54 protein-coding genes and 1 riboswitch (1 of these 55 running past the window's edge) are annotated in these 57671 nt (G+C 40.4%); of the genes, 26 read left to right on the forward strand and 28 right to left on the reverse strand.

Annotated features, from left to right (window positions below):
• Positions 1-170 precede the first annotated feature (170 nt).
• The 5 genes from P5G49_RS08795 (at position 171) to P5G49_RS08815 (ending at position 4894) form a co-directional block, all read left to right on the forward strand.
• Positions 171-596 (forward strand): acyl-CoA thioesterase, encoded by a 426-nt coding sequence (locus tag P5G49_RS08795; protein ID WP_301243142.1) that lies wholly within the window; start codon positions 171-173, stop codon positions 594-596.
• A complete protein-coding gene (locus P5G49_RS08800; protein WP_301243144.1) occupies positions 596-913 on the forward strand; it encodes a hypothetical protein in 318 nt (105 codons plus the stop codon). Before P5G49_RS08795 ends, P5G49_RS08800 begins: the two co-directional genes overlap by 1 nt.
• 94 nt (positions 914-1007) lie before the next feature.
• Complete coding sequence (locus tag P5G49_RS08805) at positions 1008-2198, forward strand: ATP-grasp domain-containing protein (RefSeq protein WP_301243146.1); 1191 nt, start codon at positions 1008-1010, stop codon at positions 2196-2198.
• A gap of 5 nt (positions 2199-2203) precedes the next feature.
• Positions 2204-2644: a CotY/CotZ family spore coat protein gene (locus tag P5G49_RS08810; RefSeq protein WP_301243523.1), complete on the forward strand. Its 441-nt coding sequence runs from the start codon at positions 2204-2206 to the stop codon at positions 2642-2644.
• A gap of 84 nt (positions 2645-2728) precedes the next feature.
• Entirely contained in the window at positions 2729-4894 is a 2166-nt protein-coding gene (locus tag P5G49_RS08815; protein WP_301243147.1) for a YheC/YheD family protein, read from the forward strand.
• A 36-nt stretch (positions 4895-4930) separates the two neighbouring features.
• Here P5G49_RS08815 and P5G49_RS08820 read toward each other — a convergent pair whose 3' ends face one another.
• Positions 4931-6151, reverse strand: coding sequence for an ATP-grasp domain-containing protein (locus P5G49_RS08820; RefSeq protein WP_301243148.1), 1221 nt, complete (start codon positions 6149-6151; stop codon positions 4931-4933).
• A gap of 175 nt (positions 6152-6326) precedes the next feature.
• Between P5G49_RS08820 and P5G49_RS08825 the strand changes: the two genes are divergently transcribed.
• The 4 genes from P5G49_RS08825 to P5G49_RS08840 all read left to right on the forward strand — a co-directional run bounded on the left by P5G49_RS08825 (position 6327) and on the right by P5G49_RS08840 (position 11021).
• A complete protein-coding gene (locus P5G49_RS08825; RefSeq protein WP_301243150.1) occupies positions 6327-7709 on the forward strand; it encodes a UDP-N-acetylmuramoyl-tripeptide--D-alanyl-D-alanine ligase in 1383 nt (460 codons plus the stop codon).
• A 105-nt stretch (positions 7710-7814) separates the two neighbouring features.
• Positions 7815-8252: a hypothetical protein gene (locus P5G49_RS08830; RefSeq protein ID WP_301243152.1), complete on the forward strand. Its 438-nt coding sequence runs from the start codon at positions 7815-7817 to the stop codon at positions 8250-8252.
• Between the two features lie 49 nt (positions 8253-8301).
• Entirely contained in the window at positions 8302-9624 is a 1323-nt protein-coding gene (locus P5G49_RS08835) for a YheC/YheD family protein (protein ID WP_301243153.1), read from the forward strand.
• Between the two features lie 14 nt (positions 9625-9638).
• Positions 9639-11021, forward strand: a complete 1383-nt coding sequence (locus P5G49_RS08840; protein ID WP_301243154.1) for a UDP-N-acetylmuramoyl-tripeptide--D-alanyl-D-alanine ligase — start codon at positions 9639-9641, stop codon at positions 11019-11021.
• 49 nt (positions 11022-11070) lie between these two features.
• Here P5G49_RS08840 and P5G49_RS08845 read toward each other — a convergent pair whose 3' ends face one another.
• The 3 genes from P5G49_RS08845 to plsY form a co-directional block, all read right to left on the reverse strand.
• Positions 11071-12504, reverse strand: coding sequence for a C40 family peptidase (locus P5G49_RS08845; protein WP_301243155.1), 1434 nt, complete (start codon positions 12502-12504; stop codon positions 11071-11073).
• A gap of 207 nt (positions 12505-12711) precedes the next feature.
• Positions 12712-13005, reverse strand: coding sequence for a HesB/YadR/YfhF family protein (locus tag P5G49_RS08850; protein WP_301243157.1), 294 nt, complete (start codon positions 13003-13005; stop codon positions 12712-12714).
• A 36-nt stretch (positions 13006-13041) separates the two neighbouring features.
• Positions 13042-13644, reverse strand: a complete 603-nt coding sequence (gene plsY / locus P5G49_RS08855) for a glycerol-3-phosphate 1-O-acyltransferase PlsY (protein ID WP_301243159.1) — start codon at positions 13642-13644, stop codon at positions 13042-13044.
• Positions 13645-13913: 269 nt separating this feature from the next.
• On the opposite strand from plsY, the gene parE reads away from it, so the two are divergent.
• The 3 genes from parE to P5G49_RS08870 all read left to right on the forward strand — a co-directional run bounded on the left by parE (position 13914) and on the right by P5G49_RS08870 (position 19670).
• Entirely contained in the window at positions 13914-15884 is a 1971-nt protein-coding gene (parE, locus tag P5G49_RS08860) for a DNA topoisomerase IV subunit B (RefSeq protein ID WP_301243161.1), read from the forward strand.
• Entirely contained in the window at positions 15881-18313 is a 2433-nt protein-coding gene (gene parC, locus P5G49_RS08865; RefSeq protein ID WP_301243163.1) for a DNA topoisomerase IV subunit A, read from the forward strand. Before parE ends, parC begins: the two co-directional genes overlap by 4 nt.
• Before the next feature lie 130 nt (positions 18314-18443).
• The gene (locus P5G49_RS08870) at positions 18444-19670 is read left to right on the forward strand and encodes an MFS transporter (RefSeq protein ID WP_301243524.1); all 1227 of its coding nucleotides are present in this window, start codon (positions 18444-18446) and stop codon (positions 19668-19670) included.
• 138 nt (positions 19671-19808) lie between these two features.
• Here the strand turns inward: P5G49_RS08870 and P5G49_RS08875 are convergent, their stop codons facing one another.
• Both P5G49_RS08875 and P5G49_RS08880 read right to left on the reverse strand, forming a co-directional pair.
• Positions 19809-20186: an rRNA methyltransferase gene (locus tag P5G49_RS08875; protein ID WP_301243165.1), complete on the reverse strand. Its 378-nt coding sequence runs from the start codon at positions 20184-20186 to the stop codon at positions 19809-19811.
• Positions 20187-20340: 154 nt separating this feature from the next.
• Positions 20341-20778, reverse strand: coding sequence for an LAGLIDADG family homing endonuclease (locus P5G49_RS08880; RefSeq protein ID WP_301243167.1), 438 nt, complete (start codon positions 20776-20778; stop codon positions 20341-20343).
• A 196-nt stretch (positions 20779-20974) separates the two neighbouring features.
• Positions 20975-21122: riboswitch (FMN riboswitch) on the forward strand.
• Positions 21123-21183: 61 nt separating this feature from the next.
• On the opposite strand from P5G49_RS08880, the gene ribD reads away from it, so the two are divergent.
• From ribD to ribH, 4 genes are read left to right on the forward strand one after another with little or no spacing between them, the layout of a single operon-like run.
• The gene (gene ribD, locus P5G49_RS08885) at positions 21184-22272 is read left to right on the forward strand and encodes a bifunctional diaminohydroxyphosphoribosylaminopyrimidine deaminase/5-amino-6-(5-phosphoribosylamino)uracil reductase RibD (RefSeq protein WP_301243169.1); all 1089 of its coding nucleotides are present in this window, start codon (positions 21184-21186) and stop codon (positions 22270-22272) included.
• The gene (gene ribE / locus P5G49_RS08890; protein WP_301243171.1) at positions 22273-22923 is read left to right on the forward strand and encodes a riboflavin synthase; all 651 of its coding nucleotides are present in this window, start codon (positions 22273-22275) and stop codon (positions 22921-22923) included.
• Positions 22924-22934: 11 nt separating this feature from the next.
• Positions 22935-24137: a bifunctional 3,4-dihydroxy-2-butanone-4-phosphate synthase/GTP cyclohydrolase II gene (locus P5G49_RS08895; RefSeq protein WP_301243173.1), complete on the forward strand. Its 1203-nt coding sequence runs from the start codon at positions 22935-22937 to the stop codon at positions 24135-24137.
• Between the two features lie 13 nt (positions 24138-24150).
• The gene (gene ribH / locus P5G49_RS08900; RefSeq protein WP_301243174.1) at positions 24151-24615 is read left to right on the forward strand and encodes a 6,7-dimethyl-8-ribityllumazine synthase; all 465 of its coding nucleotides are present in this window, start codon (positions 24151-24153) and stop codon (positions 24613-24615) included.
• Positions 24616-24658: 43 nt separating this feature from the next.
• Here the strand turns inward: ribH and fni are convergent, their stop codons facing one another.
• The 6 genes from fni to P5G49_RS08930 form a co-directional block, all read right to left on the reverse strand.
• Positions 24659-25693, reverse strand: a complete 1035-nt coding sequence (gene fni, locus P5G49_RS08905) for a type 2 isopentenyl-diphosphate Delta-isomerase (RefSeq protein ID WP_301243175.1) — start codon at positions 25691-25693, stop codon at positions 24659-24661.
• Between the two features lie 15 nt (positions 25694-25708).
• The gene (locus P5G49_RS08910) at positions 25709-26833 is read right to left on the reverse strand and encodes a phosphomevalonate kinase (protein WP_301243176.1); all 1125 of its coding nucleotides are present in this window, start codon (positions 26831-26833) and stop codon (positions 25709-25711) included.
• Complete coding sequence (gene mvaD / locus P5G49_RS08915) at positions 26823-27803, reverse strand: diphosphomevalonate decarboxylase (RefSeq protein WP_301243177.1); 981 nt, start codon at positions 27801-27803, stop codon at positions 26823-26825. Before mvaD ends, P5G49_RS08910 begins: the two co-directional genes overlap by 11 nt.
• 21 nt (positions 27804-27824) lie before the next feature.
• Positions 27825-28778 (reverse strand): mevalonate kinase, encoded by a 954-nt coding sequence (mvk, locus tag P5G49_RS08920; protein WP_301243178.1) that lies wholly within the window; start codon positions 28776-28778, stop codon positions 27825-27827.
• 205 nt (positions 28779-28983) lie between these two features.
• Positions 28984-29160, reverse strand: coding sequence for a hypothetical protein (locus P5G49_RS08925; RefSeq protein WP_301243180.1), 177 nt, complete (start codon positions 29158-29160; stop codon positions 28984-28986).
• Positions 29161-29236: 76 nt separating this feature from the next.
• Entirely contained in the window at positions 29237-29944 is a 708-nt protein-coding gene (locus P5G49_RS08930; RefSeq protein WP_301243182.1) for a YwaF family protein, read from the reverse strand.
• 132 nt (positions 29945-30076) lie between these two features.
• Here P5G49_RS08930 and P5G49_RS08935 point away from each other — a divergent pair, with 132 nt between their 5' ends.
• Complete coding sequence (locus tag P5G49_RS08935; RefSeq protein ID WP_301243184.1) at positions 30077-30397, forward strand: hypothetical protein; 321 nt, start codon at positions 30077-30079, stop codon at positions 30395-30397.
• A 39-nt stretch (positions 30398-30436) separates the two neighbouring features.
• On the opposite strand, the gene P5G49_RS08940 is transcribed toward P5G49_RS08935, so the two are convergent.
• The 3 genes from P5G49_RS08940 to P5G49_RS08950 are packed head-to-tail and all read right to left on the reverse strand — an operon-like array spanning position 30437 to position 34112.
• Positions 30437-30946 carry a (2Fe-2S)-binding protein gene (locus P5G49_RS08940; protein WP_301243186.1) on the reverse strand — a complete coding sequence of 170 codons (510 nt, stop codon included), beginning with the start codon at positions 30944-30946 and terminating at the stop codon, positions 30437-30439.
• Positions 30943-31773, reverse strand: coding sequence for an FAD binding domain-containing protein (locus P5G49_RS08945; RefSeq protein WP_301243188.1), 831 nt, complete (start codon positions 31771-31773; stop codon positions 30943-30945). Before P5G49_RS08945 ends, P5G49_RS08940 begins: the two co-directional genes overlap by 4 nt.
• Positions 31770-34112, reverse strand: a complete 2343-nt coding sequence (locus tag P5G49_RS08950; RefSeq protein ID WP_301243190.1) for a xanthine dehydrogenase family protein molybdopterin-binding subunit — start codon at positions 34110-34112, stop codon at positions 31770-31772. The genes P5G49_RS08945 and P5G49_RS08950 overlap by 4 nt, the downstream gene beginning before the upstream one ends.
• Before the next feature lie 155 nt (positions 34113-34267).
• Here P5G49_RS08950 and P5G49_RS08955 point away from each other — a divergent pair, with 155 nt between their 5' ends.
• Together P5G49_RS08955 and P5G49_RS08960 are read left to right on the forward strand one after the other, a co-directional pair.
• Complete coding sequence (locus P5G49_RS08955; RefSeq protein WP_301243192.1) at positions 34268-35278, forward strand: XdhC family protein; 1011 nt, start codon at positions 34268-34270, stop codon at positions 35276-35278.
• The gene (locus P5G49_RS08960) at positions 35254-35862 is read left to right on the forward strand and encodes a nucleotidyltransferase family protein (protein WP_301243194.1); all 609 of its coding nucleotides are present in this window, start codon (positions 35254-35256) and stop codon (positions 35860-35862) included. The genes P5G49_RS08955 and P5G49_RS08960 overlap by 25 nt, the downstream gene beginning before the upstream one ends.
• A gap of 104 nt (positions 35863-35966) precedes the next feature.
• Here P5G49_RS08960 and P5G49_RS08965 read toward each other — a convergent pair whose 3' ends face one another.
• On the reverse strand, positions 35967-37118 hold the full coding sequence (locus tag P5G49_RS08965; protein WP_301243525.1) for an AI-2E family transporter: 1152 nt from the start codon (positions 37116-37118) through the stop codon (positions 35967-35969).
• Between the two features lie 76 nt (positions 37119-37194).
• Positions 37195-38154 carry an LCP family protein gene (locus P5G49_RS08970; protein ID WP_301243196.1) on the reverse strand — a complete coding sequence of 320 codons (960 nt, stop codon included), beginning with the start codon at positions 38152-38154 and terminating at the stop codon, positions 37195-37197.
• A gap of 163 nt (positions 38155-38317) precedes the next feature.
• On the opposite strand from P5G49_RS08970, the gene P5G49_RS08975 reads away from it, so the two are divergent.
• The 4 genes from P5G49_RS08975 (at position 38318) to P5G49_RS08990 (ending at position 41779) form a co-directional block, all read left to right on the forward strand.
• Entirely contained in the window at positions 38318-38416 is a 99-nt protein-coding gene (locus P5G49_RS08975) for a YjcZ family sporulation protein (RefSeq protein ID WP_301243198.1), read from the forward strand.
• A gap of 153 nt (positions 38417-38569) precedes the next feature.
• Positions 38570-39100, forward strand: a complete 531-nt coding sequence (gene msrA / locus P5G49_RS08980) for a peptide-methionine (S)-S-oxide reductase MsrA (protein ID WP_301243200.1) — start codon at positions 38570-38572, stop codon at positions 39098-39100.
• A gap of 162 nt (positions 39101-39262) precedes the next feature.
• The gene (locus P5G49_RS08985; RefSeq protein ID WP_301243201.1) at positions 39263-40870 is read left to right on the forward strand and encodes an ABC-F family ATP-binding cassette domain-containing protein; all 1608 of its coding nucleotides are present in this window, start codon (positions 39263-39265) and stop codon (positions 40868-40870) included.
• Positions 40871-41098: 228 nt separating this feature from the next.
• Entirely contained in the window at positions 41099-41779 is a 681-nt protein-coding gene (locus P5G49_RS08990) for a hypothetical protein (RefSeq protein ID WP_301243202.1), read from the forward strand.
• 40 nt (positions 41780-41819) lie between these two features.
• Here the strand turns inward: P5G49_RS08990 and P5G49_RS08995 are convergent, their stop codons facing one another.
• Both P5G49_RS08995 and P5G49_RS09000 read right to left on the reverse strand, forming a co-directional pair.
• Entirely contained in the window at positions 41820-42020 is a 201-nt protein-coding gene (locus tag P5G49_RS08995; protein WP_060210432.1) for a cold-shock protein, read from the reverse strand.
• A 172-nt stretch (positions 42021-42192) separates the two neighbouring features.
• Positions 42193-42513 carry a DUF1033 family protein gene (locus P5G49_RS09000; RefSeq protein ID WP_301243205.1) on the reverse strand — a complete coding sequence of 107 codons (321 nt, stop codon included), beginning with the start codon at positions 42511-42513 and terminating at the stop codon, positions 42193-42195.
• A 201-nt stretch (positions 42514-42714) separates the two neighbouring features.
• Here P5G49_RS09000 and P5G49_RS09005 point away from each other — a divergent pair, with 201 nt between their 5' ends.
• Both P5G49_RS09005 and P5G49_RS09010 read left to right on the forward strand, forming a co-directional pair.
• Positions 42715-43377, forward strand: a complete 663-nt coding sequence (locus tag P5G49_RS09005; protein WP_301243206.1) for a 5-bromo-4-chloroindolyl phosphate hydrolysis family protein — start codon at positions 42715-42717, stop codon at positions 43375-43377.
• Positions 43364-44566, forward strand: coding sequence for a toxic anion resistance protein (locus P5G49_RS09010; RefSeq protein ID WP_301243208.1), 1203 nt, complete (start codon positions 43364-43366; stop codon positions 44564-44566). The genes P5G49_RS09005 and P5G49_RS09010 overlap by 14 nt, the downstream gene beginning before the upstream one ends.
• 65 nt (positions 44567-44631) lie before the next feature.
• Here the strand turns inward: P5G49_RS09010 and P5G49_RS09015 are convergent, their stop codons facing one another.
• From P5G49_RS09015 to P5G49_RS09040, 6 genes are all read right to left on the reverse strand, one after another.
• A complete protein-coding gene (locus P5G49_RS09015) occupies positions 44632-46524 on the reverse strand; it encodes a vWA domain-containing protein (protein ID WP_301243210.1) in 1893 nt (630 codons plus the stop codon).
• A 10-nt stretch (positions 46525-46534) separates the two neighbouring features.
• Positions 46535-47398: an AAA family ATPase gene (locus tag P5G49_RS09020; protein WP_301243212.1), complete on the reverse strand. Its 864-nt coding sequence runs from the start codon at positions 47396-47398 to the stop codon at positions 46535-46537.
• 57 nt (positions 47399-47455) lie between these two features.
• Positions 47456-47653, reverse strand: a complete 198-nt coding sequence (locus tag P5G49_RS09025) for a DUF6501 family protein (protein WP_301243214.1) — start codon at positions 47651-47653, stop codon at positions 47456-47458.
• Between the two features lie 74 nt (positions 47654-47727).
• Complete coding sequence (gene odhB, locus P5G49_RS09030) at positions 47728-48960, reverse strand: 2-oxoglutarate dehydrogenase complex dihydrolipoyllysine-residue succinyltransferase (protein WP_301243216.1); 1233 nt, start codon at positions 48958-48960, stop codon at positions 47728-47730.
• Between the two features lie 71 nt (positions 48961-49031).
• Positions 49032-51842, reverse strand: a complete 2811-nt coding sequence (locus P5G49_RS09035; protein ID WP_301243218.1) for a 2-oxoglutarate dehydrogenase E1 component — start codon at positions 51840-51842, stop codon at positions 49032-49034.
• A 196-nt stretch (positions 51843-52038) separates the two neighbouring features.
• Complete coding sequence (locus P5G49_RS09040; RefSeq protein WP_301243220.1) at positions 52039-53115, reverse strand: undecaprenyldiphospho-muramoylpentapeptide beta-N-acetylglucosaminyltransferase; 1077 nt, start codon at positions 53113-53115, stop codon at positions 52039-52041.
• 174 nt (positions 53116-53289) lie between these two features.
• Here P5G49_RS09040 and P5G49_RS09045 point away from each other — a divergent pair, with 174 nt between their 5' ends.
• Positions 53290-54657 carry an MATE family efflux transporter gene (locus P5G49_RS09045; RefSeq protein ID WP_301243221.1) on the forward strand — a complete coding sequence of 456 codons (1368 nt, stop codon included), beginning with the start codon at positions 53290-53292 and terminating at the stop codon, positions 54655-54657.
• 16 nt (positions 54658-54673) lie between these two features.
• Here the strand turns inward: P5G49_RS09045 and P5G49_RS09050 are convergent, their stop codons facing one another.
• The 3 genes in view from P5G49_RS09050 to P5G49_RS09060 are tightly spaced (each overlapping or abutting the next) and all read right to left on the reverse strand, a layout consistent with a single transcriptional unit that may run on beyond the window.
• Positions 54674-55747 carry a Ger(x)C family spore germination protein gene (locus P5G49_RS09050; RefSeq protein ID WP_301243223.1) on the reverse strand — a complete coding sequence of 358 codons (1074 nt, stop codon included), beginning with the start codon at positions 55745-55747 and terminating at the stop codon, positions 54674-54676.
• The gene (locus P5G49_RS09055) at positions 55744-56763 is read right to left on the reverse strand and encodes a GerAB/ArcD/ProY family transporter (RefSeq protein ID WP_301243225.1); all 1020 of its coding nucleotides are present in this window, start codon (positions 56761-56763) and stop codon (positions 55744-55746) included. The genes P5G49_RS09050 and P5G49_RS09055 overlap by 4 nt, the downstream gene beginning before the upstream one ends.
• Positions 56760-57671, reverse strand: the 3' portion of a protein-coding gene (locus P5G49_RS09060) for a spore germination protein (RefSeq protein WP_301243227.1). It continues 519 nt past the right edge of the window; the window shows 912 of its 1431 coding nt (coding positions 520-1431); the start codon falls outside the window, past its right edge — the gene reads right to left on this strand; it ends in the stop codon at positions 56760-56762. The genes P5G49_RS09055 and P5G49_RS09060 overlap by 4 nt, the downstream gene beginning before the upstream one ends.

Below are 57671 nucleotides of genomic sequence, written 5' to 3' on the forward strand. Positions count from 1 at the left end.
AATGTCCATTAATTTTGTTTTATATTGAAAGATAATTTAGGTAAACACTTGACTACAGGTAAGAAAGCGTCCGCCTGGAGCGGAAATCAACATTGCACATCAATCCAGACAAGTTGCTCAAACAGCAATCTTCACCTCTCTTTTGTATAATGGACAAGAGAGGTGAAGACATGTTTATCAGTGAAAAAGAAATAGAAATCCGGTATGCGGAGACGGACCAGATGGGGGTCGTATATCACGCAAATTATTTAATCTGGATGGAAATCGGGCGGACAAGCCTGATACAGGATTTAGGCTTTACATATGCGGGTCTTGAAGCGGAAGGCTATCTTTCCCCTGTTATTGATTTATCAATCCAATATAAGGCTGCAATGCGATATGGGCAGACGGCAAAGGTACGTACATGGGTCGAGTCGCATGGAAAACTCCGCACGGTATACGGCTACGAAATTCTTCATGAAGACGGAACGGTTGCTGCAACTGCCACTTCTGAACATATTTTAGTGAAACGGGATAGTTTTCGACCAATAGCTCTCAAGAAAGTCGATTCAGAATGGGATGCAAAATATACGGAAATCCGCAGGGTGGCAGACTGATGGCTTTTGGCATTACTCGGGCGGAATTGAAAGCTTGGAAGAAAAAAGTCCAAGCAGGTGAGATTGCGTTTCTCACTCATTATTGGCTCGATGATCGATTTCCGGGCTGTAAAACAGTTACAAAAGCGGGTTGCACAGATCTTGCCAAATTGATTGAATGGGGAAAAACGTATGGGTTAAAGCCTGAATGGATTGACCACCGTGAAGATTATCCCCATTATGATTTGTTCGGCAAAATTGAACTGAAAGCATTATTGGATGCCGGGTTATTGGAACAAGTAAATCGATTTAACTTGATGGATAAGCATGAAGGATAGCCCTTCATGCTTATTTATTTTGCCTAAAGAGCAATCATGTAAATGCATATTACTAATAGAAGGGGAATGTCTTAAATAAAAGGGTGATGTATAAATGGAAACAATTCTGTTTATCGGGTCTTCGACTTCCGGATCGAGCATGGACGCAATGGAAGCCGCCGATCGATTGGGTTATCGAACTATATTAATGACAAATCGCAAGACATTTATCCGCAACCATTTTCTTTTCGTCCACCAGGTAATATACATGGATACAATAGACGAGGAAAATCTACAAAAACAAATTAACAAGTTACTAAATACAGAAAACAAACTTCAAGCAATCATCAGTTTTGTCGATCCATTTGGCTCGTTAGCTGCAAGACTATCCAATGAATTTTGCAGCTCCTCCATCTCATCAGACGCATTACGAATAATTGAAGATAAATCCGCTACACGCAAAATTCTAAGACATCATTCTGCATCTTGTGAATTTGAAATAATAAATGGAAATCAGTTAAATCAATTATCAAGGAAGTATCCGTTGGTGTTGAAAAACCCGGTTTCCAATGGCTCTAAGGATGTTTATTTTGTAGAAAGTGAAGAGGTATTTAATATAACGCTTAAAAAGCTGACTACGCAAAACTCCGTAATCATAGAAGAATTCATAGATGGAGACCAATATGTCATTGAAGTTATTGTCTATAACGGTATACCAACTCTCGTCGCGGTAATAAAGCAGGAAATCGCATTGGAATACACATTCATCGTGACAGGCTATGAAGTAGTGATTCAAATGGATGAAACCATCTACCGTGATTTACGGATATCAATCATTTCCATACTTGAGGAAATAGGGCTCCAATATGGAGCATGTCATCTCGAAATGCGTCATTCCTCAAGGGGATGGAAGTTGATAGAGATCAATCCAAGAATCTCAGGTGGCGCTATGAACCGGATGATCAATGAGGCATTTGGCATCAATCTTGTTCAAGAAACGATCAAACTTTATCTCGGTGAGGAACCTGATCTTGTAAGGAAAAATTGCCAGCCTGTCTATACGTCATTTATAACGATTAATAGCTATGGGGTTTTATTGGAGATTGAAGGAGTAGAAAAAGCTGCTTCATCTTCCGGTGTTGTCGCTATCCATGTGAAACCTGAAATCGGGACAATAGTGATGCCTCCCATTTCGATGGCGCAGAGGTATGGATATGCGATGGCTGTAGGAGAAACATCGGTTGAAGCAAAGGAAAGGGCCGAGTATGCAGTCAGGTCTATAAAATTCTATATTGAGCTGATATAAAGATGATGAAAACACAAAAGGAGGGAAAAACGATGAAGAAATGCTGTATTTGTGATGAAATGAAGGCCTTATGCAATGAGCAGAAAATACTTTCGAAAATCGTAAATGGCTTTCAGTTTGTCCAAATGACTAAATGTTATGACACAATTCCATTCATGTTGCAGTCGTCAAATGAACACGATTATTTTACTGCTTTGATAGATGATGGAACGACTCCTTATTTCAGATTGGAAAAAATCGATGAAGCGAATTGCTGTGCTCAATTGTCGCTGCTGAAGCCGGTCGATTTGAAAGGTCGTCTTGCACGGACTGAAAAAGACCTTTACGCATTGAAAAAAACATCCCACTGCATCCACATTAATGCTTGCTGTTTTTGTGCAATCACTCCACTTCCGATAAACCTACTTGATCGCCCTCTACCCATTATCGAATGTAAATCAACATAATCATAAAGTGGGTAAACTCTTGTCCTTATCATTCCTCAGTCTAGTGAATGTATTAGATAGAGCCACTAAAAAAGGAGATAGACCATGATAACAATAGGTATGTTACATCATCGGAAAGACCCGGAAACTGTCATGAAAGCATATGCATTCGCTGCCGTGGCTGAAGCCGAGGGTGCGAATTTTTTCTACTTTTCTCCTGGAGAAGTGAACTTATTAAATCGCACGATCAGAGGACAAGTGTATGTAAACGGTAAGTGGCAAACGAGATACATGCCATTTCCGGATGTTATTTATAACGCGGGAAGCCCCGAAAAGCTTTCGAAAGCGAAAGAAGTCATCGACGAACTAAAAAAAGAAATCCCATTTACGACCCATTCAATCGGCAATAAGTGGAGCGTCAATCGTCGGTTAAAAGAGGCTAAAGACTTTGCCAGTTATCTAATCCCGACAGAAGCCGTAAAAAACACTGAGCATTTCATAACGTACATTGCTGCTTTCAAGAAAGTGGTCTTCAAACCAATTGATGGGCGTAAAGGAAAGGGCATTTATTTTATCGTCCAAGAAGGTGACCGGTTTTCGCTGAAAGGTGAGGGAACGAACAAGAAGTATACTGTTTCACAATTAAATGCATTCATCAAACAGAAGTTATCGCAAGGCACATACATCATCCAGCCCTACATTCAATCCGTGACTAAATCTGGGCAAGTGTTTGACTTCAGATTGCATGTGCAAAAGAATGGGAAAGGCGAATGGGTGATTACGACCATTTATCCGCGTGTTGCACCGAAAGGCTCAATCATTGCAAATATCAATAGTGGCGGCTATACGAATTATTTGGAGCCTTTCCTCGAACAGGAATTTAAGGAAGATGCAATTAATATAAAGAGGAAATTGGAGTATTTCTCGTTGGCACTTGCAAAACATCTCGATGATCTGCAAATGGAGAAATATGGCGAGGTGATTGACGAGATTGGAATTGATATCGGAATGGACCAGGACCTGAAGCTATGGATCTATGAAGTGAACTGGCGTCCTGGGTGTCCTCCGGCGTTCTATCTGGAATTGGATGTTGTGAAAAATACGGTACATTATGCGATGTATATTGCGAAAAACCAACGATCGATCCAAGAAAAAATTCGAGAAGCGAAGCGTAAAGCGGCAAAGAAGGAGCAAGGGACTCCGATTATCGCCATAACTGGAAGTGCGGGTAAAACAACGACAAAAGCATTTTTATCTTCCATACTCTCAAAAAAATGGAATATTTTTGAGTCGAAGGATTACTGGAATACGACAGAACATACGAAAAAGCATGCTGCGGAGATCAATTCTTCTCATCAGGCGGTTGTACTTGAATATGGAATGGCTTATCCTGGCGTCATTACAGAACATTGCCAAATCATCCAGCCGAATATGTCCATCGTAACAAACGTCGGACTTGCGCACGTCGGTAACTTTAATGGAGACCCACGTGGCGTTGCAAAAGCAAAATCCGAATTGATACACGGGATGGATCAATCCGGAGTGCTCTGCTTAAACAAGGATAATGACAATTCGAGATATCTGGAGACACAAAATTTCAATGGAACAACGATTACGGTTGGCATAAAGAAACCTGCTGATTATCAGGCATACGATGTGCAATACACTGACCAAGGTATGAGCTTTAAAATAAAACTGCAAAATGAGGAAATTGAATTGTTCATCCCAATATTTGGGGAGCATCATGTCTATAACGCCCTCTCCGCAATTGCGATTGCAGACCATTTAGGCTTTTCGCCGATGGAGATCAAAACCGGTCTACTCTTCAAAAAACCACCAAGAAGGCTGACAATCTATAATTGCAAGAATAATATTACGATGATTGACGATACCGTCCATTCACACCCGGAAGGCGTCCGAGCAGCTCTCGACGTATTGACGAATCTCGCAAGGCATCGGAAAATCGCCATTATCGGACAAATGAGAGAGTTAGGGGATATACGAGAGAGGGAATACCGGAAATTAGGTGACTTTATCCAACAGCAAAAGATTGATATATTGATCACTTATGGATTTAGAACTGAGGAGATTGGCGATCAAGCGAAAAGGCAAGGTATGCAAGCAAATAACGTCTATCATTTTACGGACCGGGAGAAATTGCATGATTTATTGTCTACATTGATACAAAAAGATGACACAATCCTCATTAAAGGGGCAAGCAAGACCAATATGTTCGAAACAGTCAAATTCATCGATAAGAAATATAGTTAATTACAAAGAGGACTCCTTCAATGGAAGTCCCCTTTGTTATTGTTCCTTTAGATGAAATTGTATTTTTTCAGCAGCCTTTTTCGCTAAATATTTCGCCACTTCCAATGTCCTTCCTTGTGCTATTGTATAGGCGTATCTGTGTCCCATCGATAGTGGCGGCATGAGCACAGTACCTTTTCTGGGCTTTACGTACACTTCAACTATACCAGGCATTTTCCTTGCTCTACTTTTCCCTGTGACTTTTTCTAAAATCCCTTTCTTATCTACAATAACATATTGTGTAAAGACAAAATGCCGTTGTTTTAATTCGAGATTAGGTTTTTCCCCTAAGTATAATTTAAGCGTTTCTGCCGTTAAATCATAACCGAAAGCCGCTTTCAGCATATTATTCATCGCGCCTCCGGAAATTCGCGGATTGATCTCGATTAAGCGCCATCCATTTGTTGTCAGTCGCATCTCTACGTGGAGAGCGCCGTTTTGGATTCTTAACTTGTCGATAATTGAATTCAAAACTTCCATAATGCTGTCGTTTAACTGTTTTTGAACGTATGCAAGAACTCCATAGCCAGTGATAATGAATCGCTGCCCGACCGTTATTTCCTGTTTAACAACCCCCGCAATGTGAATTTCTTTGTTGTGGACAATCGCCTCCACCAAATATTGCTCACCTTCGATGAACTCTTCAATAATTACAGGGTCTTTCGGATTCCTCTCTTGGAACTTCTCGACATGGCGTTTTAGTTGTTTTAACTCAGTTGCACGTACAACATCCTTCGAGCCAGTAGAGGAGGCCGTCTTTACAATAAGCGGGAAGTCGAAAACCCCTTCAATTTCCCTTGTATCAAGCTTACTATTAGGTTTAATCGTCAAGTATTTCGGGGAGTAGGGAAGCCCCTCTAAAACAGCCCTTGTCCCTGCCTTATTTTCCATAATAAGCGCAGCATTTGAAGAAGTGCCATTTGGGCAAAATTCTTCACATAATTTCAAAGCCCTCGCAACATTAGAGTCAACGAAACTTGCAATCGTCATAATTTCATTTCCTTTGAATTTCAATGCAAGGATCTCTTTCCTCATCTCCACTAAATTAGTAATATCAACGAGTACCATTTCATGTACGTCTGTATACTCTTTACGTTGTTGGATCTGCTTCTCGTTACTCGTAAACAGTACAGTAAAGTACCCAAGCCGTTCAGCTGCTCTAATTGCTTCCCTACTCGAACCAGACTTATTTGTTCCGATAAAAATGATTGTTTTCAAAAAGTCCAACTCCTTCATATTTAAGGCAACTCTTTATAAGTTATGAAGGAACCTGAGCGATACATGGTTATACATCATATGGGTAACGGTAAAAAATTCTCGGATACTCATGTTTTTCGTACAAGACGCATGATGATTGTCGCATAAAATGGTAGAGGGGAAGGGAGTGAAACTATTGAAACCATTAACGATCGGTTACATTAGGCAAGTTATGAACGGAGAAATCCTGCAAGGATCTGATGATTTACGAATTCAGTATGGTGCCTATCGCCTTAAGCAAGTACGCCATTCACATACAATCCTTTTTCTAAAAGGAAAAATCATTAAATGGGATCGGTTAAAGCCATTTTTTCCGATTGCGATTGTGGCTGAAGAATTCATGCAAACGTCTGAATATGAACAGAGCATAACAATTATTAAAGTCGAAAACTTAGAGAAAGCATATTGGGAATTCATCAATGACTACCGGGATAGCATTGATATTCCAATCATTGCAGTAACAGGTACTTCCGGCAAGACATCAACGAAAGAGATGATCAAGCATCTTTTGATGGTCAACAGAAAAATCACCTTTACAAATAGCACGAATAATTCCCGTACAGTCCATTTAGCGAATCTGCTTAGTATCGATGAAACGACTGAGGCGGCAGTATTCGAAGCAGCCGTCGGAGCCCCTAACGACATACTAAAAGCAGCTGCTTATCTAAAGCCGACAATCGGAATTATCACGAACATAGGAGAACATCATCTTAACCATTGCAAGACATTGGAAGCCTATATCGCAGCAAAAGGAGAAATGATTTCATCCCTTCAACTGAATGGAATTCTCATTTTAAATGAAGACGATGAAAAAACAAAGAAACTTGATAGGGAACAGTTTGCAGGAAAAATACTTACATTTGGCATTCAAAATACATGTGACTACCGGGCAAGCAATCTTGAATATTCAACTAACGGAATGAATTTCACACTTGAACATGATGAACAAAAATACCAAATGTACGTACCTGGGCTTGGTGAACATCAAGTATACAATGCGCTTGCGGCAATTGTAGCGGTTCGCCAGATTGGTATGGACTTCACTGCCATTAAGGACCGTTTGGTGTCATTCGAAACATTCAACAGACAAATGCAGGTTTCTAACGGGCCTAATGGATCAACAATCATCGATGATTCCTGGAGTATTACAACTACTTCCCTAAAAGCTGCATTGAAAGTTTTGGAATCCGTAGGAAAAAACAAAAAGAAAATAGCGGTTGTCGGAACAATAACCGATTTAGGTTCTTGGGGATATGTAATACATGAACTTGCAGGTGAGATAATTGCCTCAAGTGATGTAGACGTTCTTATAACGATTGGAATGCATGCAAAGATCATTGGAATAACAGCAAAAAAAATAAATCAAACAATGGAGGTATATTCATATAAAAATCACATCTGTGTGTATCCCTTCCTTAAAAATATAGTAGACCCAACAACAGTTGTACTTATCAAAGGGGATATGTATAGCGAACCCATTAATAAATTATCAATGCTTTTACGAAAAAAATATAATTAATATCGATGAATCTCTTTAATTTCTGGAAAATGGGACAAACACCAAGCTCCATCCATTCGCTAAGTAATATAGTAATATAGATTAATTTGAAAGGAGGTGAGAATAATGGGATTAATTTGTAATTGTGGTGTAATCGTCAACGCCGTGTCCGAAGATAATAATGTCAGATTTGCTGGGGTGCAGGGCACAGTTAATGGCGATTTACGGTACATGGCCGATGTTTGTGATAATAATTTGCCGGCATCCTTTTTGACTTTAAACTTTACTGATGAGTCAGGAGGCATGGTGAATAGAAGCTTCAATTTTGTTGCTGATACCATCACTTCAGTAGTATGTAGAAGGGAAGGCATGAATTGCGTTGTCACGGTAACTGGAACTGGTACAGTGGGAGGAAACACATTTCCATTTGAAGCCGTATTCCGGGATCAGGTTGATACAGCAAACTTCGATAATGTCCAAAGTTTCGTAATAACTGGTTTCTTTAACCAAGCTGGAGCTGCTCCTGTTCCACAAGGATCTATCGTAGCAGTTGGCTGCGAATAACAAATAAGCATAGCATCAGTTTTTAACGAGTATTGAAGGAGAGGAGTCTATGAAGGGAATTCGGGGCCGGTATGGTCAAATGAAGGTTTTGGAGACGGAACTAGATTCAACTGTTAAACTGTTAGATACTACCATTTTCAACAAGGACAACTTTTACAATGCATTAGGGCGGCAACAAGATTTCATAATAAGGCCGTTACTCGGACCACAAAAAATCAGGGTGAACCCTGTCAATAATTCTCTATATATTATTGAGTCAACTAACAACAAACAACATTTTACAAATAGTGAAGATGTTTATGAACACTTGCTTAAACATGAATTCACAAAAAAAAATTATGTTATACAAACTGTTCCGGCAAATAATCAATCCGTACTTCATTATCACCGATTTACCCTTCATAGAATATCCTCATCGTCTAATTGGAAGGTCGTCCATCATTCAATAACAGGTGGCAATGAACTCGGGAAAATTAGGCATGCATTACCTTTTTTGAAATTTAATAAAGTAGTGAGAAATGCAGCTAACTTACTTGGAAACTACTACCTTGCTTGCAATACTATTGTAATAGAGATCTTGCAGAACAAAATGGGGGAAACTTGGATTACAGATACGATTTTACACGAACGAAATAGTAAATGGAGTCAATTCCATTCTTTATATAGCTGCAAGGCATTGCGCAGTTACATTCCTCATACAGAACTATGTACTAAGGAGTCACTGGGGAAATTTCTGCAATCCCTTCGACAAGTTGTATTGAAACCTTGTGTTGGGCAACAAGGCAAAGGAATTGTAAAAGTAACAAAATTAGATGATAACACCTTTGAAATACATGAAAACAAGCAGATTATTAATATAAATGATTTTGCCAAACTGTATGATTATATTCATAATCATTATTTAAGTAAAAACGATTATATTGTTCAACAATTTATTGTTATAGGAAAAATTGACGATCGACTATTTGATGTGCGAGTTATGTCGCAGTTGGATGAAACTGAATGGATCATCACAGGCGTTTTAGTAAAAGTAGCCACAAAAGGCTTTTTCATCTCTAATCGGGCAAGTCAATTACTCACATTGGAGGAAGCCCTCATCTGGTCAAATAGTAAAATATCTTTTGATAAATGTGTATCTTTGATAAATGAAATTTGTGGGAAAGCATCTGTGGTACTTGAAAAAAATTGCAAAGGGATAACAATTATCGGATTCGATATTGCAATAGATAGTAACGGGGCATTATGGATCATCGAAGGAAACTATGCCCCTTCCACTGCTATGTTTTATAAGTTTAAGTACAATGAAATGTATGAAACAATTTATAAATATATTAATAAAAACAAAAAAAGGTTCTCACCGCACTCCGATTGAGAGGAGGAAAAAACTTGAGACCATTGGTTGTTAGTGTTATTCGCAAAGTGATGGAAGGCAGAATTATTACTGGTTCAGATGACTGGGAAGTGAAAGACGTCATCTATTACAATCGTCATGAGCATGCCAATCGAAACACTTTACTCTTCGTAAGCCGGGCAGATGAAATTAATTGGGATTCGATAAGTAAATTGGGACCTTCTCTAATTATTACTGATAAGGACGTTAATGAGGTAAATAGCGTTTTTCCGAATATAACCGTCATTCATGTTAGAAGTTTAGTGCAATCGTATTGGAAATTCATAAACTACTATCGAAATCTTTTTGAAATTCCAGTTGTGACAATAACAGGGACATGCGGGAAAACAACTGTTAAAGACATGATAAGACATATACTTCAACCTACATGGAATGTACATTCGTCTATCAGCAGTCAAAATGAACCAAGACGTTCGCTACCTTATTTGATGGGTATAGATGATTACACAGAGGCGGCTGTTTTTGAACATGGACTTGGTAACACGGGCAATATCAAACATCAATGCATGATTTACCAGCCCACAATCGGTATAGTAACGACGATAGGGGTTCACCATTTGGACGGGTGTGGTAACTTGGAGGGGTATATTCGGGCGAAAGAGGAAATAGTCGGCGGCATTAGAGATGGTGGAACTTTGATATTGAATGCCGATGATGAAAACACAAAAAAATTACGGACCCAAAATTTCAAAGGGAAAATCATTTATTTTGGGACTGCTGAAAAAGCCCATTTTAAGGCTTCACATATTAAGTTTGCTGATGGAGGAATGGATTTTATCCTACATACAGCCAATCGAACATATAAGGCATACATTCCTGGATACGGCGAGCATCAAGTTAGTAATGCACTCGCAGCCATAACGGCAGCCCACGAAATAGGGATGGATGTAGATGCAGCAATTTCGCGGTTAATGACTTTCAGGAACATGGATCGGCATTTGGAGTTTTCCAAAGGCATCAATGGTAGCACAATCATTGATGATACATGGACAAATAATCCAACTTCAGTTGAAGCTGCCTTGAAGGTGCTTGATTCGATAGGGAAAGATAAAAACGTTATATTGATATTAGGAGATATTAATCGACTGGGAAACTATGAAAAACACTATCATAGGGAAATCGGCAGTATGATCGCAAAAAGAAATATAGGTACATTAATTACAATAGGAAAAAAAGCTAAAGAAATTGCTACCCAGGCAAAGATGGATGGTAGTACCGCCACCATTTTGAGTTTTGAAAAGGTGAATGAGATTGGTGATAAACTATATCATCTTTTTGACGAAAAATCTCTCGTACTTATTAAAGGGCCGATGTCGAGTCGCGGTATGATTGATTTTGCTGAAAAACTGAAGTTGTAATGCTCAAAAAAAGAAGCATCAATCGCAAATGCGATGATGCTTCTTTTTCTCAGTTAGTAAGGACGCGTTGTGCTTGTACATAATTCTTTGTTGCCCATGAAGAGGACAGACTTTGCTTTTCAACTTTACCGGAAGTGGAGAGAGTGATAAATTCATTCCCGCCAATATAAATACCGGTTTGTGTTATCCTTGTTCCTTTATTATCAGTGGAGAAGAAAAGGAGATCCCCTTTTTGAAGATTTGTTTTCATCACCGGTGTACCAATTAGTGCCTGTCGGCTTGCAATTTTGCTCTTCAAATCGACACCTTGTTGTTTATATACATAATAAGTGAATCCCGCGGGAGTGAAAATCAATGATCTTTCATCATAAACATATCCAAATTTCGCTTTACCTATCAGACCTTCCGCGAACTCAACAAGTTTATCTGCTGAGGATACACTTGGTGTTGAAGGGGTTGAAGGTTCTGGTTGTGTAGAAGGTTCTGGTTGTGTAGAAGGTTCTGATGGTGTTGGAGATACTGATGGTGTAGAAGGTGCAGTTGAAACAGATTCTGTAAACACCCTTTTTGCAGTGATATAATGTTCATTATAATAATCCGCCAAAAGAACCCTTGTGATAACTCCTCCGGAAGTTGGTATAACAACACGATGTTCACCAGCATAAATTCCAACCAAGTTCGCAGTTGTTGAACCAGTAACACTGTTGAAGAAAACAAGATCCCCTTTCTTTAAATTGGAGCGGGAAACAGTCGTCCCCTTACTCTGTAAATCTCTTATGCTTGTAGCATTTAACGTTGTTCCGTTTTGTTTGTAGATATAATTGACGAATCCTGTACTTGTAAATTTCTTTGTAGATTCATTGTTTACTGAACCGATTATCGCTTGGTCTTTCAATTCATATGCAAGTTCCGTGATTTTATCTCCAGTTGTTGGAGGATTAGACGAGAGAAGGCTTGGAATGACACGAGTCGCTCCGAAATAATTTTCTGTATAATACGGTTTGCTGTTAAGATCGGCAATTATTATATTCTGCTGTGGGTCTGCCATATGGATTACTTTGTTGTCACCAATGTACATGGCGACGTGATCAGGATCAGTTCCTGTTGTTTTGCTCTTAAAGAATAGCAAATCCCCTTTTTTCCATTGACCCTTAGCTACAGGAGTACCCTGTTGAATCATATAGTTTTCGTTGTATGTTGCTAAATCCACGCCGCTTTTCTCGAAAATGTACATAATAAATGTCGCACAAGAGAATTTATAGGGGTATGTCGGTTTGTACTCAGCAGTGCTATATGTTGACTTACCAATCAAGCTTTTTGCTAATTGGATCAATTGATCGGCTTTCGCATCCACAACTTGCTGTGATGGTGTCGCAGTAACCGTGGCGGCTGAGACCTTAAGGTTATGATCAAATGTTGGCATTGTTAAAGAAGTTGCAGTGACGCATGTAATTAATGCAGCGGATAACAGTTTACGTTTCATTGCGAATCCTCCCAAAAAAAGATTTTCTTATGTCTTGCACTGATCGTAGCATAGAAAATGTGGGGGATTTCGAGGGAATATTCACCAATAGAAAACCAAGGCTCCGCTATTCCCGTCAATTCTGGACTCCACACTGTTCTTTACAAATAGATTACAGAGGAAAATTGGGGAAACAAGGAAATTAAAAAAGCGTGTGGCTTGTTGCCATCACGCTTTTTTATAGGAGTAAACCAATTCATTAATTTTAGAATCAACGTTCACATGCAAATCGTGTTCGTCGAAAAACCAGTAATCCCTTCGTTCGATGTAAAAGTGAATGCCTTCAATTATTGTCTCAACTACTGACTCGTCGGGATGTTCTTTTGTAACCCCAAGGGAAAAGCCGTCATGTAATGGGCTTGAACCACCGTATCTTGCGAAGAACTTAATGTATTCACCTGATTTCGCTTCCATCTCATTCCGAAACCAGTTTATTGCATCATCTGATATTGCGATTTTCAATAATCATCCCGCCTTTCGGTAGATGCTTCTATTGTATTACAACCACTTTACTTTAGGCTCAGTTCCTGCTTTGATTCTTGTAATATTGGCACGGTGCCTGTAGAAAATGAAGATGGCCATAAGACCGACGATGATCATCAATGAGAAATCGCCAGACCAAACATAATAAGCAATACAATATATAAATGCAACGACTGCCACAATCATGGAAGACAATGAAACCATCTTAGTGATTTTTAAAGCCAGGAGGAAAGTAAGTAAAACGACAATAAAGATAGGCCAGTTATAGCCAAGCAAAACTCCCCCCGAAGTGGCAACGGCCTTTCCGCCTTTAAATCCTGCGAAAATCGGAAAAATATGGCCGATGACAGCGCAAAATCCAAGAATGAGTGGGTGGATTTCGGATGCCGCGAAAACAGGTAATAGCGGTAGGAGAACTGCAGCTGTCCCTTTCAGGATATCAAGGATGGTAACGACAAGTCCTGCAGCTTTACCAAGAACGCGAAATGTATTTGTAGCACCAAGATTTCCACTCCCATGTTCTCGTACATCGGTTTTGTAAAAAAGCTTGCCAACCCATAATGCGGAAGGGATGGAGCCAAGTAAATAAGCGCATAGAATTAGAATGATAATTTCCATAGTCTTTCCCCTTTTTTTGGTTCTTTGGTTCAAGTCTAACAGAACACGATAGCTCCTACAATGGAAGGATTCAATGTTCAACCGAAATATTAAGCTTTTACTTATACCCCTCTTCAACTAACTTTTTCCTTATCTAATTGCATTCAACAGCTTTCTTCTATACAATTAATTGAGCGAGCTTCCTGAAACGTTGATTTGACAAGCTTTACAGGAAGCGATACGATAGTATATAAACAAAAAGAGAACATTCGTTTGATGGGGGTTGCGATTTGACGAAAGAGCAAGAAGTATACGCATATGATGATGATTCAATCCAAGTTCTCGAGGGCCTTGATGCAGTCCGGAAGAGACCTGGTATGTATATTGGTTCGACCGACTCGCGAGGACTTCATCATCTCGTTTATGAAATAGTAGATAACGCGGTAGATGAAGCGCTTGCTGGATTTGGTTCTGAAATAGATGTAACAATCCATGCTGATGGCAGTATAGGCGTTCGGGATTATGGACGTGGAATGCCAACAGGGATGCACAAGACTGGAAAACCGACAACGGAAGTTATTCTGACAGTCCTTCATGCAGGTGGAAAGTTTGGTCAAGGCGGTTATAAGACGAGCGGCGGATTGCATGGGGTTGGCGCATCTGTCGTTAATGCGCTGTCAGAATGGCTGGAAGTGACGATATTCCGTGATGGCAAGAAATTCCGCCAACGCTTTGAACATGGCGGGAAGCCGGTCACTACTCTTGAAGAGATAGGGACAACCCGTGAAAAAGGTACATTGATCCACTTCAAGCCGGATCCGATTATTTTTTCCACGATAAAGTATCAATATGAAATCTTATCTGAGCGTTTACGTGAATCTGCATTCCTTTTAAAAGGTTTAAAAATCGTTCTAAAAGAAGAAGGCACAGAAAAGCAAGACATCTTCCATTATGAATCTGGTATTAAAGCTTTCATTGAATATTTGAATGAAGAAAAGGATGTACTTCATGATGTTGCGTACCTTGAAGGGCAATCCGAAGAGATTGAAGTGGAATTCGCATTTCAGTTTACGGATGGCTACTCAGAAACGATCCTTTCCTTCGTTAACAATGTAAGGACAAAAGACGGAGGAACGCACGAAACCGGTGCAAAGACCGCTATGACCCGCGTATTCAATGAGTATGCAAGAAAAACAGGGTTAGTGAAAGAGAAAGATAAAAACCTTGATGGCTCTGATATTCGGGAAGGCGTATCAGCAATTATTTCTGTACGGATTCCAGAAGAAATCCTTCAGTTTGAAGGTCAGACAAAAGGGAAGTTAGGGACAAGCGAAGCAAGAACAGCTACGGATGCCATCATTTCACAGCATCTTCTTTATTTCCTTGAAGAGAATGCTGAGTTAAGTGCTAATTTGATCCGAAAAGCTGTGCGAGCGCAACAGGCAAGGGAAGCGGCACGAAAAGCAAGGGAAGATGCTCGTTCTGGAAAGAAACGTCGACGATCCGATACATTGTTAACAGGAAAACTGACTCCTGCCCAATCACGGAATGCAGCTAAAAATGAACTGTACCTTGTCGAGGGTGATTCTGCTGGTGGCTCTGCAAAACAAGGAAGAGATCGAACATTCCAAGCGATTTTGCCACTTCGAGGTAAGGTGATTAACACAGAAAAGGCGAAGTTGGAAGATATCATGAAAAATGAGGAAATCAACACAATCATCCATGCAATCGGCGGAGGAGTCGGCGCTGATTTCCAAGTTGACGATATCGCTTATGATAAAGTGATCATCATGACGGATGCGGATACCGACGGGGCACATATCCAAGTGCTTCTTCTAACATTCTTCTATCGCTATATGAAACCTTTGATCGAGGCTGGTAAAGTATATATCGCATTACCCCCACTTTATAAAGTTTCCAGAGGAGCCGGAAAAAAAGAAGTGGTCGAATACGCATGGACTGAAGCGGATCTTGACGCAGCCATCAAAAAAGTCGGCCGTGGGTATATGCTGCAACGCTATAAAGGGCTCGGGGAAATGAATGCCGATCAACTGTGGGATACGACGATGAATCCGGAAACCAGAACGCTTATTCGCGTCACGATAGAGGATGGAGCACAATCTGAAAGGCGTGTCACTACATTGATGGGCGATAAGGTTGAGCCAAGACGGAGATGGATTGAAAATAACGTGGATTTCGGCACAGAGGACCATAATATTTTGGAAAATGAATTTTTACATGTTGAGGGGGACTTTGAATGACTTCAACTGAACGATACCAAGATCTGCCCTTGGAAGAAGTAATAGGAGACCGTTTCGGTCGTTATAGTAAATATATCATTCAAGATCGCGCCCTACCTGATGCCCGGGATGGACTGAAACCAGTACAAAGACGTATTTTATACGCCATGTTCCATGAAGGGAATACGCATGATAAGGCTTTCCGGAAGTCTGCTAAAACTGTCGGTAATGTTATCGGTAACTATCATCCTCATGGAGACTCATCTGTCTATGACGCGATGGTCAGGATGAGCCAGGAATGGAAGCTACGACATCTTATGGTCGAAATGCATGGTAATAACGGTTCGGTCGACGGCGATCCAGCGGCCGCAATGCGTTATACCGAGGCAAGGCTCTCAGCTATCGCCTCAGAAATGTTGCGTGACATCGGAAGGGACACTGTGGAATTTGTTCCAAACTTCGATGATACAGAGCCAGAGCCGACCGTTTTACCTGCTCGTTTTCCAAATTTGCTTGTAAACGGTTCAACAGGGATTTCAGCTGGGTATGCTACAGATATTCCACCACATGCACTTCATGAAGTGATTGATGCAGTGCTTATGAGGATGGATAAACCAAACGCTACAGTGGATGAATTGATGACTGTCATGAAGGGTCCGGATTTTCCAACAGGGGCAATTATCCAAGGTACGGGTGGTATTAAAACGGCTTATGAAACAGGCAGAGGCCGTTTTATCATTCGTGCAAAATCAGAAATCGAACCGTTAAAAGCAGGTAAATCTCAAATCGTCATCACCGAAATTCCTTATGATGTAAATAAAGCGAATTTGGTAAAGAAGATTGATGAACTGCGTTTGGATCGGAAAATGGATGGTATTGCGGATGTAAGAGATGAATCCGACCGAACAGGCCTCCGTATAGTTATCGAATTGAAAAAAGATATGGATGGCAATGCCATATTGCATTATCTTTTGAAAAATACAGACCTTCAAGTGACTTATAATTTCAATATGGTTGCTATTTCAAACCGAAGACCGACATTAATGTCACTACCGATGCTGTTGGATGCATATATTGATCACCAAAAAGAAGTAGTTACAAGACGGTCTAAATATGATATTCAAAAGGCGAAGGATCGTTTGCATATTGTTGAGGGGCTTATGAAGGCTTTATCCATTTTGGATGAAGTGATTAAGACAATCCGGGCATCAAAGGACAAGCGTGATGCCAAGAACAATATCATTTCCAAATTCGGTTTTACCGAAGTGCAGGCTGAAGCAATCGTATCACTCCAGTTATATAGACTTACGAATACTGACATAACTGAACTGAGAAAAGAAGATGCGGAGCTTAGGAAACTGATTGAACATCTTGACGCTATCTTGAAAAGTGATAAAAAACTTTCCGCGGTCATCAAAAAAGAATTAATGGATGTTCGTAAACAGTTTTCTGAACAGAGAAGATCAGTTATTGAAGAGATGATTGAAACGATCAAAGTTGATCTTGATATTCTTGTTCCAAGTGAAGAAGTTGTCGTATCAGTTACGAAAGATGGCTATGTAAAGAGGACGAGCATTCGTTCGTATAGCGCGACAAACGGCACTGGTATGGATATAAAGGAATCCGATTATGTTCTATTTGAATCCGTCATGAATACTCAGCATCATATTCTTCTATTCACCTCATTTGGTAACTACATCTATCAACCTGTTCACGAATTACCAGATATAAGATGGCGTGATTTAGGGCAGCATATCTCAAGCATTATTTCACTTGAACCGAATGAAGAGATCATTGCAGCGATTGGCGTAGATAATTTTGAAGAAGAAAAATCGATTTTAACAGTATCAGACAATGGAAATATTAAGCTATCAAAGTTAGTGGACTTCCAAGTTCAACGTTATTCACGGACATTTAAGGCAATGAATATTAAAAAGGGGAATTACATGGTTGATGCGCAGCTTGTTACAGGTGAAGAAGAGGTTATTTTATTCACAGAACAGGCCTACGCACTCAGGTTTTCTTTAACAGAATTGACGGTTACAGGTATTCGAACAGCGGGAGTTCGCGGTATTAATTTGAAAGCGGAAGATAAGCTTGTTTCAATGCTCGTCATTCAGGATGAATCGGATTCCGTATTTATTGCTACACAACGTGGTTCTGTCAAACGGATAGGGCTAAAAGAATTCGAGACTGCTGTGAGGGCACAGCGTGGTGTAGTGGTGCTGAAGGAATTGAAAACAAATCCACATCGGATTGTAGGAACCAAACCTGTCAAACCAAGTGAAAACGTCATCATAGCGACAGACAAGGACCAAAAAGTAACTGTTGAAGCAGGGGGCTTAAGGCTTGTCGAACGCTTATCGAACGGAAGTTCCGTATTGGATGAAAGTAAAGATGGAAAGGTAGTTTCCGTTTATAAAGAGTTAAAAGCAGAAATGAAATCTTGACCAAAGTGTCTGCCAACGAATATACCGTCGGCAGACACTTTTTTTATGTCGAAATATTGATAGTGACAACTTTCATTATTTACCGTATAATAGTTCGGAAGTCGAAATAACAGAGAGAACGGTGACGAAGATGTGGAGAAATCGGAACGTTTGGATTATCCTGAGTGGGGAAATGATAGCGGGTCTCGGGCTATGGACAGGGATAATTGGAAATTTGGAGTTTTTACAGGAAAAGGTCCCTTCCGATTTTGTAAAAGCATTGATCCTTTCAATCGGTTTACTTGCAGGCATTATTGCAGGCCCACTTGCGGGAAGAATCATAGACCAGTCAAAGAAAAAAACGATATTAATTGTGGCTGGCTTTGGTAGGTTAGTCAGTGTCATTTTTATGTTGTTAGCCATTTCAACCGGATCTGTCTGGTGGATGGTGGCCTTTATCATTACTATACAACTTGCAGCAACTTTCTATTTTCCGGCATTACAATCCACAATTCCTCTAATAGTCAAAGACGAAGATCTTTTAACGATGAACGGGATGCATATGAACGTCGCAACAATTGCACGTGTAGCTGGAACAGCCCTTGCTGGTGTCATGCTTGTCTATTGGTCATTGGCTTCTTTGTATTGGGTTTCAATGGTAGCGTATGCCTTGTTGTTAGGATTTACAATGTTATTAAGGATTGATGAAGAAAAGGGAAGACGAGTAGATGAAGGGGGTAAGGGGAGTAAAGGCAGTTTTATAGAAGTATTTCCCGTCTTAAAGGCATTTCCAGCAGTCGGAATGACACTTATCATGACCATGATACCTTTATTATTTATTGGCTCTTTCAACCTGATAGTCATTAATATAAGTGAAATCCAAGATTCTTCAACAATTAAGGGTTGGATTTATACATTTGAAGGCATAGCTTTCATGATTGGTTCTTTTGCAGTTAAGTTAATAACAAGAAAATGGAAAACAACAGTCATTTTATTCTTCTTTGCATCCATGGTGGCCGTAGCGGAATTCATGCTTTATTTTGCTCATAATATTGTATTGACATTAGGAGCATTTGCCGTATTAGGTTTTGCGTTAGGCTGTTTCTTTCCTACAGCAATGGTTATTTTTCAAAAACAAATGCCGAAAGCATATCACGGACGTTTTTTCTCATTCCGAAATATGCTGGAAAGAGTTATGTTCCAAATTGTCTTATTAAGTGCGGGTGCATTTTTGGACATTTTAGGATTGCAGACGATGGTGATCATTTTTGGCATGATCAGTTTAAGTTTGACGTTGTTATTTTTCATTCAAATGAAACGAAGGAATATTATTTTGGAACATCAAGCAAAAACCGAACCTGCAGCGGAAATCATCTAATGATCCGCAGCAGGTTTTTAATTTGATGAAAATCGGTTTCATCTCAATGTTTCAAGTATACTTTTGAATGAAATTCAACTCTCACTAATATATATTATGACCGGGACCCTAAAAGTGGGGTTGTTGTTAAAAGTGTTATCATACCTCTATTCTGTATCGATAGTTACTATTTTTACTGCTTTCAACGTCGATGAATTTTGTACTGTACTCGATAACGTCATTTATATATAAGTCATTCTCTTTTGCAACATCTTTAATTGCTTCGAGCAATTCTTTATCATAAGTTGTTTTATAATGTGCTCGATCCTTTGGCCGCTGATCCTTAGTATAGGATATTTCCTCACCGTTATCTAAAAAATTTACAAAACCGCTTTCTATTAGATAATTAACGTGTGTATTATTGTTTTTCGCTAAAATCGACAATTCATTAATCAATGCTTTGCTAATCGTTGTTTTAAATTTAACCCTACTCGTATCTGTAGTTTGCTGTAATTTGCCATTAACAAGTTTCCACATATATATCACTCCAGTTTTAGAATTAGTTGCCCCATGGTAGCGTGTTGAGACATTCTATCTTTTTTGTGTTTAATAAACAGACCTTCTGAATCAGCGTAAATGATAGACGCAAGTTTTGGAAGCTCGTGTTTTCCCTTTACCCAAACCCTATATACTAATTTGGTTTAATGCCAATTTGTTCTAAGTCCTCTTTAATGGTATTTGAATTGATGATTAACATTGGTGTGGTCCTGGTACCTGTTGGCGCTGTTATTCTTGGTTCAGCACCCATGAGTATAGCAACTTTACGCAGTATAGTCTCATCTTTTTGCGCTAAGTAAACACTATGCACTTTTTTATTAATAGTACCATCCGTAATGATCAAGCCTAATACCCAGGCCATCTCATGACTCCAAACTTTAAAATAATCTTCATTCACTTTATGAATGCGTGGACGCCCTGTAGTATGATCTAACTCAATACCATTCTTTTTTAGTACATACTTAATTCCACTAACGGATAAACCGATAATAGAAATTAGCTGTGCATAAGGCAACCCACTTTTATATAACTCAATGATTTTTTCGTCTGTCATACCTAAGTTTCTTGCCAATTAACATCCCTCCCCTACCCCCATTATACAAACTCATGTTCTCTATTACAATTAAATGAACAAATCGGAAAATAGCAAGCTATTCTATCATTTTACTTTTCAAATTCTACTAATCAAAATAACATCCTACCAATCTAACAACAAAAACTTGGCAATTAACTCCCATGTATGTTAAATTTGATTCGGTCAATTCAAAACGACACTTCGGGGCAAGGTGAAATTCCTTACCGGCGGTGATCAAGCGCAATGCTTGTCAGTCCGTGACCCGTTCTTCCCCGCGGAAGACGGTGGAGCTGGTGAAACTCCGGCACCGACAGTTAAAGTCTGGATGGGAGAAGTTGTTAGATTTTGATGGCCATGCCCAACTCTATATCCGCCCTTTCAAATGCTGAAAGGGGGAATTCGATGGACCACGCCGATTATATGAAGTTAGCTTTAGATCTTGCAAAGCTTGCAGAGGGTCAAACATCACCGAATCCTATTGTCGGTGCTGTTTGTGTTAAAAACGGCCAGATAGTAGGGACAGGTGTTCATATGAAAGCTAAAACACCTCATGCTGAAGTGCACGCCCTCTCAATGGCCGGATCACATGCAGTCGATGCAGATCTCTATGTCACTTTGGAACCGTGCGCGCATATTGGAAAAACGCCTGCGTGCACAGAGGCCATCATTGCAAGCGGCATCCGCCGTGTTTTCATCGCATCCAAAGATCCGAATCCTTCCGTCAACGGTAAAGGGATTAGGCTTCTTAGGGATGCCGGAATTGAAGTGATCACTGATTTATGTAAAGAAGAGGCGGATTTTAGCAATCGGGCATTTTTTCATTTTATACAACACCAACAACCTTATGTTACATTGAAGGCTGCCACGACTCTCGATGGCCGTCTTGCAACGCAAAATGGGAACAGCAAATGGATAACGTCTGAAAGTTCTAGACACGAAGTCCATACCCTCCGCCATACCCATGATGCAATTTTAGTTGGTGTAAACACTATTCTTCAAGATAACCCTTTCCTCACCACCCGTTTGCCCCATGGTGGAAAGAACCCAATACGAATCATTTTAGACAGGCATCTACGGACGCCAAAAACTGCAAATGTTTTACAGGACCAAGCTGCTGAAACAATCATCTTCGCACTTGAATCCGATCAGCCGCCTCATAGCTTTTCTGATTTACCTAACGTTCATGTGGAAACGATACCGGAGCATATCCCCTTTTTGGATGAAGTCCTATCGCGACTTGCCAAAAGAGGTATCATGACTCTGTTAGTCGAAGGCGGAAGCAAGGTCCATTCAAGTTTCATTCAGGCTCGCCTTGCGAATGAGCTGTATCTGTATATGGCACCTAAATTGATTGGGAACGGCCCTTCCCTATTCATGAATGAGAACCGATCAACCATTTCGGAATCGGAGACGCTCCGGATTATCGATGTAAAGCAAATTGGAGAAGACATACGGCTTCATGCACTTTTCTCCACTGGAGGTGTAAGCTGATTGTTCACTGGTATTGTTGAAGAAATCGGGACCGTTCAAGCAGTAAAGAAAGGTCCTACTTCGATGCAATTAACTGTTGCATGTAGTCGTGTGCTGACAGACGTAAAAAAGGGAGATAGTATTTCCGTCAATGGAGTATGTCTTACTGTAACGGACTTTTCAAAAGGTGATTTCATAGCTGATGTAATGCCAGAGACGTTCAAAGCGACTACTTTATTTACATTGCAAGCTGGAAACCGCGTAAATTTAGAGCGTGCGATGGCAGCGAACGGCCGTTTTGGCGGCCATTTTGTTACCGGTCATGTCGATTGCATCGGTGAAATTATTGCTGTCCGACCAGTAGCTAACGCAATCTATTTTGATATTCGGATGGATTCCACTTTTCAAACACAACTTGTCCCAAAAGGTTCAATAACGGTCGATGGTACTTCGTTAACTGTTTTCGCCATCTCGAAACAAGGATTCACAGTGTCGTTAATCCCTGTTACTCAAACTGATTCCATCCTTGGAAATAAGCGTGTGGGCGATTATGTCAATATAGAATGCGATATCCTTGCGAAATATATGGAGCGGATTGTCTCAATGAAAGAAACTGAACCGTCCGGCGGGCTTACAATGGCTACGCTTGCCAAAAACGGATTTTTGGATTAGAGGTGCTTATGATGTTTGGTACGGTAGAACAAGCAATTGAGGAATTACAACAAGGCAAAGCGATCATCGTCGTAGATGATGAAAGCCGTGAAAACGAAGGAGATTTTGTCGTACTTGCTGATTTCGCTACACCACAGATGATCAATTTCATGGCTACAAAAGGACGGGGCTTGATATGTGTTCCGATTGAACAGCAGCTTGCTGACCAACTTGGGTTGACTCCTATGACAACGACGAACACAGACACTCATGAGACTGCTTTCACAGTTAGCATTGACCATTCGTCTTGCCACACGGGGATTTCAGCATTTGAACGTTCGGAAACGATATTGAAAATGCTTCATCCCGACTCGTCACCTGCTGATTTCAGAAGACCAGGCCATATCTTCCCCTTAGTCGCTAAAGCAAACGGCGTTTTGGAACGCCAAGGACATACGGAAGCGGCAGTTGACCTCGCCCGCCTTGCCGGTGCCACTCCAGCGGGAGTCATTTGCGAAATCATGAATGATGATGGAACGATGGCACGCGGAGACGAACTTAGAGAAATTGCAAAGCAGCATGAACTCATTATCTTGACGATTGAGCAGTTGATTGCATACCGGAAGCGGAATGAAAAACTCGTTGAAAGAGTTGTGGATATTCACTTGCCTACGAGGTATGGAGATTTTACTGCGGTCACCTATATAGAAAAAGTGAGCGGTCGAGAACATATAGCTTTTGTAAAAGGTCATAACGATGAATCTGCAGTTACGGGAGCCCCTCTCGTCAGAATTCATTCAGAATGCTTGACGGGAGACGTATTTGGTTCTTGCCGCTGTGATTGCGGACCACAGTTAGACGCGGCACTTTCCCGAATCGAAAATGCTGAAAATGGAATTCTTCTCTATATGCGCCAAGAGGGACGTGGAATCGGACTCGTCAATAAAATGAAAGCATATAAACTGCAGGAACAAGGCTATGACACAGTCGAGGCGAATGCCCTCTTAGGTTTCAAAGACGACTTACGGGAATATTACATTAGCGCCCAAATCCTTAATGATCTCGGTTACCGTCGGATTCAATTGTTGACGAATAATCCACGAAAAATCGAAGGACTCTCAGAACATGGGATAATCATAGAAAATCGGATCCCGATCGAATTGCCTGTCGAGGATGACAATCGTTTCTATATGGAAACGAAAAAAATGAAATTAGGACATCTATTGCATAACTGAGGAGGAAAACTAAATGAGTTTGACATATGAAGGACATTTAATCGGTACAGGACTTAAAATCGGAATTGTTGTATCCCGATTCAATGAATTTATTTCCGGAAAGCTTCTTGGAGGCGCAGAAGACGCATTACGCCGCCATGGAGTTGAAGCAGATGACATTGAAATCGCTTGGGTGCCTGGGGCGTTCGAAATTCCGCTCATAGCAAAACGGATGGCGGCTTCAAAGAAATATGATGCTATCATTACACTTGGCACCGTTATTAGAGGCGCAACCCCCCACTTTGACGTTGTATGCAATGAAGTTGCGAAAGGTGTTGCCTCTCTTAACATGACAGAAGGTGTTCCAGTTATCTTTGGCGTGTTGACGACTGATTCTATTGAGCAGGCTATTGAACGTGCTGGTACGAAGGCTGGTAATAAAGGATGGGATGCTGGAGTATCCGCGATCGAGATGGCCAATCTTATGAAACAGATGTAAACAAAATAGAGGAGCTGTTCATCTGAACAGCTCCTAAATAATGTCATATTCTCTTAAATATAACCCTGTCGCTTTTATGCAGTTCAGGAATTGTGGCGGCTCCAATACCGAACATTGCCATTCGCAGCTCAAGTTCCTTCGTTTCCATGACTTGCATAACGTCTTCTACAGATTGAGTTGCTTCTTTCAAGATCGATCTTCCGAAACCAACAATATCCGCACCTAATGCAATCGATTTCGCGGCATCCAGGCCTGTATACATGCCGCCACTTGCTACGATCGATTGTTCTTCAATTTCCTCACGGACCGAAACAATGCAATCCACCGTTGAATTGCCCCAAACGCTGAAAGTTTCTGCAGCCGCACGTTTTACCGGGTCATTGGAGCGGTATTTTTCAACTTGGCTCCATGACGTTCCACCAGCACCCGCCACATCAATAAATGAAATGCCAACATCACATAGTTTCTTGGCTGTCCGTCCATCAATGCCCCAACCAACTTCTTTTACGCCTACAGGAATTCCTAAGGTTTTCGTAAGCTCTTCGATTTTCACCAAAAGATCCTTAAAATTCAAATCTCCATTTGGTTGAATGACTTCCTGAATGCTATTCAAATGTAACACTAAAGCATTAGCATCCGACATTTCGATAATCCGACGGCATTGATCAACGTCAAATCCATAATTTAATTGGACAGCACCTAAATTCGCGATAATCGGGACTGAAGGTGCATATTCCCTCACTTGAAACGAAGCGCGATGTTCTTCACTCTCAATAAGTGCTCGCATTGATCCAAGAGCGAAGATCCAGCCTTTCTCTTCCGCTGCAATCGCCAAATTACGGTTTATAGTCTCTGCAAACGCAGCTCCGCCAGTCATCGAACTGATCATGAAAGGTGTCGGACGATTTTGCTCCAAAAACTTGCTCTCGATTGAGATTTCAGAGAAATTGATTTCAGGAAGTGCGTTATGTATGAAATGAACTCTCTCTAATCCGGTAGTTATTTCATTACCAGTCACTTTTTCGTTAAGCGTAATTTGTATATGCTCCGCTTTTCGTTTATTTATTGAATCCGGCATTCAATTCTCCTCCTTTCATGTAACCATCGCACCTTCTAACGACACTTTTAAATCCAATGGTTCGATAAATACCTTTTTCCAATCATTTTTCAAGGACTCAGCATCTTGCCCTTTTTGTATAAATGCAATTCCGCAATCACCGCCACCAGCACCAGATGTCTTTCCAGCACCATATTTGTCAGCAATCTCGATTAACTGTTTCAACTTAGGTGTTTCGATATTAGCATCCGATTGATCACTTAACTGCAACAATGCCTCTCGGTTCATCGAAAGGCTTTGCAAAGCTAGGTTGGTATTTCCTTCGGTAAAACTTTTTACCAACGAGGAAACAGCAGCCCTACTTGAATCTATGAAATCTTTATAGCCAACGGGATTCTTATCTTTAAAATCCTGAACCCTTTGAATCATGCCGGCAGTTCTCATCTCACTGCCGGTCCAGCCAATATACAACCGAATATCCTTGGGTGGAACAATCGAAGATATGATAAGACCAGGCCAAGGCTCATGGACAAGTGCATAAGCGTTCACATTAGCTTGTACACGTTCGTTCAACCAGCCTCCATAGAAAGGGCTATAAAGCAGCCAACCTCCATATGTTGAAGCTGCAATATCGGCACATGATCCATTTCCTTGGGTTTTAAAATGTGCAATTGCGGCCAATTTGAAGATTAGTTCTTTGGTTGGTTGAATTCCAACTTCCTTATGGCTATTCAATATTGCAGTAACCACGGCAACAACGACAGCTGCACTTGATCCAAGACCATATTTTTTACCGGATGGATCATCCAATTCACTTGTAATGGATAAATTGAATGGCACTGGGGTAACCCCTAATTCACTTATATATTGGTGACAAACTTCCACTGTGTTTTGAATAAAGGACAGCTTAGGACCCGTCACATTAAAGAATAATTTACTTTCTTCAGCCGTCCAAGTTATATCGGAATACCCCAATTGCGGAAGATCAATTCGATTTTCCTCACTTCTTCTTACTTCCGCAAATACATACCTGTCGACTGCAACAACGATGCATTGTCCGTCGGGTTCAAGGACCGCATATTCACCTGCGATAAACAATTTTCCAGGTACACGGATTTTTTTATACGTTGTGTCCATCTGAACACGCCTTTCATTCGCCAATATAACTTACTCCTGGTCCAGGATGACAAACAAACACCTCACGAACGGTTTGAATTTGCTGCATCCTTTCTTTTACGGCCATTTCATCTTTAGGTTGGCAAATCACTTTGACATTCGGACCTGCGTCAATTGTGAAGTAAGCTTGTATACCGGAATCCCTAAGTTCTTGCACCGTATGCATTACGTCTAATGTGGCCCCTGTCCAATAGAAGAATGGTGGATTCGCACCTAACATTGTTGCATGCATTTTAAGCGCATTTCTTTCAAGGACAGTTCCTAATTTCTCGAAATCCCGCCCGTGGATTGCTTCTCTTGCAAGATTTAAATCAGCATCGATTGTCTCCAACCAACCCGAATAAAAGTCTGATGTCTTTACTGTGTGTGTCATGCCTTCCCTACTCAACACTTTTTTCTGTCTCGCTTCAACCATAACGGAAAGAATGCTTAAATCCCATTTAGATTCCTCAAGAATCTGCATTGCATACGAGTCTGTACCGTCAACACGCACTCCTTTGTTCCACTCCACATATCCTCCATAGATTGACCTGCAGGCGGAGCCGGAGCCGAAACGTGCTATTCTTGAAAGGTCGGAGCCACTATAGTCTAATCCAATAGCCTTAGTAGAAGCTGCCGCCAATGCGGCAAAGCCAGATGCTGATGATGCAAAACCTGCAGCGGTCGGTACATTATTAACTGAATCGATAATTGCATATTCATTTCGACCCGCAGTTTGTCTTATCAAATCAAGAAATCTTGATATTTTATCAACTTCGTGGCCCCCCATTTCGATTCCATTTAAGATAAATGAATCAGCCTTTAAATCATCACGGAAAGCAACAGAAGTTGTTGTATAAAACTGATCCAAAGTAATTGAAATGCTATTATTCATCGGCAGGAACAGTTGTTCGTCACGTTTACCCCAATATTTTATTAAGGCGATATTTGTATGTGCACGTGCTGTTATCTTCACTTAACAAACCTCCTTCTTTCTTTACTCATTAGGTTGAGGGTAACTAACATAACTCGTCCAAGTTTGTAATGCACCAGCTTGCGTCAAAGCTTTCGAAAGATCGGCTGCATGATGCTTATCTTTAGCTAATGCTAAAATACAGCCGCCACGTCCTCCACCTGTTAACTTTGCGCCCAATGCACCTTGGTTTTTTGCGGTTTCAATTAGACGGTCAAGTGCTTCATCACTGACACTTAACCGTCCAAGCTCTACTTGCGCAAGATCGAGATACTTTCCAACCTTAGCCAAATCTCCTTGCGATAAATAGCGTTCACACTCATATGTATAATCCCCAAGTAGGTCAATGGATTTGCGAGCTTTTGAAGGATTTTGCAGATAAAGGTTTCGTATACCACAAACAGCACTTTTCGTATCGCCGAATTTGCCAGAGTCAGCAACGACCAAATACAATGGCTCTACGATTTCAAGTTTTTTTACCGTTCTACCTTTTTGAAACCAGATTGGCGAATCACTTGAAGTCGCCGCCATATCAATACCGCTTGGATTTCCATGGGCATGTGTTTCAGCGATTTGGACAAGATGCATTTGTACATCATGTCTAAGAGGCGTATCGTAGTAGTGAAAAATCCCTTTTACGATTGAGTGCGCTACAGCAGCACTGGACCCAAGGCCTCGACCTGAAGGAATGGTCGACTCAATCGAGATTTTTATTGTTGGTGGTTTAACATTCAACAGATGTAACGTTTCTTCTACACATGCTTTTATGCCCTTAAGTGTTTCGGGCGTATTTGATAGTGGTCCGTTGAAATATCTACTATTGACTACTATTCCTTCCCCCTTCCCCCGACTTTCAATGGTCGCTTTAACGCCTATATCGCAAAATGGGAGTGCGATTGCCGGTTTGTCGTAGACAACGGAATGCTCGCCTATCAAAATCAATTTGCCATGTGCCTTACCTTCAGCTTTTCTGAACATGGATGTTCCTCGCTTCTTGTCTTCGATGTTTGTATGTAGATCTTATCTTTACTTTATTCATTATAGAATACAGACCTCTGTTTTTCAGCTTTTTACGCTTATTTCTTAGCGATTACTATATTACATAGCTGATGATAAAAATGCAAAAAAGCAAGCCTTGTCATAAAGGCTTGCTAATGCGTTCTATTATCGTATCCTTAAACAATCAGACACCCATTTTCCTTCTGTTCTGGCTAACTTTTTTCGCTTGCTGGCTTTTCATCTTTGGTGTTTGCTGAATGGAAGATCCAGCAGTCTTTGATTGGGAGTTATTATTTTTCTTCGCCTCAAGTTGTTGTTTCACGGCATCTTTCAAACTGATTTTTTTCTTTTCTGTCGTCATAGGTATCCTCCTACACTCAATTTGGTTACTAAATTATACCACTGAGTTTAAATTACTGTCTATGCAAAAAAATGGACTATATCCCGTTATTCTTACGTTCTCTTAATAACAACCAAATTAAGATAAACGAAGTAAATGCTACAGCCTCCAGGGACAGAATATACCAAGGATAAGGTCCAAGGAAGTCAAGCAGACTACCATTTTGCGGCTTCATACGTAAGAACATATAATTACCACTCAATAGCCAATTCATTATAAAAATCACTGGTAAAATTGCATTGAGGTAAATCATCGTCTTTAGTACGCCTTTAAATGTAGGCTTATAACCTTTAACCCAAACAAAATAGAGACCGGTCAAAATGATGCCGGCATGCGTATAGAAAAAGTGGAAAAATCGGAAGTGAGGAAAATTCATATCCAAAACTGGAGTCGCAACCGCCTGAATGGCGCCCCCAATCCCGGCAAAAACAACAAAATCCACTAAATACCGATTTCTCGACCAAAGCAATACAATGGTGACAAACAGCGATAGACTACATAACTCAAGCGGAAGAGAATCATCTACTGCCCATCTGCCACTTGCCACTAACCAAATATGATAGGTAATTTCCATGGCAAACAGTGATACCGCGGCAAACCTCTCCCAGAATTCCAATTGAGCAGGATTCCTACTTCTAATATTCCTTCGTTGCCAAAATAAAATTAGAGATAAGCAGACCAATAGAAAGAGCGTTGAAAAATGAATAATTGAAAACAGTTCAAAAGAGTCGGATGTATCCCCCAATATACTTCTCCTTCCAATTCATGTTACACAATTATATCACAAGTAAAAACGATATTAATCAATCTTCAGACTAATGCATGTATAATCTACACATACTATAAAAGAAGCGGTCAATGAAAGGAGTTTTTGAAATTGGTACAACAAACAACACAACAGACGATTGAACAACAGTTCCAGCAGGAGAAGAAACAAATTCTCCAAAAGCTTCAAAGCGCTACACAAACGATTCAACAAATGAGTACAATGTTTGATGTCCAATCTGTAAAACAAGCACAGCAACAACTACAGCAAGCCGCCTCTCTGCTGAACCAGACCCAGTCCCAAGCCGCCACTCAGGCACCAACAACCGTTCAACAACAATTAGAACAGGTGCGTAAACAAATTGATCAAGCCGCGCAAACCCTTCAACTGATTGAAACATTAAACGTCAGCAACCAAAGCTTTAAGAAATAAAAAGCGAACCCTTGGTTTTGCTCCCAAGGGCTCGCTTTATTATTGCGCAAGGTTACTATTTTCTTTGGCCTTCAATTTATTAGCCTCTAAAACCGACTTTACAGCATCCTTTATTTCCTGATACCCGGTGCATCTGCAAAGGTTTGATTTTAACCATTCTTCAATTATCTCGTCATCTGCATCTGGATGTTCATTCACAAGTGCATGGCAATTCAAGATAAAGCCAGGTGTGCAGTATCCGCATTGGATAGCCCAATTTGCTACAAATGCACTTCTAATGTCAGAGTGTTTCATGCTTTCAATTGTTGTGATTTCGTCGTTAATTGACTCGATTGCTAATGTTAGGCAAGAATGCATTGGTTTTCCATTTACCAATACTGTACATGCACCACAGTCACCATTACCGCATGCATATTTGGCGCCTGTCAGCCCTAATTGTTCTCGTAAGGTGTAAAGCAGTGTATCAGCTGAACGAATCATTACATCATGGGAGACTCCATTTACTAATAACGAAACGACAGTATATTTTCTTGTATTTGAACTAATCATAGCTTTTCCTCCAAAACCGAGTTCAACTCTATCAACATTTTTCCAAAAGTGTATTGCCTAAAGCCCTTTGAAGCTAAAAGATCATCTGTGATAGTTGAAGGCAGTTTGGTAATTGCTTTGTCAATCCTTTGCTGGTCACTCATTTTTTTATCATTCAAAATAGATTCAATTACCGTAGAACGAAACGGCAAGCTGTTAATGCCGCTAAATGCAACGCGAATTTTCCCTTCATGTACCAGTGCGGCTAAGCTTACGATTGGGTAACCGACTTTTGAGGTGCGAGTTCGCTTTATGCTCTTTGAAGGCAACTTCAGATTTGAAACAGGGACTTTAATTTGCGTTAAAAATGCCCCTTCTTTCAACTCACTACCTGAAAACTTCTCAATTGGAATTTCTTCAATCTTTGTTTGATTGGCAACGGTTACGACCGCATCTGCCACTAAAAGCGGCAATAATCCTTCCCTGTAACCAAGTTGACTCATAAGATTGCCGCCAATCGTAATTTTATTTCTTGAAGTATGGTCTGCGATACGCCGGGTTGTTTCACTTAATAATGGAAAAAGGTTTGATTCAATTAGTTGGTTCAACGTTACCGCTGCACCAATGATAAGACGATCTCCTTGAATCTCCAATACTTTACATTCTGGAATTCCCTTTAAGTCAATAACCGTGTCGACTGTCAGTTTACCACCTCTTGAAAATGTAATTATTTCAGTGCCGCCGGAGAAATAGACAACTTTCTTACCCAACTTCCATTCGCTTGAAAAAGTTTTAATTGCTTCATCAATCGATTCAGGCTTAAAATACTCAAAATCGAACGAGATCATTGACCTACCTCCCTTGTCTGCCATATCAGCTCTGGAGTTAACGGAAGCTTATTCAGTTCCGTTTTGGTTGCCGATGAAAGACTATTAGCCAAAGCCGAAGCAGCACCGATCACCCCGTATTCCCCGATTCCTCTTGCACCGAAAGGTCCATCCTCATTGGGTGTCTCAACGAACTCAACAATATATTCTTTTGGCTGTTCGCCGAACCGCATCAGTTGGTATGTCCTGAAATCTGGATTTTGGATGACTCCCTTATCATTGAATTCAAATGATTCTCCACTTGCTATACTTAGACCAAGGAATATCCCTCCGCGCATTTGTTGAGTGGCAGTCATTGGATTAATAATTGTGCCTCCATCCATTACAGTTATCGCTTTCAAGATTTCATAAGTGTAATTCTGTTCATCCCACTCGATTTCCACTGCTTGTGCACCTACAGACCACCAGGGACCCGGATCACCAAACCCCGTATCCTTATCCATCTCCGTCAATTGCCTTTGAACATGGACTCCAGTTCCTATGATTTGTCCACCGACCGTATGTCCATTCGGGTATTTATATCCTAAGCAAATCGTTTTTATATCAATACCGTAGGTCGGCTTCGACCTTAGATAAACTCTACTATTCCCTACTTCCAAATCATTTTCAGAACATTGTAGAGCAACTGCCCCTATCTTTTTCAACTGTCTAATAGCATCATCCGCTGCTGCCAAAACCGCATTCCCTGCAAGGAAAGTTGTACTGCTTGCGACTGTACGCCATTGATGCGGATTATATTGCGTATTCACTTCCATCGTCACATGTATATCCTTCATGTTCATCTTTAAGCGTTCGGCGGCAATCTGAGCCAATATCGTCTTTGTCCCTTGACCAATCTCTACAGCAGCACAACTTAACTTGACTGTACCGTCTGGCTCAAAAAGCAATACAGCCCCTGCTTGAGCGTTTGTAGATGTAGTGGAAGTTTTCCAGAATAACGAAACACCTTTCGCACGGATTTTACCATTTTCAGTTACAGTAGTTTGATTGCCGTTCCACTCTATCAATTCTTTTGCTCTTATCATACATTTTGCCGTATCCCCGATATTGTTTTCTGTCAATACAGATTGTGTTGGCGTAGAATGGCCAGGCTTAATAGCATTCAACAATCGGAATTCAATCGGATCCACATTCAATTGTTTTGCGAGTTGATCCATCGTGCGTTCAATAGCAAATGTGAGTTCCGGATGACCGTATCCTCTAAAGGAAGTTGCGTAAGGGTGATTCGTATACATGCAATAGGAATCGCACCACACGTTGGGAATATGATAAGGGCCTGTACAATCAAGCGCGGCGGCACGAGTGATACCTGCAGCCTGGTCGGAATATGCCCCTGCCTCTATCAAAAATGTATACTGGCCAGCTAATAACTTTCCTTCTTCATTGACTCCCAATTTTACTGTTGCGTTAAATCCGATATGGCAGGGCGCAGTCATCATGTCCTCTTCACGTTCATATTGCAGTTTAACCAGTTTTCCTCCAACCGCACTTGAAGCCAAATAGGCAAGCGGTTCCAATTGTACTGCACCTTTTCCACCAAACGCACCACCCAACATCGGTATATGGACGATCACTTTCCCAACTTCTATATTGAAAAATTGATTTAAAATCTTTTTGATTGTAAACGGAGACTGGCTTGTAGAATGGACGATGACCCGTCCATCCGGGTTGATCTCTACAGTTGCCGAGCGTGTCTCCATTGCTGCGTGATCCGACAGATTAAAGGAATATGTAGCTGTAATCGTATCTTTACAAGTTGCCCATGCTTGGCCAAATTGGCCTTTTCTGATTTTAATATGACTTGCAATATTAGTACCGGGAACCGGATAGACATTGTCAATGATTTTAGTATACTGCCCCAATTGTTCATGAATGATTGGCGCGTCTTCCTGAAACGCTTGCTCAACCGAATTGACAACTGGAAGTTTTTCATATTTAACGACGATCTTACTTGCGGCCTGTTTTGCTTGATAAGGATAATCGGCAACTATGATTGCAACGGGTTCTCCATAATAACGCACTTTATCAAAAGCGATAGGTGGACGATCCGCAAGTATCGGCCCAATCGGAAAAGGAAATGTGTCCCCAGTTACAATCGCGCGAACGCCTGGTACTTTCCAGGCCTCATTTGTATCAATGGATTTTATACGAGCATGGGCCTCTGTACTCGTAGCGACCTTTGCATGTAACATTCCCGTTATTAATTTATCTCCGAGGTACTTAACATTACCTGTCGATTTTTCTACAGCGTCAATCCGCTGTTCAGCAGTTCCAACAGTTTTTCGAAATTCTTTCTGCAAAACTTTTTTCCTCCCTTGCAAAATAGAGCAAGCCAATTTCGACTACTAGTCATGATTGCCAAGATTACCCTAATTTATAATCCGGGTTTCGAATAAATCGAATGCTATTGGATGAAACTGTTCGTAGAAAATGAACTTAGTTGAGGTGAAGAGGAATGGGATTTATTCCGCAAATGATCGAAACAATCAACAAAACCGATCAGGCTGTTGTACTCGCTCAGATTGTTCATGTAGATGGGTCGGCGTACCGTAAGGAGGGAGCCTGGATGTTCTTTACGGAGAGCGGGTCAAAGATTGGTATACTTAGTGGGGGTTGCCTTGAAAGTGACCTTCACAATAGGGCAAGTGACCTTTTTCATACTAAGAAAGTGGAAGTTTGCGAATTTGACTTAAGTTCCGAAGATGATTTGGGATGGGGGCGTGGCGCCGGATGCAATGGGGTTGTAACAGTTTTGTTAAGGGATGTAGATCATAAATTCAAAAACTGTCTTCTTTTTCTTCATGAACAGTTACAACAAAAGCGGTGTGTAACCTTTTTGCAAGAATTGGAGGGCGATTACAACTACCTTTTTAGTAGTGAAACCAACACAATCGGAACCTTGCCCACTCATAAGGTTTGTGAAGATTTACATGCCTTCCAGCAAGTGGCGGGCCGGAGATGGATTGAAGACGTAGCTTGTTATTATCAAGTAATTTGGCCCAAACCCTCACTCTACTTATTCGGTGCCGGGGCTGATGCAAGGCCGTTTGCAGCTCTGGCTGCGACGGTCGGTTATAGCGTTCATGTTTGCGACTGGAGACAGTCCCTATGTTCAGATAGCCACTTCCCAGCAGCCGCCTCTTTACGAACAGGAAAAATTGAGGAGTTAGTTAAGAATATCACCTTTCATCCACTTGATTCAGTGGTGATCATGACTCATGATTTCCAAGTCGATAAGCATATCTTGCAAAGACTTCAAGACGAGCAACTATTATATATAGGATTATTGGGTTCAAGAAAAAGGACGACACGATTAGTCGGTGGTGAAATTCCCGGTTGGCTGAATTCCCCAATCGGACTCTCAATTGGAGCTGAAGGGCCGCAGGAAATCGCGGTCAGCATCATCGCGCAAATGATTTCCGTCAGAAGGAGAGCCGCCATATGGCCATCATTGGCATCTATTTAGCTGCAGGTTTAAGCCGCCGTATGGGGCAGAACAAATTGGCCCTTCAAGTCGGGAAGATGACACTTGGAAGTTTGGCGCTTGATACGGCGATCGACTCCTCACTCGATCGTATCTGCATCGTGACAAACGCTGATGATGATCTTTCGTGGATGCCAAGCCGAATGAGATTTCATGAAAAATGTACAATACTTCCTTGTCCGGACTCAATTGTTGGACAATCTTTATCTTTACAATGCGGGATTCGTCATGCGATCGCAATCGGAGCGAAAGCCGCAGTTGTCTTATTGGCAGATCAACCGTTTATTACAAAAATGATGATTGATGAAATGATTTCCTGTTATAATACGAATCCGGAAAGCAAGTATGTAGCCACAACACAAGATGGGATGATAAAACCACCCGTCCTCTTCTCGTCTTCCCTCTTCCCCACCTTACTAAATTTACGCGGAGACAAAGGGGCAAGAGAAGTTTTACGTGGTTCATTAATTGATCATGGAAAACGGGTGCCATGTGAGGATCACAGACTTTTATTCGACGTTGATACGCCCGATGACTATAAATCATTACTTTCACATTTCTTTTAGCCAAAAAAACCGACTGCCGTGTGACGGATTCATCTGTCAACGGCAGTCGGTTTTATGATTTTCACGATAAACAACTTTACATAATAAAGTTATACGAAACCTAATTATTTTTCTTCAGAGTACACATAGTGCATTGTCGGATCCGGCTCATGCTTGTCGTATCTCAGTTTCAACAAATCAAACATATGTGTAAATACCACTTTTAATAAGGCGTATCCCGGTATCCCAAGTACTACTCCGGCTACTCCAAATAGTGATCCCGCAGTCAATAATACAAAAATAATCGTAATGGGATGGACATGCAATGATTTCCCCATGATTTGCGGTGATATGAATTTCCCTTCCACGAATTGAACGATTGTCCAAACGGCAGCCAATTTCACTAACATTAATGGCGATGCGACAATCGCTATGATAACCGCAGGAGTAATTGCGATTATAGGTCCCAAATATGGTACAACGCTCGTAAACATTGCAAGTGCACCTAATAATAATGCATATTTCATGCCAATGATGAGAAACCCGATCGAAACCATGATCCCGATACAGATGGCAACGAGTATTTGCCCTTGAATATATGCACTTATCTGATGGTCTGCATCCCTCATAATATCTTCAGCGTCATCCCGAAGACGCGGAGGCAGCATCTTCTTAATCATGATAGGCAATTTTTCACCATCTTTTAATAAGTAAAAGAGAATGAACGGTACTGTAATAATTGCCAAAACAAAACCTGTCAACGCTGAAATGAATGAAGTAACGCCGGATGCAATACCACCAACTGTATCAGCAAAAAATTGACCGATAGTCCCTAATCCATTATCCAATAACTTATTAATATTTATATCCATTTCATTATAAAAGGATGAAAAAATTGACGCCCGTAGAAAGGAGTCGATGTTAATAAGCATTTGTTTAAAATATGTAGGAAACTCTTCGATCAAGTTGGTAAACTGCATTCTAAGGAAAGGAAAAACAAGAAAGACTAATAATGTTAGTAAACCGATCAGGCCAATAAAAATTATGAAAATCCCCCATACTCTTGGTATTTTCAATCGCTCTAAAAAGCGCAAGATTGGTCTTAACAAATAGTATGCGATTGTCGCAAGAATGATCGGCAACACGACAGTGGAAAAAAACACTTTTATTGGATAAAAAATAAAAGCAACTTTACTGAACACTAATATGATAAGCCCGATTAAAAGAAGTGAAAGGAGTATGAACATTGTCGCCTCCCCACCTAAGAACCGAATTATCCATGGCGTACTTGTAGTTTCATTTAACGTTTGTCCCGCTGTTTTTGGCTTATTATTCACAGACTCCCCTCTTCCCTTAATCAATTTTCATATTCAAAAATGCTGATAGTGCCTCTTTATTCTTTTCTACATCAACCTCAATGACAGACCCGGCATGTGAATAGGATGTAAAACGATACGTACCTTCCACAGGTATTGTCATTGTTTTTAAGTCAACTTTTCCTTTCATAAGAAGACTGAGTGCTTTTGAAATCTCATCTTTTGCAGTCAAATCGGTTTGGATAAATCCGGATATCGCACCGGATAATTTAGGGACATGGCGAATCATTCCCGGACGGAGCGCCTCTTCTTTTACAGCTGAAATAACTTCCTGTTGTCTAGCAACCCTTCCAAAATCCCCTTCCGCATCTGCACGAAACCTTGCGTAACCAAGTAGCTCTTTGCCATTCAACTTCTGCTTACCAGGCATTAATGTTACACCGATTTTTTCATGCATTTCTTTTTGCACATCAATCTCAATGCCATTTGGAAAAGCGATATCGACAATGGATTCAAAATTGTCGAAGTCTACGATTGCATAATGATGGATAGGAATTCCGAACATTCCTGTTATCGTATCCTTTGTGGATTGAACTCCATTTAAATAATATGCTGTATTAAGCTTGTATGACCTGTAACCCGGTATATCTGCATAGATATCGCGCATGAATGAAACGAGTCGGATGGATCCTGTCTGTTTATCCCAAGACAATACCATCATCGTGTCTGTTCTTGATTTGCCACTTCCATCATTATCAATTCCTAATAATAGATAATTTTCAACGGATGGTTTTTTCGGATCAACAACATCTCCAGTAAAAGGACCCGGATCGATTTCATTGCCTTTTGCCAATTTCTTTCCCTCTTTATATTGAAAGTATGAAAAAAGGCCGACAACAATGAACGCAATGAACAAAAATGTCATGAATAATCTGCCGATCCTCAATTTCCTTCTTCTACGTCTAGGAACTGGCCCCTCGTATTGGTCTTCTTTCAAATCCGATTCCTCCAAATAATAAAGTCACTTATAGGGACGACTTGTCTCTAACACGGGTTCCGCTTTACTGATAAGTATAACATGTTAATTTCAGTTTATAGCGGCAGATTCCCCAATCGTCAGTCAATGATTTGCATAAGCTGTGTTGAAGGTGGTGGTATAAATGGGTCGTGAATTCGGGAGAGGACATAATTCCTCCTTTGCTTTAATTGTAGTGCTTTTCATCCTGTTAATCATTATTGGTGCTAGCTTTATATGCTAATGAATTCCTAAAACACACAACCACTCATTGGCACCTTGCGGAAAGATTGTGCTTCTGTTTGCTTGCAAACAGAAGCACAATCTTTCTTTTGTTTTATATAAACAAAACCATAAGAGACTATGATACAATTTTCCTCGAAAGGGGTTGTGCATGATGACAGAGAAAAAATTAGAGAAGGCCACTTTTGCTGGAGGTTGTTTCTGGTGCATGGTGAAGCCGTTTAAGGATTGGGAAGGCATCCATGATGTTGTATCAGGATATATGGGCGGCCATGTAGGGAATCCTACATACGAAGATGTTAAGCGTGGAGATTCAGGACATTTGGAAGTTGTGGAAATTACATACGACCCTTCCCTTTTCACGTATAACGAATTGCTGGACTTATATTGGCCGCAAATTGATCCGACTGATGCAGATGGTCAATTCCAAGACCGTGGACATTCGTATTCCACTGCTATTTTCTACTATACCGAAGAACAAAAAGAGGCTGCAGAACTTTCGAAAGTCAAACTTGAACAAAGTGGAAGATTCTCAAAACCAATTGTAACAGTTATCCGGCCTGCGGAAACGTTCTACCGTGCGGAGGAATACCATCAGGATTATTATTTAAAAGAAAAGACTCATTATGAAGAAGACCGTGCAAAATCCGGACGAGATGAATTCATAACTGAAAACTGGAAATGAACCAATTCAAAACCGGATCACATTGGAGTCCGGTTTTATATATCAGACAACTTTACAATCAAAATTCATTGATAAAAAAGTGCGGATAACGGATTGAACACAATACCATTAATGTGTGGATTCATGTTATAATAGGAGCATTGTGAATTTAGGAGGATTTTTATGATAGCAGTCAGTAATGTAAGTCTTCAATTCGGTGACCGTAAACTGTTTGAAGATGTAAATATACAGTTTAACCCCGGTCATTGCTATGGTTTAATCGGTGCAAACGGTGCTGGGAAATCGACTTTCCTTAAAATTTTGTCTGGTGAACTTGAACCGCAGACAGGTAATGTCATCATGAACAAGGATGAGCGTCTGGCCGTCCTAAAACAGAACCATTTCGAGTATGAAGAAAATGAAGTGCTCGATACGGTTATCATGGGACACAAACGTCTATATGATATCATGACCGAAAAAAATGCAATCTACATGAAAGAGGATTTCTCCGATGAAGATGGCATGCGCGCAGCTGAACTTGAAGGTGAATTCGGCGAGTTGAATGGATGGGAAGCTGAGTCAGAAGCGGCTATTTTGCTACAAGGGCTTGGTATACCTGAATCCCTTCACCATGTGAAAATGGCTGAGCTGACAGGTTCAGATAAAGTAAAGGTACTGCTTGCGCAAGCGCTATTCGGAAAACCTGACGTCTTACTACTTGATGAGCCTACGAACCACTTGGACTTAAAAGCGATCCAATGGCTTGAAGAGTTTCTTATCAACTTCGATAATACTGTTATCGTAGTTTCCCATGACCGTCACTTCTTGAATAAAGTATGTACACAAATTGCAGATCTTGACTTCTCGAAAATTCAACTTTACCCAGGAAACTATGATTTCTGGTATGAATCCAGCCAACTGGCTTTAAGAATGGCACAGGATCAAAACAAGAAAAAAGAAGAGAAAATCAAAGAACTTCAAGCGTTCGTTGCGCGTTTCAGTGCAAATGCCTCAAAATCCAAACAAGCGACTTCAAGGAAAAAAGCCCTTGAGAAAATCGAATTAGATGATATTCGTCCATCTTCCCGTCGATACCCATTTGTCAACTTCCAAATCGGACGTGAAATCGGGAATGATGTATTATCTGTCCAAGGACTTTCAAAATCACAGGAAGGCAAAGTGTTGTTCAAAGATGCTACATTTACGATGAATAAAGAAGATAAAATAATTCTTCTTGGAAATCCTTTAGCAAAAACAGCTCTCCTTGAAATCCTTGCTGGAGAATCTGAACCCGATGAGGGGTCATTCAAATGGGGTATTACAACATCCCGTGCGTACTTCCCTCTTGATAACAGTGAATATTTTGAAGGCAACGAAGCATCATTAGTCGAGTGGCTTCGTCAATATTCTCCGGAAGATCAGACCGAAACATTTTTACGCGGTTTCCTTGGTCGAATGCTCTTCTCAGGTGAAGAAGTGAAAAAGAAACCATCTGTCCTTTCCGGTGGAGAAAAAGTTCGATGCATGCTTTCTAAGATGATGTTAACAAATGCAAACGTTCTATTATTGGATGAACCGATGAACCACTTGGATTTGGAATCTATTCAAGCGCTTAATAATGGTTTAATCGCATTTAAAGGTGCAATGCTATTTACTTCACATGACCAGCAATTCATTCAAACTGTTGCGAACAGAATCATTGAAATCCGTGAAGACGGAACAATTTTCGATAAAATGATGCAATATGATGAATACCTGGAATGGAAAGAACAACAAACAGTATCCAATTAAACATCGACAACCGCTTTTCTCATTATGGGAAAAGCGGTTCTTTTAATTATAAAGCGGAAGGCGGCGCATAGCCTCGACAGGCGGTGGAGGTCTTGAAAAAAAGGCGGTTTTTGCCTTTTCTTTCAAGACTGAAGCGACCCGAGAGGCTGCCGCCTGTAGCTGGATTGTTCCTGAAAGGATAATCATTTTTATTACGGGTATATTATTTCAAAAGGAGAGTGTTTTTTCATGAGGATATATCGTCTAACAATTGCACTGTTGTTAACCACCCTTTTAGTCATGGGATGCTCAAACAAAACAACCACATTAAATAATTCCGGAAATAGCGGGGAGTCAAATGATTCGGACCAAGTTACGGAGAATGGCAAAAACCAAGTGAAAGAAACTGTCGATGAATCATTGAAGAATTACTTCTTACCGGAAGGTTCAAAAGCTCATTTCCATGGTGAAGGAAATGAATTTGCGGAATTCGATATGACGTTTGCAATGCCGTATGAGAATATCGTCGGAGTTCATGTGAATAATGGAGGGGCAATAATAAGGTATATATATAAGATTGAGAAAGATCAAATAACAACCATTAACCACACCGCAGTAGATATGAATGCAGACTTCCCCTCTCTTGAGGAAATTGAGGCAATGAAACCTGAAGGGGTTTATTTGAAAAAACCATTTAAAGTAGGTACCACTTTTGGGAAGTGGAAAATAACTGAAACTGATGTAACTGTTGAAACCCCCTACCAAACATTTGATAATGCTTTTGTGATTGAATCGGAAGAAAATAATGCAGTAAACCGAAAATACTTTGTTGAAGGCTATGGTGAGGTTAAACGTGAATCCATCATGGAAGCCGAAAATAACCAGAAATTCATCGTCTCTTCAACATTGGAATCAGTTTCAAAACCATAAAAAAAGAGGCTCCCGTGAAGGGCCTCTTTTATGTGACGAATTATAGTTTCACTACGTTAGCAGCTTGAAGACCACGATTGCCTTCTACAACTTCGAATTCAACTTGTTGACCTTCATCCAAAGTTTTAAATCCGTCTCCCTGAATAGCAGAGAAGTGTACGAATACATCGTCTTCCCCTTCAACTTCGATAAATCCGAAGCCTTTTTCAGAGTTGAACCACTTTACAGTACCTTGTTTCATGTGTGACTACCTCCAAATAATTTACTTACTAATACATGAAAAAATTCACATATTACAAAAAGCACCGACAACGCCGATCACCTTTTGTAATACGTGAATACGTTTGTTTCGGTAAAGCCTTTTTAGTTACTGATACTATACCATACCCATTTTATTTGTCAATATAACAATATCAAATATTCGAATTATTTATTGGTGCAAGTGGAAACGGCTTACCGTCGACCAAAGAAATAATCCCATGAAAGATTTGAAGATCTTCATCGCAACCCTCACAGAAAATACGTTCAGCTTCGGACCAATATGCAAAGAAACAACTTTTCCGTTCTTCCTTGTATTTATATTTTGCTTCAAATTCATTTTTTAATTCATCCAAGTACACAATTGCGTCTTGTGCCGTCTCAAATGTTTTTCGAGACTGAATCATACTCTCCCAGTCCTCAAACATCCACCACGGCTCGTAATCCGCTTTCAGGTATATTATTTCAAAGACCATTTTTACTTCCCCCCATTATTCCGACCGTGAGTGTGGGTTTATTTTATCAAATCTGAAGAAACTATCCAAGTAATTGGATTTGGCATTTATAACACTGTAATTCAACGGCAAATCAGGTATAATTGCACTAATGACATGAAACTTATAACGAAGATAAACGTATAAAGTATATGATGAGAAAAGCAAGGAGGCCTGGAGATATTGAAAGAAGTCAAACAGTTTTTCCAAAGACACCTAATAACAGCACCGATTAGTTTCGGTTCTTGGTTGACAATGACCTTGGCAGTAGGCATGAATCCTCTCGCTGCAACAGGCCTGATGATTGCAATTTACCTAGGCGGTAATTTTACGATTAAACAAATACAGCTTACCTCGAATGTAAAAGAACTTGGAATGTCAAGATCCGAATATAAGCATATCAAAACTCAATTGAATGAAGCGAAGGTTAAAATTAATAAGCTGAATGGACTTTATGGTCAGGTCCGTTCTGTCCAAGCTTTTAAGCAGGTTTACGAGATAAATAATCTTGCGAAGAGGATTTTAGCTATAGTACGCAAAAACCCGAAGAAATTCTACCATGTAGAAAAGTTTTTCTATTCACATCTCGATTCGGCAGTCGAATTGACGTCCAAATATGCAATCCTTGTAAATCAACCATTGAAAGATCAAGAAATCAGGGTTGCCCTTCAACATACAAGGGAAACACTTAATGATGTGAATAGGCAGTTGGAACAGGATTTAAGGGGGGCTCTTGCTACAGATATTGAACAGCTTCAACTCGAGCTGGATTATGTAGATGTTACAATGAAAAAGAATAAACCGATGCTTGAAATGAAAGGAGATATGCATAATGACAGGGAATAACGTGACGAATAATGAGGTAAAGACAATGGATGACCTTTTGGACAATCCATTTAACGTAAATGAACCATTATTGCCTAAGGAAATGCAAACTGAGCAAAGCAAAGGTCAGGTGGCCGTTAAGCTTATGGATCGCTTGACTCCAGAAGAACAGGAAAAAGCAAAGCAACTTGCAGAGCAAATCCCTGTTGGAAATTATGAAGCAATCATAACATATGGTGCGAATGCTCAAAATGAATTATCTAGATTTTCTCATAAAATGTTAGACCATGTGCAAAGCAAAGACATCGGTCCTGTCGGAGATGTGCTTAGTGACTTAATGAGTAAACTTTCGGAGATTGATCCTGAAGATTTAGCCGAAAAGAAGAAGTCTGGCCTATCCCGCCTATTTAAGAAAGCTACACGTTCTATCCAAGAGATGATGACGAAGTATCAAAAACTAAGCACACAAATCGACCGGATCGGTGTACAGCTTGAGCATTCCAAACGCGGATTGCTTGAAGATGTGCAGATGTTAGATAACCTGTATGAGCAAAACAAGACCTATTTTCAAGCGTTGAATGTCTATATTGCTGCAGCGGAACTAAAACGTGATGAGATTGCAAATGTAATCATTCCGGAAATGCAAAGGAAGGCCGAACTGTCGAATGATCAGATGGCGTTCCAAGAAGTGAATGATATGGGTCAATTCCTTGACCGTCTGGAGAAACGCTTATATGATCTTCAACTATCAAGACAGATTACGATCCAAAGTGCACCGCAAATTCGAATGATTCAACAAACGAACCAAACGCTTGCGGAGAAGATCCAATCGTCCATTATGACTTCCATTCCTTTATGGAAAAACCAAATTGCGATAGCGTTAACATTGAATAGACAACGAAAAGCTGTTGAGTCACAAAAGTTAGTGACAAAGACAACCAATGACCTGCTATTAAAGAATTCAGAGATGCTAAAGGTAAATTCAATTGAAACGGCGAAAGAGAATGAACGTGGAATTATTGAAATCGATACGTTGAAAAAGACTCAAGAGAATTTGATACAAACAATCGAAGAAACACTTCAAATTCAAGCAGATGGTCGTGTTAAACGTAAAGCTGCTGAAGTTGAAATCGCTCGTATGGAGGAAGAATTGAAACAGCGTCTTCTTGCCGTACACGAAAAAACACAATCCCCGCAGCGACCTTATTAAAATAACGGAGCCCAACCTTAACTACAAATAACAAACCGCCAACAATGGCGGTTTGTTATTTTTTATTACCCAATCGCAATCGACAACAGCTTTCTAAGAATCCTAAGGGTTTGATCTGTAAAATTTTCTACTGAATGTGACGCAGCGGATTTGTTACCGAACATCATTGAGAACAATGCTCGTTGGTCATCAGTCGGTTCTTCAGATGCTAAAAATAAATGAATGACCGATATCCCCTTCTTCTCCGCCTCCATTACAGCTTCCCTCGTATCTAAAATACCATTACGGTCATAGCCAAATGCGGAAGGCTCGCCATCCGAAAAAACAAGTAAGTACTTATTCTTTTCAGGTCTCCTCAAAAGTCTTCGCGTCATCCATCTTATCGCAAAACCGTCTCGATTATCTTCATTCGTTTCAAATGAAAGAATTGATAATCCACTATCCAGCCGTTGTTCAGGAAACGTATGCATCAGGCCAAACACATTCGGTTGTACCTCTTTTGTTGCATGGTTGGCATCTTCATAATAGGATGAAATTTCATGCGGGACGGATAGTTGCCTTAATACGTCATGGAACATCAAGACTGCCTTCTTCGTTTCATCAAGCTTATCCATCATCGAAGCTGACCCATCGACCATCAACCCGAAAACTGCATCTAATTTATCCGAAGGGATGTTTTTTCGATAAAACGGTCTCGGCCGTTCATCGACTAGTAAAGTCGTAAGCTTTGGCGATAATCGTCCTTTTACTAATCCGGTTCTTCTTGCATCCTCTTTTAGCTCAATTCGTTTCTTCATTTCCTCAACAAATGAACGAATATACGGCTTATGTTCTTCACGCCATTTTAACAACTTGACCTTATTGGATTCATCATTTACCGCTTCAATCACTTTTTCCTCAAAGACTACATTGGCATTCTCTTTCCCAAATTCCTGACAAGCTTTTTTCTTCCCAATCTTCTTTGCGCTTTGCTCACGCTCTTCATCAGACCACTGCTCACTTTCATTCCCTTCAGATTGTCCAGTTCCGATTTCTTGAACCTCGGCATTTTCATTGCCTTCTGTTACATTACTCCCGTTTCCCCTACCAGCTCTTCCATGCTCAAGTTCATATTCAAGATGGACGCCTGACTCACTTTCACTTTCGCGATGCCAAGTACGAAAGACTTCATCAATTGTTTCTTTGACTTCCGCCTCCCCTTTTTCTGCTTCTTCCATTCCATCATGATAATGAAACACTGCAGTCTCATTTGAAATCGAATCACCAATTGCATAATACTGATGGATTAGATCTTGCTCGATTACCTCTTCAATCATATAGATAATGCGCTCCACTACAGCCATCATTTTGGAGGTTGATGTCGAATCAGTTGCATGAGAAGCAATCAGAAGAATCTGTTCTATAGGCAACTCCCAGTTCACAGTCGATTGTGCAAACAAGCTATCATGTAGCGTTATGAATAGCTGATCCATTAAGGCATCTGCATAAAAACCTTTTTTGAAATTAGAAATAAACCTGTCATGGTGGAATTCGAGCATTAACTTTCGCCTAACAGAAAATGCCCTTCCTGTACCAGGTCGTTGCTTTTCCACAAGATCCATCAGTCTGAACTCTTCAAACATAAGTAACAATTCTTCTGCAAATTTTCGTAAGTGGTGGTTTTCATACCGTTGGCGAAACTTAAGCCAATCACTAACAGAAAAGTTCTTCCAAAAACCAGAAGTCATCAAGTAAACATCAGAAAGTCTACCCGCATGGGTGATCTCCTCAGATCGGTGCCTCCAAAATACACTTAAAGATATACCGCCCTCTTTTGGTTGTAACTCAAACAGTTTTCTTTCGGTCAATGCAAGATACGGGGCATCCGCAAGCGCCCTTCCTAATCGTTCGTAGAGCAAAAGTTGGTTGGCATCGATCGTTTCGTCATTGAATTGAATAAACCGATTTAACTTAACCATTGGATTCGCCTCATTTCACCCACGTATCCACTAACTCCATGATCAGCTTTTGTTCCATTTTGTCATCTAATTTCTCTGCAATTGCATATTGAATTGCGCGTCTTACCGGAATATGCTCGGCAAGTGCGAAGCAATCCAACAAACTTCTCACTGAAGCTGCCTCTTCTGATAAGAGACCATTCACCACTTGCTTCTTTAAATCCTCATTAATATTCATCATTGTATCAACCAAAGTCGGACTTGCTTCAGGAAATTGATTTTGAATGATTTCCCTTAGTTGAACACCTGCAAGATAAGGAATGGCGAATGAAACGAATCGGTTTTTTAATGCTTCGTTCATAGGTGATGTCCCAACGTAGCCTTCGTTTATAGCAGCGATAACGGTGAAATGTTTGTGAGCGTGTATGACTTCCCCTGTAAATGGATTTGTTAACATACGCCGATGATCTAAAACGCTATGTAGAATTGGTAACGTTTCTGGTTTCGCCATATTAATTTCGTCGATATACAGGATATGTCCCTTCTTCATTGCCTGGACAACCGGGCCTTCTACGAATTCGATGAATGTTTGACCGTCTTTTGTGATTATTGTTTTAAAGCCCAACAAGGACTCTGCATCTAAATCTACAGAACAGTTCACACTATGCATCGGTTGATGAAAAAACTCGGAAATACTTTGAGCAAGTTTTGTTTTTCCCGAACCGGAAGGCCCTTTTAACAGAATTGGTTTTTTCAATACGACTCCAATTAATATATCTTCCCATAGATCGGGAATGGGTGAAATATAACCGCCTTCCTGAATTAAGGAAGTTTCGTTTTCTCCATATCTTCTTGTTTGTCGCTGTTGCTGTTCATTATTGATGATTGAGTTCACTGCTGTTAATCCTCCATTAAAAAAGCCCGATGCCTGAGTAAGGCATCGGGCGAATTTTTATTCGAAATACGTTTTATAATAGCCGCCGACTTTGCCTGTATTATCTACGATGAAAATGAATTCTTCTGTTTCATTTTTAACGTCATACTCCTTATTAGGAGTTAAGACGTTCGTGACAACATACTTTTCTGCATTGGCATGTTTACAGACGACTTTTCGGATTGTTGGAGCGGTTGTCCAATCTTTAAAAGACATATAATTCACCTTCCTTGCTTCAATTCGAAAAACGGCCCGATATAAAATCGGGCCATTGTTTATATTTTAACCTATTAAGATCCAAGAAGTAAATCTTCAGGATTTTCGATTAGTTCTTTTACCATTTTCAAGAAGCCGACTGAATCTTTTCCATCAATGACGCGGTGGTCGTAAGACAATGCGATGTACATCATCGGACGGATTTCGACTTTGTCACCGACAGCAACTGGGCGTTTTTGAATTGTATGCATTCCAAGAATACCAACCTGAGTTCCGTTAAGGATTGGTGTAGAGAATAGGGACCCGAAAACGCCGCCGTTTGTAATTGTAAATGATCCACCCGACATATCAGCAATCGTCAACTTATTGTCTCTTGCTTTTACTGCCAATTCTCCAATTGTAGATTCAATCTCTGCAAAGTTCTTGCGGTCTGCATCACGAACGATTGGAACAACTAGACCACCTTCAGTGGAAACAGCAATACCTACATCATAATAGTGTTTCAAGATGATTTCATCACCGTCAATTTCTGAGTTGACGTATGGATACTTTTTAAGTGCTGCAACAACTGCTTTTGTGAAGAATGACATGAAACCAAGACGTACATCATTCTTGTCATAGAATTCATCTTTTTTGCGTGAACGAAGTTCCATTACTGCAGACATATCGATTTCATTGAAAGTTGTCAACATAGCTGTAGATTGTCTAACTTCAAGTAAACGTTTTGCAATGGTTTGGCGGCGACGCGTCATTTTCTCACGAGTTTCGCGCCCGTCTTGTACAGGTGCTGATGCTGCCGGTTTTGCAGCTTGTGCAGCAATTGGTGCCGTAGAAGCAGTACCGTGAGCAGCGACATCTTGTGCACGTACGCGGCCCATTGGGTCAACCGGAGAAACCGCAGCAAGGTCGATTCCTTTTTCACGAGCTAATTTCCTAGCTGCCGGGCTTGCGATTGTGCGATCAGTAGATGTTTGTTCCGTAGTTTTTGAAGCAGCTGATGCAGCTTCTGCTTTAGGAGCTTCTTCCACTTTCGCTTCCGGTGCCGCCGTAGCAGTTGGTGCTGCTGCCCCTGAACCTTCGCCGACTACAGCAATAATTTGGCCGACTTCAACTGTATCGCCTTCAGCAGCAAGTAGTTCTTGAATTACCCCAGCCTCTTCGGAAATGACTTCAACGTTGACTTTATCTGTTTCCAACTCAACGATGAATTCGCCTTTTTCAACACTTTCACCTACTTGTTTTAACCACTTTGCAATAGTTCCTTCTGTTATCGATTCTGCAAGTTCTGGTACTCTGATCTCAGCCACAATAAATTCCTCCTCTATTGTACCGTCACGACGGTTTGTAACACTTATCAATTTCTATAATTATTAAGCTATTACTTTTTCAAAGCTTCGTCAATAATTCGTTGTTGTGCAACTTTATGAGCATCTCCGCTTCCCTCTGAAGGACTTGCGCGGTGAATTCGACCGGTATAAGAAACTTTCTTTCCATCAGCGATTTCTAACAGATACGGTAAAGCAAATGACCATGAACCCATGTTCTTCGGTTCTTCTTGGACCCAAACAAGTTCTTCCGCGTTAGGGAAACGTGCAACGATTTCGGCAATTTTCTCAGATGGGAATGGATACAATTGCTCAACGCGAACGATGTGCAAGTGTTCAAATCCGTCTCCGTCTTTAACTGCTTCAGCAAGATCGATTGCCACTTTACCGCTTGCAAATAGAACTTTCTTGACCTTTTTAGGTTCCTTGCCTGTTCCTGATTGCTCAAGAACGGTTTGGAAGTGACCATTTGCCAAATCACTTGGAACTGCACCAACAAGTGGATGACGAAGCAGTGATTTAGGAGATACGATGACTAACGGACGTTCCACTTCAGTGCCAAGCATTTTTGCCTGTCTACGTAATACGTGGAAATAGTTCGCTGCACTTGAGATATTGGCAACCGTCCAGTTATTTTCAGCGCAAAGTTGTAAATACCTTTCAAGGCGTGCACTGGAGTGCTCTGGCCCTTGACCTTCATATGCATGTGGCAGTAGGATAACCATTCCTGATTGCTGCCCCCATTTTGAATGGCTGGAAGAGATGAATTGGTCAAACATGACTTGCGCCATATTTGCAAAGTCACCATACTGTGCCTCCCAGATTGATAATGCTTGATCTTTTTCCAGATTATAACCGAACTCATATCCAACTACAGCAAATTCAGTCAATGGACTGTTATAGGCTACAAAGGAGGCATTCGATTCACTGATATGATGAAGTGGCACAAACTCTTCACCTGTTTTTTCATCATGCAATACAAGATGTCGGTGAGCAAATGTCCCCCTTTGGACATCCTGGCCTGTGATTCGGATCGGCTTACCATCTTGAAGGATGGATCCGAAAGCCAATTGTTCCGCATGCGCCCAATCAATTTTTCCTTTACCTTTGAACGGTTCTTCGCGACGTCTCAAAATCCTATCCAATTTACCGAATACTGAGAAGCCATCCGGGTAAGTTAGGAGTTCTTCATTCATACGCTCTAGTCTTTCCTGTTCTACACCTGTCTCAAGATTCTCAGGATATCCTGCCATAACGTAGTCAGGTGTTGCATCGGAAAGTTTTTCAGCGTCAGAAGTATGATCTTTTACTCTGTCATAAGCGGATTGCATCATCGCGAATATATCAGCATCCATTTTTTCAACGTCTGTATCCGATAGAATGCCGGAATTTACAAGTTCAGCTCCGTAAAGCTGCCTTGCAGTTGGATGTTTATGAATTTGATGGTACATCAATGGGTTTGTTACCAATGGCTCATCCATTTCATTATGACCATATCTACGATAGCCAATTAGGTCTATTAAAATATCTTTCCCAAATTTTTGACGATATTCAAATGCAAGCGCAGCTACAGCCATTACATCTTCTGGACTATCTGCGTTGACGTGCATAACTGGCACTTCAAAACCTTTTGCAGGATCAGATGAGTAATGAGTGGAACGTGAATCATAATATTCTGTTGTGAAACCGATTGTGTTGTTTGCAATAATATGGATGGACCCACCCGTTTTATATCCACGAACACGGCTATAGTTGAACGTTTCCGGCACAATTCCTTGGCCAGGGAACGCTGCATCCCCATGAATCATAATGGAATAAGCTGCTTTCATGTCCTGTTCAGGCAATCCAGCATGGCCAGTAGTTTCTTGAGCAGCTCTTGTCTGCCCGTTCACTACTGGGTTTACGACTTCCAAATGGGATGGATTGTAAGCAAGGAAACGTTCAGTGCCAGACGGTGCTTTGTAAAGAGCTCCCATATGGTATTTAACGTCGCCAAACCACCCACGTGACGTAACAAGTGAACCATCTTCAGGGATGAAGGGATCAGATGGAACGCCTGCAAATTCAGCAAACATCATTTCATAAGGTTTATTTAAAATATGTGTCAATACATTTAAACGGCCACGGTGAGCCATGCCAATCAACACTTTTTTCATTTTTTCAGATTCAGAGCGACGAACCAGTTCATCAAGAAGGATAACAAGAGAGTCAAGTCCTTCTATAGAAAATCTTTTCGCTCCGACAAATGTGCGGTGTATGAATTTTTCGAAACCTTCAATCTTGGTCAATCTTTCAAGTATTTCTTTTTTGTCTTCATTCGAAAGAGTAATGGAAACTTCGCCATTTTCAATCTTGCTTTGAATCCATGTACGTTCTTCTTCATCAATAACATGGGCAAATTCATAAGCGATTTTCCCAGTATACAAAGATTTTAAATAGTTAACAGCATCCATTCCATTTTCCACATTTGAGGGTGGATTTTTTAAGAACAAAGAAGCTGGCATTGCTATCAAATCGCTTTCGGATAACCCATAATAGGAAAGTTCTAAGCGAGTTGAGTCTTTTGGTCTGTCATTTAGCGGATAAATATCTGAAGCAAGATGTCCGTATGCACGGATGGCGTCGATTAAGGTATAAGCAGCAAGTACCTTGCCAAAATCTCTAACAGGTTTAGCTGAAGTAGCGACGGTTTGTTCTGCTGCATCGACCGATGGTGCTCCATAGCTTCTGAACATTTCAGCAAGCTCTGGGTCTACAGATTCAGGTGACATTTTGAACTGTTCATACATTTCCATTACATACCCAAGATTCGGACCGGTAAATACTGAGTAAGGTGAACGTTGGGTACCTACATTGTTCGACATGTAAAATGACCTCCACATTTGCCTATTGGCCTGTTGTGTTTAATTTTTTATCCGTATCCATATTACCACGCAAATTATATTACCGAAAGGGTTTCGTTCTAATAAATTGACATTTTTGCATTAAAGAACAATATACTATAAGTTAGATAAATTCGACAATTCTCGACATTTTTCTAATACACAAAACCTATTACAGCTAATTTCTGTATGACAGTATCAAATCGACCATCGTTTCAGGAGATTTTGTGTTTGAGACTTTTCTCATGTTTTCTATTAGTTCAATTTTCTCTTCAACTAACTGGTTAAAAAGATTCATCATCGATACGTTTTCCAAATCCTCCTCCTGCACTATTTGCGCAATACCAAGGGACTTGAAAAGTGATGCATTCAGAAGTTGGTCCCCCCTGCTTTTTGCAGCTGAAAGAGGAATAAGCAGCATAGGCTTGTGGACTGACAATAATTCAAATATAGCATTCGAACCTGCCCTTGAAACTGCAAAATCCGCAGCTGCCAATAAATGTGGTAAGCCTTCTGTTACATATTCAAATTGCGAATATCCAGGGATACGCTCCAACGACTCTTCTATATTGCCTTTCCCGCAAAGATGAATTACTTCATAGTTTGCCAAGATTGAATTCAAATCTTTTCGAACAGCATCGTTCAGTACAGCAGAACCTTGGCTGCCCCCCATGACAATGAAAACAGGTTTTTCCCCGGTCAGACCAGCAATACGTAAGCCATCATTCCGGATTCCACTAAATATTTCGGGTCTAATAATTGCCCCTGTACATGTTGCTTTTCCATTTGGTAAATAGTCAAGTGTCTGTTCAAAAACCGTGAAAATATGATTAGAGAACGGCAACGCAAGCTTGTTTGCCAGACCTGGTGAAACATCTGATTCATGGGCAACAACTGGGATTTTCGCTAACTTAGCTGCGAGTACGACAGGTACAGAAACAAATCCTCCTTTTGAGAACACGATTTCCGGCTTAAGTTTTCTTAAGATGGAATACGCTTGTAAAACGCCTGCACCGACTCGGAATGGATCCGAAAAATTCTTCATGGAAAAATAACGCCTTAACTTTCCACTTTGAATCGCATGGTAGGTTACGTCCGTGTGACCATCATTTATCAATTCCTTTTCGATTCCATCGTGGGAACCAATATAATGGATTTCATATCCTTTTTCGTTAAAAACCGGTATTAGTGCTTCGTTTACGGAGACATGCCCCGCAGTTCCGCCGCCCGTCAATACAATTACTGGCCGTTTCATCTGGCCATTCACCTCATCCATCTTTTTTTTACTTTTTTTCTCAATTACTACTTTGCCATTATAGCAAAGAAATCATGGTACAATGTTGTTTGATTTGCATAAACTTCAAATTTTGCTTGAAGCCGTATGGAGCTCGATTTTATCGCGAGTTCCTGTCATGGAAGGAGAATTGGTATGGAAGTTGTTACACCATTGAAACAGAAAACAAATATGCTTTTTAAAATTGTAATTCCTATACTTATCACACAGATTGCACTCTATTTAATGACTTTTTTTGATATTCTCATGACAGGCAGGTACAATACAGATGATTTGGCAGGCGTCACAATCGGTTCCTCCTTCTGGACACCCGTCTATACCGGATTAGCTGGTATTCTTATGGGTCTTACGCCAATAATCGCTCATTATATCGGGGGTGGCAAGAAGGACGAGGCCCGCCCCTCTGTTCAACAAGGGATTTATTTATCTGTAGTACTTGCAGTGATCGTTTTCTTCATAATGATGTTTGTAGTAATCCCGTCCCTTAATCATATGCCATTGGAAGGTGCAGTTAGGATTGTAGCAGCTGATTACTTGAAAGGAATGAGCATCGGCTTGCTTCCCCTGTTCGCCTACACAGTGCTTCGATCGTTTTTCGATGCACTTGGGGCAACTCGCGTGTCAATGTTCATCATCCTTTTATCTGCTCCGATTAACGTCATTCTCAATTACTTATTGATTTATGGAAATTTCGGTTTCCCTGAAATGGGAGGGGCTGGCGCTGGCTTTGCTTCGGGCATTACATACTGGATGGTTTTCTGCATCGCATTCCTGATCGCTTGGAAACGGAAATCTTTCCAGTCCTTTTTTCTGTTTTCAAAATGGGAAACCGTTTCATTTAAGCGTTGGAAGACAATCTTGAAAATTGGCGTTCCGATTGGGTTAGCAATATTTGTAGAGATTAGTATTTTTTCGGTTGTTACACTTTTGATGAGCGGTTATACGACTGCTACAATTTCTGCCCACCAAATCGCATTGAATTTCACCTCGCTCTTATATATGGTTCCCCTCAGCATTTCTATGGGCGTTACCATATTGGTTGGACAGTCAATCGGGGCTAAAAAACCGAAAGATGCAAAGCACTATAGTTTTCTTGGTGTATGCATAGCTGTACTTTTTAGCATTATTTCAATTATAATTTTATTGACGTTTAGAGAGCCTATCGCATCAATGTATACGACAGACACCGCTATTATTAACCTTGCAACCAAGTTTTTCATCTTTGCGGCTTTCTTTCAATTATCTGATGCAATCCAAGCACCAATTCAAGGATCGTTGCGGGGTTACAAAGACGTCAATATGACGTTTATAATGGCGATTACCTCATTCTGGGTGATTGGTCTACCTGTAGGATATGTAACAGCGAATTTAACAGATCTTGGACCTTATGGATATTGGGTTGGCCTCATTGCCGGATTGACAATCGGTGCGATTTCTTTAAGCATTCGGTTGATCTATATCCAAAAGAAAAGTGAAAAAAGATTAAATCCCGAGGCCGGCTAATACGGATCGGGATTTTTCAATCATAAATACTTGTCCTTTTCATTTTCATTGTCACGTTGACTTCAATCGGCAAAGTGGAGTATGTTTCGCTCCAGTCGCCCTTATTCCACATCTTTTGGTGAAATGCATGAACGGTTCGCCCAAAACCGATAATATCGCTCTTATTTTCTTGTGTTTTTTTTATAATTTTATCAAAGTCCTTCTTAATCTCGGCAGAAAGGAAGTTTTCGGTCTCTCTTCTGATATTCTTGCTATTCAAGTTGTTGTTAGGGAATTCCACAACACTGAAGTTAATAACGTAGTTCACACTGATCCGGTCATTGGAAATTTTCATTTTACGACGGGTGTTGATAATTTCAATCGTGATGGGGCTATCCCTCTCCTTCCAATGAAAACTTAGGCGAGTGTACTTTCCTTGTTGCTTTTTCATAACTCCCGCCAAAACCGCTTCTTGTTTTTTCAGTGTTGCACCCGTATATTTTCCATGGCTGAACAACGCAATCCCTTCAATGGTTGGAATTCCATTATCATTGATAGTCAAATACGGCAAACTTAGATCGATTGTATCATCAAGGAGTATTTTTACCGACTCTCCCATTGTGTTTTCCGTAATATATGAATAGAGGACGGCCGTACGGAGTAATTCTGGATAGAAATCAGCAACCTCTGTATTTAAATCTCCCGGAGGTTTAAAATATTGTTCCATATCCCCTTCAACGATTGCCAAATAACTTGTAATCCGATTCCGCGGTGACCTGAAAAACATATCCAATTGTTCATGTAATTCGTTTTTAGCAATCTCACTAGATACTAATAATACTTCAAGATGGGTAAAATCAAGTGCTTCCATCGTGCGGTGGTTTGCATCCTCTCTAGCACTTCTTCCTGAAATCCCACTTCCTTCGGACTGAGTGTAGCTTATAGTATCATTGTGAAAAGTTGGATACGAAAAAAACTCTTTCACCTGTCCGCCTGAAGTTGTTATCCCCATGACAGGAACAATTGTTACATCTTTGTATTGGGATTCATCCCAACAGCCACCAAGGAAAATTGACGGAATTGCAAGAAGTGCTAAAACAACTTTTCTCATTGCTTTCCCCTCCTATTCATCAAGATAACAACAGCCGGAAAAAATACAGAAAACACGATATGTGCGTAGATAGAAACTTGCCGAATAATTTCAATCCGATCTTTCGTTGCCAAGAAGGTTGAAGTAATTACAATCAGGACATGAAAGAGAATGATGAAACGATTACTTGGACTTTTATAGTGTGTTTTTCGTACATGAATACACATGAATATATAGATTGAAATTGTAATTATGCTCCAACTTATCCATATAAAAAGGAAAAACAGGTCAAGCCGTTCAACGAATGTAACTTTTTGAAACTTTAATAAATAAAGAAGAGGCTCAGTGACGAACTTGAAACCGTTCAAAGGGAAAAAAAGTAATACAAAAATCAGTCCAGTAAAGAAAAATAAAAACCATATACTTTGGTAAATAAAAAGCGGTTTACCATTCACTTTCTCATCAGCTTTGACATACTTCCTCAGAAACAAAAACATTTCAACTCCAATGAATGTTGCCTGCACAAAGAATAACCCTTTTAACATAGACTTGTAATCAGTAACATCAATCGGGAAAAGATAAGTCCATACAAGTTCTGGTAAAGCCATGAATAGAAAAAGGACGAAAAAAGGAATCATCGGTAAAATGATTACTGGTAAATTGATAAGCGTTTCAGGTTTCCTTGTATTCGCATACAATGAAACCCCTACCATAAAGGCCATCGTGACAATCTGAGGGGTGTTTGGAAAGAGCCAAATGGCAATTGTGTAATTGATATAAGCTAAAAAAGAGACGATGATAAAAAACCAATAGACTATATATAAATGAGATACAAACGGACCCGGATTGAACCGTTTATGAAACTTTTCGAATAGAAAAAGTTGCAAATAATGCAAGAGGCCCGCGAGGATGAACAAAACCCAAGAATTTGTACCACTAACATCAATTAATCGTGATTGAAACGAAAGGAATACCGTTCCTGTCTGAAAGACGAACAATAGCAAGAAAAACTGGATTCTTGATAACGTGAACATCATGATTTCCGGCCTTTCTTTTTACTGATGAAAGTGAATGTTTTTTGCTGTTTATGAAACTTGGTATAGGGTGAACGGAGGAAGATGTCCATGAATCTTGTCGTATCCAATGGGATGAATGGAGCAAAATAGGGCTGTTTCAAAGACGACAATGTCAAAAGATGGATAGTCAATATCATCATTCCGATTGCCATACCAAAAAAACCGAAAAGTGCCGCTGCAATCATGAATGGGAATCTTAATATCCGAATTGACATATTCATTTCAGCTGTAGGTACAACAAAACTCGAAATGGCTGTCAGAGCAACAACAATCACCATTAAATTCGATACGAGACCAGCACTGACAATTGCATCACCAATAATCAACCCCCCGACAACACCAATCGTCTGCCCGATCGGCTTCGGAAGCCTAATACTGGCCTCCCTTATCAATTCGATGAACACTTCCAATATAAACGCTTCAAAAATTGGGCGGTAGGGAATTTCGTTAATTGCAAGTTTAACTTTTTTACTTAATTCGATAGGTAATATCTCCGAGTGAAAGCTGACTACCGCAATATAAAATGCTGGTAGAAAGATTGCCATCACTAAGCTTATTATTCGCAGGAGCCTGAAAAAGGAACCAATTATTACACGCCCATTAAAATCATCCGGAGATTGAAAAAATGAGAAAAACGTAACGGGAGCAATCATAGCACTTGGTGAATTATCAGCAAATAGAGCAATCTTCCCTTCCATCAAATTAAAGACAACCCGATCCGGTCGTTCAGTATAGAGTAACTGAGGAAAAGGAGAATACACTGATCCCTCAAGATAATCTTCGATTTCTCCTGTATTTAATATGTTTATATCTCTTACATCTTCTAATTTAGTTTCAAATAGTTTGACTACATCTTTATCCGCGATCGT

It is taken from the genome of Sporosarcina highlanderae (assembly GCF_030433715.1).
Classification (GTDB): domain Bacteria; phylum Bacillota; class Bacilli; order Bacillales_A; family Planococcaceae; genus Sporosarcina; species Sporosarcina highlanderae.

What these genes read in the sequence shown, in the direction of transcription:
- P5G49_RS08945 (WP_301243188.1), bottom strand. Translation starts at nt 31,773, where the DNA reads ATGATCTCGTTCGATTTTGAGTATTTTAAGCCTGAATCGATTGATGAA.
- P5G49_RS08925 (WP_301243180.1), bottom strand. Translation starts at nt 29,160, where the DNA reads ATGACGACAGAAAAGAAAAAAATCAGTTTGAAAGATGCCGTGAAACAA.
- P5G49_RS08805 (WP_301243146.1), top strand. Translation starts at nt 1,008, where the DNA reads ATGGAAACAATTCTGTTTATCGGGTCTTCGACTTCCGGATCGAGCATG.
- P5G49_RS08985 (WP_301243201.1), top strand. Translation starts at nt 39,263, where the DNA reads ATGATAGCAGTCAGTAATGTAAGTCTTCAATTCGGTGACCGTAAACTG.
- mvk (WP_301243178.1), bottom strand. Translation starts at nt 28,778, where the DNA reads ATGTTCAGAAAAGCTGAAGGTAAGGCACATGGCAAATTGATTTTGATA.
- P5G49_RS09010 (WP_301243208.1), top strand. Translation starts at nt 43,364, where the DNA reads ATGACAGGGAATAACGTGACGAATAATGAGGTAAAGACAATGGATGAC.
- P5G49_RS08895 (WP_301243173.1), top strand. Translation starts at nt 22,935, where the DNA reads ATGTTTGGTACGGTAGAACAAGCAATTGAGGAATTACAACAAGGCAAA.
- plsY (WP_301243159.1), bottom strand. Translation starts at nt 13,644, where the DNA reads ATGGAAATTATCATTCTAATTCTATGCGCTTATTTACTTGGCTCCATC.
- P5G49_RS08940 (WP_301243186.1), bottom strand. Translation starts at nt 30,946, where the DNA reads ATGATTAGTTCAAATACAAGAAAATATACTGTCGTTTCGTTATTAGTA.
- P5G49_RS08810 (WP_301243523.1), top strand. Translation starts at nt 2,204, where the DNA reads ATGAAAACACAAAAGGAGGGAAAAACGATGAAGAAATGCTGTATTTGT.
- fni (WP_301243175.1), bottom strand. Translation starts at nt 25,693, where the DNA reads ATGCCGGATTCAATAAATAAACGAAAAGCGGAGCATATACAAATTACG.
- P5G49_RS08830 (WP_301243152.1), top strand. Translation starts at nt 7,815, where the DNA reads ATGGGATTAATTTGTAATTGTGGTGTAATCGTCAACGCCGTGTCCGAA.
- P5G49_RS08800 (WP_301243144.1), top strand. Translation starts at nt 596, where the DNA reads ATGGCTTTTGGCATTACTCGGGCGGAATTGAAAGCTTGGAAGAAAAAA.
- P5G49_RS09050 (WP_301243223.1), bottom strand. Translation starts at nt 55,747, where the DNA reads ATGAGAAAAGTTGTTTTAGCACTTCTTGCAATTCCGTCAATTTTCCTT.
- P5G49_RS08995 (WP_060210432.1), bottom strand. Translation starts at nt 42,020, where the DNA reads ATGAAACAAGGTACTGTAAAGTGGTTCAACTCTGAAAAAGGCTTCGGA.
- P5G49_RS09055 (WP_301243225.1), bottom strand. Translation starts at nt 56,763, where the DNA reads ATGATGTTCACGTTATCAAGAATCCAGTTTTTCTTGCTATTGTTCGTC.
- P5G49_RS09045 (WP_301243221.1), top strand. Translation starts at nt 53,290, where the DNA reads ATGGAAGTTGTTACACCATTGAAACAGAAAACAAATATGCTTTTTAAA.
- P5G49_RS09015 (WP_301243210.1), bottom strand. Translation starts at nt 46,524, where the DNA reads ATGGTTAAGTTAAATCGGTTTATTCAATTCAATGACGAAACGATCGAT.
- msrA (WP_301243200.1), top strand. Translation starts at nt 38,570, where the DNA reads ATGACAGAGAAAAAATTAGAGAAGGCCACTTTTGCTGGAGGTTGTTTC.
- ribD (WP_301243169.1), top strand. Translation starts at nt 21,184, where the DNA reads ATGGACCACGCCGATTATATGAAGTTAGCTTTAGATCTTGCAAAGCTT.
- P5G49_RS08875 (WP_301243165.1), bottom strand. Translation starts at nt 20,186, where the DNA reads ATGTGGAAACTTGTTAATGGCAAATTACAGCAAACTACAGATACGAGT.
- parC (WP_301243163.1), top strand. Translation starts at nt 15,881, where the DNA reads ATGACTTCAACTGAACGATACCAAGATCTGCCCTTGGAAGAAGTAATA.
- ribH (WP_301243174.1), top strand. Translation starts at nt 24,151, where the DNA reads ATGAGTTTGACATATGAAGGACATTTAATCGGTACAGGACTTAAAATC.
- P5G49_RS09035 (WP_301243218.1), bottom strand. Translation starts at nt 51,842, where the DNA reads ATGTCGAACAATGTAGGTACCCAACGTTCACCTTACTCAGTATTTACC.
- P5G49_RS08975 (WP_301243198.1), top strand. Translation starts at nt 38,318, where the DNA reads ATGGGTCGTGAATTCGGGAGAGGACATAATTCCTCCTTTGCTTTAATT.
- P5G49_RS08835 (WP_301243153.1), top strand. Translation starts at nt 8,302, where the DNA reads ATGAAGGGAATTCGGGGCCGGTATGGTCAAATGAAGGTTTTGGAGACG.
- P5G49_RS09025 (WP_301243214.1), bottom strand. Translation starts at nt 47,653, where the DNA reads ATGTCTTTTAAAGATTGGACAACCGCTCCAACAATCCGAAAAGTCGTC.
- P5G49_RS08815 (WP_301243147.1), top strand. Translation starts at nt 2,729, where the DNA reads ATGATAACAATAGGTATGTTACATCATCGGAAAGACCCGGAAACTGTC.
- P5G49_RS08960 (WP_301243194.1), top strand. Translation starts at nt 35,254, where the DNA reads ATGGCCATCATTGGCATCTATTTAGCTGCAGGTTTAAGCCGCCGTATG.
- P5G49_RS08845 (WP_301243155.1), bottom strand. Translation starts at nt 12,504, where the DNA reads ATGAAACGTAAACTGTTATCCGCTGCATTAATTACATGCGTCACTGCA.
- P5G49_RS08990 (WP_301243202.1), top strand. Translation starts at nt 41,099, where the DNA reads ATGAGGATATATCGTCTAACAATTGCACTGTTGTTAACCACCCTTTTA.
- P5G49_RS09000 (WP_301243205.1), bottom strand. Translation starts at nt 42,513, where the DNA reads ATGGTCTTTGAAATAATATACCTGAAAGCGGATTACGAGCCGTGGTGG.
- P5G49_RS08955 (WP_301243192.1), top strand. Translation starts at nt 34,268, where the DNA reads ATGGGATTTATTCCGCAAATGATCGAAACAATCAACAAAACCGATCAG.
- P5G49_RS08870 (WP_301243524.1), top strand. Translation starts at nt 18,444, where the DNA reads ATGTGGAGAAATCGGAACGTTTGGATTATCCTGAGTGGGGAAATGATA.
- P5G49_RS08795 (WP_301243142.1), top strand. Translation starts at nt 171, where the DNA reads ATGTTTATCAGTGAAAAAGAAATAGAAATCCGGTATGCGGAGACGGAC.
- P5G49_RS09040 (WP_301243220.1), bottom strand. Translation starts at nt 53,115, where the DNA reads ATGAAACGGCCAGTAATTGTATTGACGGGCGGCGGAACTGCGGGGCAT.